The sequence below is a fragment of the Acinetobacter sp. LCT-H3 genome, from assembly GCF_001866125.1.
Classification (GTDB): Bacteria; Pseudomonadota; Gammaproteobacteria; order Pseudomonadales; family Moraxellaceae; genus Acinetobacter; species Acinetobacter schindleri.
This window is the reverse complement of sequence record NZ_MODX01000008.1, coordinates 57,672-115,342: the sequence shown is the minus strand read 5'-3', so window position 1 is coordinate 115,342 and position 57,671 is coordinate 57,672. Positions and strand designations below refer to the sequence as shown.

Here is a 57,671-nt window from a genome sequence, read left to right as displayed (position 1 = left end):
AAATGAGAAGTTAGGGCGAGTGCGTGGGAAGATTGATGTTGTTGATTATTTTAACAATAAGATGTTAGGAAAACATTTATGTAGTTATAGAGAGCATAGCTATGAAAACCCTTCAGCTTCACTTTTCCTTGCTGCTTATGAAATTATAGAACATTACTCATTTTGTCAGCATACGAGGAATATCTATAATACATTTCTTATTGCTAATAAAGGGATAAAAAGGACGAGACAGGAGATTTTGCGAACGCAATATTTCACAAATCCATTTTATAATGATTACAACGTTCTTATAGATTTATCTAAGAAAATCATAAGTCAAAAAAGTTCGGATTTTAGTTCAGATGAAGCATCGAGCTCATTTCTATTTGATGTATCTATGCTTTTTGAATATTTTATTCGTAAGTTAATAAAAAGAGCAGGAATAATTGTGCGTAGTAAATATGCGCAAATTCATAAAATATCAGCAGGTATCAATACTGGATATATGAGGAAATTAGAGCCAGATCTTGTTCTGGAAAGTGCTGAAGGTCTTTATATATTTGATGTTAAATATAAAACTTTCGACAGTAGATTTGGCGTAGGTCGAGAGGATCTATTTCAGCTCCATACTTACATAGGTCAATACGCTAATGAGGCGAAAATCAAAGGATGTGGCTTTATATATCCAATATCAGAGAAAAGATGGGCATCACTTCATTTAGACAGTACTAATGGAGTAATTTCTACTAATATAAAACAACATGGCGTGGATATTCCTTTTCATGTTGTATTCTTTAAAATTACTGAATGTGATTTAGAATTTAATCTGTCGATGAGGAATGAGTGTTTAGATTTTTGTACACGCTTAAAAGAAAAAATTATACAAATGGTTTAACTTACTTTCAGTAATAGGATCTAGATTCTTCAATAGACAAGACTTGAATATAGCGAGTTTAAATCTGCTACAATTGCGCCAATTTTGAATTCCCACTTTTCAGTTTTAGTACATATTTAGAAATGTGTACATAACTGTGTACATATTGTAGATTTTTCTCATGTTTAAAGATCAATTAGCGAGAGAGGTAAAGGCTCGTAGAACCTTTGCTATTATTTCCCACCCCGATGCCGGTAAAACGACCATGACAGAAAAACTGCTGTTATGGGGGCAGGCAATCCAGGTTGCCGGTATGGTAAAAAGCCGTAAGTCTGACCGTGCGGCGACTTCGGACTGGATGGAAATGGAAAAGGAACGTGGTATTTCGATCACGACCTCGGTCATGCAGTTCCCGTTTAAAGACAAGATGATCAACCTGCTCGATACCCCGGGGCATGAAGACTTCTCGGAAGATACCTACCGTACTCTGACTGCTGTGGACTCGGCGCTGATGGTGATTGATGGTGCAAAAGGTGTCGAGGACCGTACCATTAAATTGATGGAAGTGTGTCGTATGCGCGATACACCAATTATCTCTTTCGTCAACAAAATGGACCGTGAAATCCGTGAGCCGCTTGAGCTTCTAGACGAGATCGAAAACGTCCTGAAAATTAAATGTGTGCCAATCACCTGGCCGCTGGGTACTGGTCGTGACTTCGCTGGCGTATACAACCTGATTGAAGAAAAATTCTATGTCTATAAGGCGGGTTTCGGTTCAGTGATTACTGACATCGAAGTACGTGATGGTTATGACCATGCAGATCTGCGTGAAAAAGTAGGTGAGCTGGCATGGGCAGCATTTGAAGAATCTCTTGAACTGGTTCAAATGGCCAATGAGCCATTAGACCGTGAAGAATTCCTGGCAGGTCGCCAAACACCAGTGTTGTTCGGTACGGCATTGGGTAACTTTGGTGTAGACCATGTCCTGAATGCATTTAGTGAATATGCACCGGAGCCGAAAGCACATCCAACACAAAACCGTAAAGTTGAAGCAACTGAAGAAGGTTTTAGTGGTTTCGTCTTCAAGATCCAGGCTAATATGGATCCGAAGCACCGTGACCGTATTGCCTTCATGCGGATCTGTTCAGGTAAGTATGAAAAAGGCCTGAAAATGAAGCATGTGCGTCTGGGTAAAGATGTACGTATTAGTGATGCATTGACCTTCTTGGCGGGTGACCGTCAGCATCTGGAAGAAGCATGGCCAGGCGATATTATTGGCCTGCATAACCACGGTACTATTCAGATTGGTGATACTTTTACTTCAGGGGAAGATCTGCAGTTCACAGGTATTCCACACTTTGCGCCGGAAATGTTCCGTCGTGTACGTCTGAAAGATCCATTGAAATCTAAGCAGTTACAAAAAGGTCTGAAAGAGCTTTCTGAAGAAGGCGCAACCCAGGTCTTCATGCCGCAACATAATAATGACCTGATCGTTGGGGCAGTGGGTGTGCTACAGTTCGAAGTTGTCGCATATCGTCTGAAAGAAGAATACAAAGTAGACTGCGTGTACGAGCCAGTGAGTATTAATACTGTGCGTTGGGTTTCTTGTGATGATGAAAAGAAATTTAATGAATTCAAGAAAAAAGCCCATGACCAGTTGTCTGTTGATGGTGGCGGCCATCTGACTTATCTGGCACCAAGCCGTGTCAATCTGCAACTGATGCAGGAACGTTACCCTGACATCGTGTTCCGTAATACCCGTGAACACTAAGTAATAAAATGATTTAAAAATAAAACAGCTTCTCAGGAAGCTGTTTTATTTTGTGCTACATTCACTTATCTTTTCAAATTTGCTTGGGAATATGAAACTTAGCAATGCAGTCATGCTGAGTTCAGCAATCAGTTTAGGATTATTGCTGGGCGCCTGCGATCAAAAAAAATCAGAACCAGAAACAAAAACTCAGGATACGGTAGTCGAAATTAAGCAAGTAGAAAAGGCAGATGTATTGCCTTATCTGAATATTCAGGAACAGCCGGCCAAGATTGCACTCCCATTTTGTGAAACCAAAAACTGTATCGAACTGGATATTCAGACATTGGATACGGTAGATCCATGGCTGAACCAGTGGATGGAACGTAAACAGGCACTGGTGATTCAGGATCAGATTAGGGATAAAGATCAGCTGCAGGATATGAACTTACAACAGGCCGTCAATGCCTATGTAAAAAAGTCAGATGCCTGGCAGGAACAGATTAAAATCAATAAAGCCTATCAACTATCCATGTATACCCGCATCCCTTATCAGCATAATCAGTATGTGTTAATGCAGATTGGGGTGGATACAGAACAGGAAAATGTTACGGTGAAGGAACGCTATTATTTTTATGTGGCAGACCGCCGCAGTCAAAAAAATCTGACGGCCTTAGATATTATTGATCCACGAAGACGGGTCACGATGGACAAGATCGTGCAAGATGCTTATGCAAAATGGCTAAAAGAAAATAGTAAAGAAGTCCGACAAACTGCTCCGAAAAAACTGTATTGGGGGCAAGCTGACTGGTTCTTTGATCAGGAGGGGATTGGGCTGCATTATCGTGGTGGGGAAATTGTCAAGGATGCTAAACAACTTGATATTTATCTTAGTCAAGAACAAACACAACAGGTCTTGAAAGCTGAAGTGTATCAGCATATGTTTTAGGATTGATGCCCGAAAACGGGTAGAATGTGATGTAACACAAAAGGGTATTGAATGCCAAAATATAACAAGATATTCGGCCTGTCTGTACTGGCGACAGCGATTCTGTTGACTGCCTGTCAGCCTCGAGAAAAGGAAGCCAAAGAGGTTAATCCACCGGAAGTCACTCAGGCAGAGCCTGAAATCGTCCAGCTCAAGGGTGAAACCGAAAAGCTTAACCTGGATCTCCCGGAATGTGATGGTAAAAGCTGTCCTGAAATCACCATTGAACGTCTGAACAGTAATCAGCGTTTTATTGATGAATTTATTGATCAACAGATTTTAGCCCGACTAAAGGGTATGCTTGATATTGATGCGATTACGTCAGCGAAAGTACAAGCTGCCAGTGAGCCAACACCTGCTCAATTCGCAGCTTCAGAGGCAGCTGTAACTCAACCCCAGCTCAGTGCACGTCAGCAGCTGGAAAAGCAGACTATTCCTTATATGCAGACTTTCCTGAATCTGGACAAGGAGCTGAAAGCACTCAGTGCCAATCACAGTATTAGCCTGATGATCAAGCCGAAGATCCTGAATCCTGGAAATCCGCTGGCCACAGTAGTATTAAATAGCACACATTATCTGGGTGGGGCACATGGTTCTACTGCACAGAACTATTATAACTTTGACCTCGACAGTAAAAAGTTGGTCAAACTGGATGATATTGTCCTGCCAAAACAAAAGGCGCAGCTGGAAGCCAAAGCGCATGAAGCCTTTAAAACCTGGGTAATTGATTCAGAGCTGGCAACTGATGTTGCAGAATACGAGCAGGCCTGGAAATTCAAGTTAACGGATAATTTCTTCCTGACCAAACAAGGTCTGGCACTGCAATATGCAGAATATGAAATTGGACCTTATGTGGTCGGCTTGCCGCGTTTAAATATTCCTTATAGTGATTTACAGGGAATCTTAAAACCAGAGTATCTGCCAAAAACTGAACAGGCTGCTTCAGAAGCTCAAGTTGCAAAATGAGCCTAAAACTGTTTGATACGCATACCCACTTCGATGTTCCTGATTTTGAGCATGATCGGGAACAGTTAGCTTATGCCGCTAAAAAGGCAGGAGTGGAAGGGCTAATCCTGATCGGCTTTTTACAGCAGCGTTTTCAGGACCTGATTCAAACCCAGCATTTTTTAAATGATCTTGCCGATGCGCCAAGGAGCTATCTAGCCCCCGGCTTACATCCTTTTTATATCGAGCAACATCAGCAGGATCATTTGCAGGATTTAGAGCAGATCCTGCAAACTGAAGACTGTATCGCCATTGGTGAAATTGGTCTGGATACGTTTCTGAAACAGCATAAGCAAGCAGAAATTTTCCAGAAGCAGAAAGACTTTTTTGCTGCTCAGATTGAACTGGCACAGCAGTATGACAAACCGATTTTACTGCATATTCGTAAATCCCATGCGGAAGTACTCAAAATACTGAAAGAGCATCAATTTCAACAGGGCGGTATTGCGCATGCCTTTGGTGGTGGGATTGAAGAAGCCAAGGCTTTTGGCAAACTGGGTTTCAAGATTGGGGTGACAGGACAAATTACCAATTCCAATGCCCGAAAACTGCATCAGGTGGTACAGCAGATGGGCCCAGAACATCTGGTCCTTGAAACCGATTGTCCAGACATGACGCCCTTATGTTGTCAGCATTCTACTGAACAGCGTACCCGCAATACGCCTGCAAATCTGCCCTATGTGCTGCAAGGACTGGCTAAAAGTTTGCATATGGATCAAGAGGGACTGGCAGAACAGCTCTGGAAAAATACCCATCAGGCTTTGCATCTGGATATCTAATATAAAATCCTTGCATCAGTTGAAAACTGTATTTCAATGTATGATCCAATGAAAAAAGGCGCATTATGCAATTTCTAAAATGCTTTAGACTTGGCATCATGCATATAAATTATTTTGAGTGAGATTCACATGGCACAAGGACTATTGGCGGGTAAGCGCTTCCTGATCGCAGGTATTGCAAGTAAATTATCAATTGCTTTTGGTATTGCTCAGGCATTACACCGTGAAGGTGCAGAACTTGCTTTTACTTATCCAAATGAAAAGCTGAAAAAACGTGTAGATGATTTTGCTGCACAATTCGGTTCTGAATTGGTATTTCCTTGTGATGTGGCGGTAGATGCAGAAATTGACCATGCATTTGCAGAACTGGCAAAACACTGGGATGGTCTGGATGGAGTCGTGCATTCAATCGGTTTTGCACCTGCACATACCTTAGACGGTGACTTTACTGATGTGACGGATCGTGAAGGTTTCAAGATTGCACATGATATCAGTGCTTATAGCTTTATCGCGATGGCACGTGCTGCAAAGCCACTTTTAGCTGCACGCCAAGGTTGTCTACTCACTCTGACTTATCAAGGCTCTGAGCGCGTGATGCCGAACTACAACGTGATGGGTCTGGCGAAAGCATCTCTAGAAGCGGGTGTACGTTACCTGGCATCTAGCTTGGGCGCAGACGGTATCCGTGTGAATGCCATCTCAGCTGGTCCAATCCGTACCCTTGCAGCGTCTGGTATTAAATCTTTCCGTAAAATGCTGGATCTGAATGAAAAAGTGGCTCCGCTTAAACGTAATGTCACCATTGAAGATGTTGGTAATGCTGCATTATTCCTGTGCTCACCATGGGCGAATGGCATTACTGGCGAAATCATGTATGTTGATGCCGGTTATAATACGGTTGGCATGAGCGCAGAGCTGATGCTGGATGCAGAATAAGATTTTTAATACTTATTTCAAGCAAAGAAAACCCCTCAATTGAGGGGTTTTTATTTTTTATACTAATAGACAATGATGTAAATCTGATGACATCAAGTCTAAAAAATAGGATGAAGATAATTTATCTTTTAATACTTTGCCATTAAGATGCTTAAAAACAAAAAAATCAGGAAAATAACCATGTTTAAATCACTGTGGATTAGCATCATTTTCGTTATAGGCTTAGGTCTGGGAACTTCGGCTATGGCAGTAGAAGAGCACCAGCATTACAGCATGCATGACTTGGATAAAAATTTGAAAAAATTTAAAGCTGCAGAGGATTCTAAAGAGGCACAAGCAGCATTACAGATCATGCAGCAAACTGTAGAAAGCTACCAGAAACATTTACCATCCAAGCTGCAAAAACTGAAAGCCGAAGATGCACATGTAGTGGCCTATCAGGGATTGCTAAAGGATTTACTAATAGAGATTAAAAAGGCAGAACAGCTGCTTGCTGCTAACCAATTACAGGAAGCCCAAAATTTGTCCGTGAAAATGGATGAGATTAAAAAGCAGGGGCATCAAGCCTTTAAATAACTTATAAACAGACCATAAAAAAGACCGCAATTGCGGTCTTTTTGATTCAGGATCAAACGATTAAGCTTGACCTTCAACAGCAGTAGCTTGCGCACGTTGCATGTTGGCTTCGAATTCAGCATCAAAGTTGATTGGTGTAAGCAGTAGCTGTGGGAAGCTACCTTTAGTGACCAGATCATTCACTGCTTCACGAAGGAATGGGAACAGGATGTTCGGACAGTACGCACCAAGAATGTAAGGCAGACGCTCTTCTTCAACGCTATCAATCAGGAAGATACCTGCTTGAGTGACATCAACGATAAATGCTGTATCACCTTCGTTGTTTGCCTGTACTACCACTTTTAAAGCGACTTCAAAATGAGTTGGATCAATCTTTTCTGCAGAAGAAGACAGGTTGATGTTCAGCTCAGGTTGCCATTGCTTGGTAAAAACTTGTGCCCCAGGTACTTCAAAAGAAATGTCTTTGGTATAAATACGCTCTAATGCCAATTGTGGTTGAGCTTGTTGTTCTTCACTCATTCTTTAATCCTTAATATGAGGTGATAATTAAAGGGCAATTAAGCCAGTAATTCGTCGAGTTTGCCTTCACGCTCTAAAGCATAAAGCTGGTCAAAACCGCCGATGAATTGTTCATTAATAAAAATCTGTGGCACGGTACGGTGATTGGTGCGTTGCATCAAATCAAGACGAACCTGCGGATCTTCTTTAGACAGATTGATTTCTTTATATTCTACGCCCTTACGCTCAAGGAGCTGTTTTGCACGGACACAGTATGGACACACAGTCGTTGAATAGATAATGACTTCAGCCATGAATGAATCTCCTGATCGTAAATTATTTACTTTTCACCAGAGGTAAGCCTTGGGCTTTCCAGTTGCTGATGCCGCCATCAAGACGGTAAGCATCTGCATGACCGACCTGTTGTAGCGCAGTACCTGCAACTTGCCCAAGATTACAAATGAACACCAATGGGCGATCTGCTGTTTTTAACTCTTCGACATGTTTGGTAATTTGGCTGTATGGAATATTACGGCTACCGCTGATATGACCTTCACGGAAATCTTTGGCATCACGCAGGTCAATCAGCATGGCATTTTTTGCCTTAACCAAAATTCCCAGCGATTGCGGAGAAATTTTACGACCGTTACGTTGACCTTCGATAATGAAGAACAAAACCACCAATGCTGCAAGTGCACCAAACAAGAAGGGGTGATTCCCCATAAACTCGAACCAACGTTCCACAATTCACCTAATTACAATTTCAAAATTGCCAAGAGTATAGCTCATAAATATGGTGATCAAAATCACCGCTTCAAGGGCTAAAGCTTAAGAATATCAATTTTTTTGTTGAGCTTCCGTGATTTCATCAATTAATCGCAGATAGCTGTCCAAACGACGTGGCAAAATTTCACCTGAATCTGCTGCCTGACGTAAAGCACATTGCTTTTCATGTTTATGCGTGCAGTTACGGAACTGACAGTGCCCTAGCAGATTTTCAATCTCTGGAAAACCGGTTTGTACCTTGTCTAAAGTCAAATGCCACAGGCCAAATTCACGAATCCCCGGAGAGTCAATCAGCGCTGCGCCATCACCAAAGGAAATCAGGCGTGTTGAAGTCGTTGTATGCTGACCCAATGCCGAGTTTTCAGAAATAACATTCGTTTTTTGAGCTGCATCCGGCACGATGGCATTGATCAGGGTGCTTTTGCCTACACCTGATTGCCCCACAAATGCGACTGTTTCATCATTGAGACGCGCAGAAAGTTCAGTCAGATCTCCATCAGACTGGGTCTGCATGACTTCATAGCCCAGATTTTTATATTCTTTGAGCAGGTCCAGAATTGGATCATTTTCCTTGAGCAAGTCTGATTTATTCAGGACTAGTAGTGCGGGAATCTCTGCATCGGCACAAGCCACCAGATAGCGGTCGATCAGGCCTGGTGCTGGCTCAGGCAATGGTGCAAATACAATCACGATCAGGGAAATATTGGCTGCGACCGGTTTAACCTTGTGATAACGGTCAGGTCGGGTCAGCAGCGATTTACGCGGATGAATCGCAGTGATAATTCCCAAGCCAGTATTTGGATCAGCCTGCCATTTGACCCGGTCACCTGTGACCAGTAATTCAAGGTTGGTACGGGTATGACAGCGCCACACACTGCCCATTTCAATTTCTTTCCAGAAGGGTTCAGGTTCACCTTCAGCCACCACCGGTTTTTCAGGATGCAGTTCAGGAACCGAAAGTGCCTGGACTTCTAGCTGTCGACCATAATGCTGCACGACCAGTCCTTCCAGGTCTTGAGAGGTATCTGCCTCTTCCTGACGCGTTTTGTGCTGTTTTTGAATACGACGTTGTTGTTGTTCAGTTAAACGACGTTTACGTATTAAAGCCATTCAAATCCTAAAAAACCATGGGAGCGAGATGGCAAAAATAGCATGAAGCAGGGTGTCAGTTACAGCATCGACGTAATAAATTTGCTACTATAAATGTTTTATAGCCTAATAAGATTGCACATTTATGAGCAGCACCCCGGATAGCCGCCTGATTTGGATCGACCTGGAAATGACAGGTCTGGATACAGACAATGACCAGATTATTGAAGTTGCAACGATTGTAACCGATGACAATTTAAATATTCTTGCCGAAGGTCCTGTCCTTGCAGTTCATCAGTCGGATCGTGTGCTCAATGCCATGGATGAATGGAATACCCGTCAACATGGACAATCGGGTCTGGTGGAGCGTGTGCGTCGCAGCAAACTTACTGCACAAGATGCTGAACAACAAACCATTGAATTCCTGAAAAAATGGGTCAATCCAAAAGTATCACCCATGTGTGGTAATTCGATCTGTCAGGATCGTCGCTTCCTACACCGTCTGATGCCAGAACTGGAGCAATATTTCCATTACCGTAACCTGGATGTGTCTTCAGTGAAAGAGTTGGCAAAACGCTGGCGTCCGGAAATCATGAGTGGCCTCAAGAAAAATGCTTCCCATCTGGCGATGGATGACATTCGTGATTCAATTGCTGAACTGAAATACTATCGTGAATATTTCTTCATTATGAACAAATAATCCGGACATTGAAAAAGAGGCGTAAAGCCTCTTTTTTATTTACTTGAAGAGAGGCTTTTATTATAAAAATTATCGCTGCTTTCAAACAGTACCCAGGTGAGCAGGACCAAAGCAAGATGGATCTGGGTTTCATGTTGATCAAAGACAATTAAAGCAAATAATCCCAAAGTCAGTAAGCGAATCATGACACTGAAATAATAATTTTTCCGCTTTTTAAAAACTAAGCCATAAAGATAAAGCAGGAACAGAACAACCATGAGTGCATAAAGGGCGTTAAATAGCATACTGACCTGACTCCCTATAAGCTGAGAAGGATTAAAATATTCTGGTTATTAGGGTTCTTTCATAAATCATTTTTTAATCATTAAAATGAAATTCTGCTCTCTTTGTAGGAGATGAGTAGTACTGCTGCGCAAGGAAAAGGTTATATCTAAGAAATCTCCCTCCTCTTGCGAAGTAATACTTCTCATTCAAGAGGGAGAAGGAGCTTTCAATATCCATTTAAATATGAATATAACGATCATGTTTTGATTTATGAAAAAGATCTATTGTGATGATTTTACTGGTGAATAGAATTTGATCGATTTTAAGCTTTTTATGGATGGTTAAAGAATAGTTTTTTGACTGAATTTGTGTCTGAATTTTAGTGGCAGTCAACTGGCTGCGAATTTGCTAAAATGCCCCGATGTTTTTCTTGCTATTGATGACCTATGACTGATCTGCTTCAAGATGATGAATATGACCGCCGCTTTGCCGGTGTAGCCAAAATTTATGGCGATGACAGCTTTCATCATTATGAAAACAGTCATGTGATGGTGATTGGAATTGGCGGTGTCGGTTCATGGGCAGTCGAAGCACTGGCACGTACCGGAATCGGTGAACTGACTATTGTTGATATGGATGTAGTGGCGGCATCGAATATCAATCGCCAGTTACCCGCGATGACGACCACCTTAGGCCGTGAAAAGATTGAAATCATGGCTGAACGCTGCCGTGCGATTAACCCACGTATTAAAGTAAACTTGATTGATGACTATCTCACGCCTGAAAATGTCAAAGAAATCCTGGCAGGTAATCCTGACATTATTCTGGACTGTATCGATGACGTCAAAGCAAAGTTTGCCCTGATGTTACATTGCCGTTTTAACAAAATTCCATTGATTGTATCCGGTGGAGCAGGCGGTAAACTGGATCCTTTAAAAATCCGGGTAGCCGATTTATCCAGAACCGAACAGGATCCAATGCTGGCAAAATTACGTGCGCAATTACGTGCTAAAGGCATCTGTAAAAAACCGAAAGAAAAATTTGGCATCACCTGTGTTTATTCAATCGACAATCCCTTCTCCAGTGCCGATGTCTGTCCAAGCGCGGGCTTACGTTGTGGTGGCTATGGTTCAGCGGTAGTGGTGACTTCCAGTTTTGCCATGGTTGCAGTATCAGAAGTGTTGAAAAAGTTGGATATGAAGCGAGCAAAAGTCTGATATACAAAATAAAAAAGCACAGTTACTGTGCTTTTTTTGTGCCTGCGTTTAGAATGAAGACTAGATTTATATAACAAAAAACAATATCAGGGAGCAGCTATGTGGTTCTTACTGGTGCTGATTTTGGGAATCGTGGCGTTGGGGATCTGGATGTGGAAGCGTCCTGACCCGGTAACACGAGATCAAGCCAGGGCAGTGCAACATGACCTATGGATTGAACAGATTGAGGCCCAGCTCAAGCACGCGGCTCGTCTCAGTACTGAAGGGCAGCAGTCGAGTTATGCGCGTGCCTATCAGATCTATCAGGATCTGGCTCAACAGCAGGAAATCCCTCAGGCCTATGTCGGTATGGGGCTGATGCAACTCAAAGGTTTGGGGCGTCCGCAAAGTACCGAAAATGCGATTAATCTGTTTGAAAATGCATTCCGTCTTGGCAGTGATGAAGCTGCTTACCATCTGGGACAGGTCTTTGAGGATGATCACTATCAGCATCGAGATTGCGAAAAAGCACTGTATTGGTATCGTCATGCCGTGGCACGCGGTAATCTGGAAGCCCAGTATCGAATCACCGAATTGTCCGAACCCACTCAGGATGCGGCAGAGCAGCATCGTCTACAACTGTTGATTCAGAATGCAGATCAGGGACACTCTGGTTCACAGTACCAGTTGGCACAACACTATTTGGCAGAGGGTACCACCCAAGATTTAAGCTTGGGAATCCATTATCTGTTTCTGGCCGCGCAGCAAGATCATCTCGAAGCAACCCAACAGATTGCACAACTGTATGCAAGCGGTGAGCTATTACCACAGGATCAGTCAAAAGCCTTACGCTTCATTAAACAAAGCGTTAATTTGGGCGATCAGAATGGTTTGTATGATTATTATGCTGGTGTATTGCTAGGTATGATTGATGTTGATCAGCGGCAGCGGATCTTGCAGCATTTGCAACAGCTGTCTTATGAGCATAAAGATGCTCAAGCCAAAACTTTACTTGGTTTAGCCTATTTTCATGGCTGGTTTGTCGATAAGAATGAAACTATGGCCTTTCGCTATTGGAGTGAAGCGGCGAATACTCAGTTTCCTCAAGCTTTGTGCATGATTGCAGCATTATATTATGAGTCTTATCTGGTCGCAAATGAGCCTGAAAAAGCGTTTAACCTGTATCAGGCTGCTGCCGGAATTGATCCAGCTTATTTCTATAGCCAGATGGGTCTCGCACTGTGCTATCTGCATGGTATTGGTACAGTTAAAGATACCGCTAAAGCCACGCAAATTATTCAGCAGATCGCGCAGCAGCACTGGAATATTAATACACAATCTGAAGCGGATCTAATTTATATCGTTGGACGCTTCTATAGCCTGCCTGAGTATCCATTGCCCAACCGTGATAAGGCCATTCAATATCTGAATCAGGCCGTATGCAAAGGTTCGGCTGATGCCGCCTGGTATCTCTATCAGGTACTGTCAGGTCAATATCCAGTATTTACTATTGACGAAGATCAGGCCAAACGCTATTTGCATCAAGCGGCTCAGTTCGGTCATGCACAGGCACAAGCACAGCTTGGGGTGATGTATCTTAAAGCTGAAGGCGTAGAGCAGGAGACTGCTTTAGGTCTGAATTATTTAAAGCAGGCTGCTGCCCAGCAAAATGCCATGGCCTTGAATGCGCTTGGGGAAGCGATGGAACACGGTATTGGCGTTGAAGCTAATATGGATCAAGCGATCCAGTTCTATCATAAAGCTGCTGCACAGGTAAATGCTGACGCTTATGGTCATCTGGGACGTGTATACACTAAGGGCATTGGCGTAGATCGTGAGGTAACGCTTGCCCGAGCATGGCTAGAGAAAGGAAGCTTGTTAGGACATGCGGCTTCACAGGAGCAGCTCAACAATTTAAATGCCTATCTGCAAATGAAAAACAGACTGGCATAAAAAACCGCTGCCTCGGCAGCGGTTTTTTATTTGAAGATATTATGGTAATTGCTTGATTGGACTACCACCGAGCGCCTGCAGCAAAGTGACATAAGCGTTGTATTGATTTTGACGCGTTTGTACCAGACTGAGGCGCGCATTACGTGTGGTTTCCTGCGCATCAAGTAAGTTCTTCAAGGCAACTGCACCATTACGATAACGCACTTCAGTCAAACGTTCTGTTTTCTCTGCCAGCTCGACATTGCGACGCTGTAGCTCGACCTGTTTCGTCAGCTCAGTACGATTTGACAGGGCATTTTCTACATCGGCAAAAGCTTCATAAATGGTTTGGCGATATTGCAGAATTGCTTTTTCATATTCCAGCTCATTCACTTGTAGATCACGCTTCATGTCATTCCATTGCAGGAAGGGCAAGGTGAGACCTGCGCCCAATGTTGCAACCGGATTTTTTAGCGCATCTGACAAAGACGTGCTGGTACCAATACCCGTACTTAAGCTACCGGTCAGACTAATTGATGGATAATAGCTGGCCTTGTTAGCATCTTTATTGGCGAGCGCTTTACGTAAACGTAATTCAGCAGCATTTAAGTCTGGGCGACGTGACAGCAGACTTGCAGGCAAGCCCGCTGCAATCGCAGGCAAGGCAATATTCGGCAAACGTTGTGGTTCCTGAATAGAAAGCTGCTGCACCGGTATATTCATAAGGACTGCAAGTGCGGTACGTGTTTCAACGCGTTGTTGCTCGATCTGACTTAAAGTAGCTTGCTGGCTCTGGATTGCCTGTTCGGCCTGGGTCAGGTCTAGGCCAGAAACGGCACCAGCACGATACTGTACCCGTACCAGGTCATAAGTCTTCTGCGCCGTTGTCAGGTTCTGCTGTACGACACTATAGCGCTCATTTAAATAAGCCAATTGCCAGTAAAGCTGTGCAGTCGTTCCAATCAGGCTTTGCGCCGTTGCCTGCAAGTCTTGTTCAGTAGCACGAGCTTCCCAGCGGGATGCTTCAGTCTGATTGGCGAGCTTGCCAAATAGATCCAGCTCATAACTAAGACCAGGATAACCTAGTGAAATCCCAGTAGAACGGTCCCCGTCACCATCCAGACTAAACTGACGACCAGTAGAAACACGTGCATCACCGATGCGTACACCTTGCTGGCTTTGTGTTTGTCTGGCCTGAATACGTGCCTGTTGCAGATTAATCCCGGCTACTGCAAGGTTGCTATTGCGTGATAATACATCCTCGACAAGCGTATTCAGTTGAGGATCTTTAAATAAGGTCCACCACTGATTAGCCAGGACATCATCATAAATCTGCTTACTTAGCGCAGTATTATTCTGAAAACTGCCAGGCACAGCTATACTTGGCTGCTCATAGGGTGTTTTTACCACAGCCGCGCACCCCACCAGTGAACTCCCGAGGAGCAGGGCACTGGCAAGTTTGGTTAAATTCATTTGCATATCAGATTCCTTATTCTCGAGAGAGGGCATCGACAGGATTCAGTCGTGCTGCATTACGCGCCGGGATAAAGCCGAACACAATACCGATCAGGCTGGAGCAGACAAAGGCTGCTACAATTGAAGTGGTCGAATATGCCATCTGGAAAGTACCTCCAGCAAAATGGGTAATGAGTTGACCAATCCCGAGGGATAGCAGCACACCCAAAATGCCGCCCAGAATACACACCAGTACCGCTTCAATCAGGAACTGTTGCAGGATGTCACTTTGACGGGCACCGACTGCCATACGTACCCCAATTTCCTGGGTACGTTCTGTTACCGACACCAGCATGATGTTCATCACGCCAATACCACCGACGACCAGAGAAATGACTGCAATTGCAGAAATCAGCAAGGTCATGGTCTGGGTTGTCTGCTGAATGGTTTCACGAATACTGTCCGCATTCTGGGTGAATACATCCTGCGCACCGTGGCGCTGTACCAGTAAGTTCAGGATCGCATTTTCAGCCGCGGCACTTGGGTACTCATCTTTAATACGTACAATGATCTGACGCACATTGGACTGCCCCAGCATACGGCTCATAACAGTTGAATAAGGCAGGTATACATTCAGCGTATCATTGTTGCCCATCATGCCTTTTTGCGCATCAATGACCCCAATTACTCGGGTTGGTACACTACCCAGCAGAATCACTTGTCCAACCGGATTGGTGCCATCTTTGAAGAAAGTGTTTTGGGTATTGGTATCGATGACCACATCTTGGGCCTGTTCCGTAACACTTTCCTTATCAAAAGGCTGACCGGACTTAAAAGTCATACCTCTGACATAGAAGAAGTCTTCACTGACGCCGTTGACGGTGGTTGAAGCTTCAATTTCTTTATACCGTCCAGTGACACTGCTGTTGACCGATGGACTGACACCATCAACATAGGGCTGTTCTGCCAGAGCATCCGCATCGGCAGGAATTAGGGTTTTGGCTTGGGAGGACCGTGAATTATCCCCGAAGCCACGGCCCTGGAATACAGTAATAGTATTGGTCCCGAGACTGCTAATATTTTCCAGAATCTGCTTTTGCGAGCCGTTACCCAGCGCAACCACGGAAACCACGGAGGCAATCCCGATAATAATCCCAAGCATGGTCAGAAAGGTTCGCATGCGGTGGGCATTCATGGCCAGTAGCGCCATACGGAATGCTTCACCGAGACGATCTACTGCTGAACGCCAGCTGGAGATTTTCTTCTGTTCACTGCGTTCTAGTGTTTGCTTTGTAAAACCATCATCGACTTCAGGTACATTCTGCTGGTCAGAAATAATATTACCGTCTGAAATCTCAATAATACGGGTCGCATTCTTGGCCACATTATGATCATGTGTGACCAGAATAATGGTATGACCTTTGGCATTCAGCTCGCGCAGAATGCGCATTACTTCAATACCGCTATTCTTATCCAATGCCCCTGTTGGTTCATCGGCAAGAATAACGTCACCACCATTCATTAAGGCCCGAGCAATTGAAACACGCTGCTGCTGACCACCAGACAACTGACTTGGACGGTTTTCGGTTTTTTCACCTAGCCCCAAATCAGTCAGCAATTTGACAGCACGCTCATGACGTTCAGTTGAGTCCGCACCCGCGTAAATGGCAGGCACTTCAACGTTGCCTGCAGCATTCAAGTCACCAAGAAGATGATAGCGCTGGAAAATAAAGCCGAAGTATTCACGGCGTAACTGGGCCAACTCGTCCGCTTCCAGCTCACGGGTTTCACGCCCTTTGACTTTATAGCTGCCAGCAGTGGGCTTATCCAGACAACCCAAAATGTTCATTAAGGTTGATTTACCTGAACCGGACTGACCAACAATGGCAACCAGCTCGCCGGGATAGATTTCGAGGTTAACACCCTTGAGAATTTGAACCGTACTTTCACCCGCAGGGAATTCACGAATCAGATTCTTGACCTCTAACAGAGGCTGTTGTTGTTGATTCATGCTTACATTCTCATTGGGCCGGCGCCACTACGACCACCACCACTTCGTTTAGCACTGTCATTTGAAGTGTCTGAACCATCGGCAATAACCACTTGATCACCACGTTTCAAGCCTTTAATCACTTGCGCTGTCACACGGTTATTCAGACCAATCAGCACTGGGGTCGGTTTTGCAGTACCGTCCGCTTGTAATACACGAACCATGGCACGTTGAGCTTTCCCTTGTTCAATCAAAGCACGTTCTGCATCAGAAAGTTCCAGACGGGCAGGGCGCTCACCTTTTGCATTGTCAGCACGGCTTTCATCACGAGCAGCAGACTCTTCGCTGCGTGAACGACCCTCGCCACGTGTTTCTTGAGTACCTTCACCACGATTTGGACGTTGTGGACGGTTAGAGGTTTGAATCGCAGCGGCTGGAATGGTCAATACATTTCGTGCTTCATCCAGCACAATATAGACTTGCGCCGTCATATCAATACGAAGTTTGCCATCTTCATTCGGTACATCGAACAAGGCGTTGTAATACACTGCAGAACTAGAAGATGAACTTGAAGTATTGGTATCGGTATTAATTGAATTCGGTGCTGGTTCTACCTGACGTAGTTTCGCGTAGATTTTCTTTTCACTGTTGCCTAGGGTAGTGAAATAAACCGTTTGGCCTTCTTCAACTTTCATGACATCTGCTTCAGAAATCTCGGCTTTGATGGTCATGGTGTCAAGTTTTGCCAGCTTCACAATGGTCGGTGCACTCTGGTTCGCGTTTACGGTCTGGCCTTCTTCAGTCACAATTGCCACAATGGTGCCATCCATCGGTGCCACGATTTGGGTATAGCCCAGATCTTCTTTTGCAGTGGCTAAAGTTAAACGTGACTGTTCAATCTGAGCATTAATTGCAGTAATCTCCGCTTGTGCTGTCTTATAATTTGCCAAGGCTGATTCCAGCTCTGAACGGGAAGTCGCATCCTGTGCATACATGGCTTTCTGACGGTTATATTCCGCTTCAACTTTGGCCAGATTTGCTTGTCGCACAGCAAGTTGTGCCATCTGGTTTTTAATACTGGCTTCAGCAGTTTTTAAATCATTTTCCTGACGTACAGAATCAATTTGAGCAATTAACTGACCCTGTTTAACCTGATCGCCCAGTTGCACATACATTCTTTTCACCTGACCAGAAACCTGCGCACCGACGCTGACCATTTTGGTGGCTTCCAGTACACCTGTTGCCAGTACCGAGTTTTCAATATCTCCCTGAGTCACCTCAGCAGTAATGTATTGTGTTGGCTGTTCTTCAGGTTTGAGGAAATACCACCCGGTGGCTATAAGTGCAATGGCAATGACTACTGCCATGATCAGTTTGGACGGTTTTATTTTTGGCATAGTGAACAGATTTAAGTCAGAGATATGTGAATGATTATAAAAGCGAATTAAGGATAAATCGTGAATTTTTTAACAAATAAGAATGATTATTATTTTATTTATCTGATGATTAAGCTATTAATGAAATAAAGTTTTGCCACACATGCTGGCAATGGCTTGCTGCACCAAATGTTCAGGGTTTTCATGCCCCAACCCTTTGATAGAAGCATCAACTCTTAATAACAGGGCCGGCCAAGCTAAAAAGGTTTGTGGGCTAAGTCGACGTAAAGCCTGTTGATATAGGCTAACTTTGGTTTTCCAGATACCGATCTGTAGCGCATTTTGTGGCTGTTCAAACAGTTGCATTAACAAACGCATTTCCTTGCTGATACTCCACAGAATTAAGCTCAATGGCTCACCAGAAGCAATCAGATACTGAAAAATTTTAATCGATTGTGCCAGATTGCCATTTAGCAAGGCATCACTCAGGTCATAGGTACTATAACGTGATTGATCTTGCAGGCAGGCATACAGATGATCCACCTGGATTACATCGATCTCAGCAAAGGTATCACTAACACGCATCAGACTATTTTTGGCTGCCAGCAGGTTATGCTCATGGTGTTGTTCCAGCCATACCCAGGCATCATTGGCAAGTTTAATGCCGAGCTTTTCTGCCTCAACTGACAAAATTTGCTGACGGTCGCGCGGATAATTGGCTGTCAGAGAGACATTGACGCCATTGGCATCCATGACCTGGAAAAAGCTGGATTTCAGGCTGCTACTATCCTGTTTAGGCATGATGATCAGCAATAAATTGTCACTGTCCTGCTGCAAATAGCTTTTTAATAGCTTGATGCCACTAGCGTCCGGCTTGATGTTGCCATGTACTTCAACCGCTAATTGAGTCGAAAACAGAGACAAACTATTTAATGCATTAAAGACATTTTTCCAGTCACTGACCGAACTGACATCATAGCGCTGACGTTCAACTTCCCGCTGTTGCCAGCTGGTACGAAAAGCATCCATCAAGTTCTGCTCAAGCAGAGGTTCCTGACCATGTAACACCCAGGCACCGCGAGCATCGGAGACACGTTTTAATGCCTGAAGGTAATCAAGTTTCATGGTTCAGTCTTATTGTGCCGGTTGAGTAGGAGTTTCAGGATTTGCCAATGGTAGGCGATTTGATGATATCTGACGCGCAATCTGTTGTGCTACATCATCAATGAGAACCTGTTTCAGGAAAACCTGTTCCTGGTCATCAGTATTTACTGTCTCGATATCATATTGATAAGTACGGGTCGCGACGATCGTACGCGGTTCAGTCACAGGATTACCTCGTGCATCTTCAATACGGAAGGTCACATTGAGACGTAATAATGTTTCTACCAGTTTACCGTTCAGTTCTAGACGGCGAGGGGTATAATCCAAGACACGTAACACATAAGCATTGGGTGCATTACTTAGCTGTACGCCTGCAGCACCGAGGTAAACTGCCAGCTTCTCTTGCAGTTCTTCAGTATTGGGCGGTAAAGACAGGCTCATGACAGAGTAAGTAACAGGTGCGGAGCTCGGATTATTACCTTTAAGATGGAAGCCACAGCCGACTAAGCCTGCACTCAGACCACAAGTTAAAACAATTACTGCTAAACGTTTGCCCAAATGCATGCGCTGTCCTCTGTTTTTCCAAAATGGGAAAATATTGAAATTCTGTAGGGGATTGTAAAGTCAAAGCCCGTTGACTGGCAACGGGCTTTGTTTGGGAATTGTGAAATCCTTTATAAAGTTCCTTCTCCCTCTGGGATGAGGAATATATTCCGCAAGAGGATGAGGTGATTTTTTCAAATTACCTCTCCCTAACCCTCTCCTAATAGGAGAGGGAACTTGAGGATATTAAACCACCAAATTCACTAACTTATTCGGCACCACAATTTCTTTCTTAGTTGGACCCGTCAAGAATTGTTGCACTTCAGGTAATGCTTTTGCTTGCGCCAAGATGTCATCTTTAGAAGCGTCTACCGATACTTCTAATTTGCCACGAAGCTTACCGTTCACTTGAACCACAATCGTTTGCGTATTACGGGTTAATGCAGATTCATCAACGCTTGGGAATTGAGCAGAAGTTAATTCAATACCAAACTGTGCCAATAACGTTTGGCTTAAGTGTGGTGCAAATGGCGCAAGTAAAGTCAGAAGTGTGGTGATGGATTCACGTGCAACAGCCACATCATTGTCATCTTTCGCTTCAAACTTATTGTTTGCGTTCAGAAGTTCCATCATCGCTGCAATGGCAGTGTTAAAGGCATGACGACGTTCGATGTCATCACCCACTTTTTGGATGGTTTCATGGGTCTTGCGACGTAAATCTTGCGCAGCAGTTGAAAGTGCCGCTTTGTCGATGGTTGCGGCAGCATTGCCTTGTTCAAGGAAGCCCGTTGCCAGACGCCATACACGTTTCAAAAAGCGGTTTGCACCTTCCACACCTGCATCTGACCATTCAAGAGATTGATCTGGTGGAGCAGCAAACATCATGAATACACGTGCAGTATCTGCACCGTATTGGTCAATAATCGCTTGAGGGTCGATACCGTTGTTTTTCGACTTCGACATCTTCTCTTGACCGCCAACGATAACGTCTTGACCATCTTCTTTGTATTTCGCAGAAGTGATACGACCTTTTTCGTCTTTTTCAAGCTCGATGTCCGCAGGGTTAAACCATGTTTTCTTACCTGATTCCGCTTCGCGGTAATAGGTATCAGCAAGCACCATACCTTGTGTTAAAAGGTTAGTGAATGGTTCGTTACCTTGTACCACGCCTTCATCACGCATCAATTTGTGGAAGAAACGTGCATAAAGCAAATGCAGAATCGCGTGTTCAACACCACCGATGTATTGGTTGACAGGAAGCCAGGTTTGACCCGCTTCAGGTTTCACCATGCCATCTGTAAAGTCTGGAGATGCATAACGTGCATAGTACCAAGATGATTCTACGAATGTGTCTAGCGTATCGGTTTCACGACGTGCATCGCCACCACAACAAGGACATTTAGTTTCGTAGAACTCAGGCATTTTGTTCAATGGGTTGCCTGAACCGTCTGGCACCACATCAGTTGGAAGTACAACAGGAAGTTGATCTTCAGGCACTGGCACTTGACCACACGTTGGGCAGTTGATCATTGGAATTGGACAACCCCAATAACGCTGACGAGAGACACCCCAGTCACGTAAACGGAATTGAACTTTTACATTCGCAAGACCTTGTGGCTCAAGTTTCGCTAAGAATGCATCAAATGCGCCTTGGAAATCGAAACCGTCAAATTCGCCTGAATTGACCAATTTGCCTTCTTTCGAACCGTACCATTCTTGCCATTGTGTTGCATCAAAGTCCGCATCATCTGCGCCTTTGGCATCAATCACTTGCTTGATGGTTAAGCCATATTTGTTGGCAAATTCGAAGTCACGTTCATCGTGTGAAGGTACTGCCATCACCGCACCTGAACCGTATGACATCAACACATAGTTTGCGATCCAAACTGGAACTTGTTCACCTGTTACAGGGTGCTTAACTGACAAACCTGTTGCCATGCCTTTCTTCTCGGCAGTCGCTAGATCCGCTTCTGCCACAGAACCCATACGGCATTCTTCAATAAATGCTTTTAATTCAGGATTCGTTTCAGCCGCTTTTAGCGCCATTGGGTGTTCTGCTGCAACAGCAACATAAGTCACACCCATCAAGGTGTCGGCACGTGTGGTAAATACAGTTAGACCATCTGAGTAAACTTCAGGATTTGCTGAAGGGAAGGTAATTTCCATACCTTGCGAGCGACCAATCCAGTTACGTTGCATGGTCAAGACTTGTTGTGGCCAACCGTCTTTGAGTGTGTCTAGGTCATCCAATAATTCTTGCGCATAGTCTGTGATGCGGAAGTAGTACATTGGAATATCACGTTTTTCTACCAATGCACCTGAACGCCAGCCGCGACCATTTTCAACTTGTTCGTTGGCAAGAACAGTTTGATCGACTGGATCCCAGTTCACAGTAGATAGCTTACGGTAGATCAGGCCTTTTTTATAAAGCTGAACGAATAACCATTGTTCCCAGCGGTAGTATTCTGGTGTGCAGGTTGCGAATTCGCGATCCCAGTCTACTGCAAGACCTAACTTTTTCAACTGATTACGCATGTAATCAATGTTTTCAAACGTCCATTTTGCAGGGGCAACCTGATGTGCAATTGCTGCGTTTTCAGCAGGAAGACCAAAAGCATCCCAACCCATTGGCTGAAGTACAGTTTCACCTTTTAAACGGTGGAAACGGCTGATCACGTCACCAATCGTATAGTTACGCACATGACCCATATGCAGTTTGCCACTAGGGTAAGGGAACATCGAGAGGATATAACGACGTGGACCTTCTACAGTGTCGGCAACTTTAAAGGCTTTCTGCGATTCCCAGTCCTGTTGGACTTGAGGCTCAATCGCACTGGCTTGGTATTCTGAGTCAATGTGAGTAGTCATATACGTAATACAAGAGAACGGTTAAAAAATTATGAGGCACAGCATAGCGCAAAATGCACTTATAGTGAATTTTGCACTCACATTTCCCGAAGAAAAAACGACTGTCCTATTAGAGGGATGCCTTATAAAGCGACTGCACGCTTTTTAGATTGTTGCAAGGCTTCGTTCGCTTCGCGTTGCTGCTGGTCTTGATCCGCTGGAGCTTGAGGCAATTGTTGCAGCTGTTCTTGAGATGCGCGCTCAGTTTGTTCAGCAGGTTCAGTATTTCTAGGAGGGGTTGGGGCTGAATTTTTCCAGCCATAAGTTTCCACTTTACCTGCTTTTTTTGCATTTTTTGGCGGTGGTGTTTTGGTGTAATGCGTTACTCCCTTGGCATCGACCCATTTATAGTATTGATTTGCCATGGTGTTTCCACTCATAAAACAGAGTAGAAGGGTGTTTGTTAACATGGCAAACAGTGAACGTGTCATGGTTATCGATCCTTTGCAGTCTCAGCATTCAGGTTGTGCATATTGTAGTCAGTTTAAATAATTAGAGGAGTAATTTTATCGACTTTTCGTAATAAATGTAGAAAAAGCTAATTGAAGAAAATATAAACAGACCAATAAGTAAATTTATTTATAAACATTAAAATCAAAAAATAGAAAAATTCATTCATTTTTTTTATATAAGGCATACTAAAATTTTATAGAAATAAATATTTATAATAATGATTTTATTAAATATTTTTGCTAAATAAAGAAGGTCTGTAATGCTATATCTTGAATAAAAGTTTAGAAAAACAGCAAAAACCCTATAAGCTAGATGAAACAGAGTGTTTTTTGAACTTGACTTTAGAGACTGAAAACACAAGAATGCTGCAATAGTTTTATATGCCTTAGATCGATCACCCTTCGAATAAGTGTCATTTCATGCAGTGGGCGATTTCTCTAGCCGAGAAATTGAACAAAGCTAAGCAAAATATGTTTATCCCAACATGTTTTAGGTCTTGTATTGCTCGAACAGTAAAGAGACCAGATTTTTTTCCTATTGCTATGAAAACTATGAAATTTATGTGCTATAACAGTGCAGACAGTTAATGAATGAACACTGCAAATGCCTCCCATTTGTGCAGTGAATAATATTAGGGTGAATCACGTTGGAACTTTTATCTGGTGGTGAAATGCTCGTTCGCGCATTAGCGGATGAAGGCGTTGAACATGTTTTTGGATATCCAGGCGGCGCAGTTCTACATATCTACGACGCGCTATTTCAACAAGACAAAATTAATCATTACCTCGTACGTCACGAACAAGCTGCCGGCCATATGGCAGATGCATACTCGCGCGTAACAGGTAAAACTGGTGTCGTGCTTGTGACATCAGGTCCGGGCGCAACCAATACCGTAACTCCAATTGCAACAGCTTATATGGATTCCATTCCAATGGTGATCCTGTCTGGTCAGGTTGCAAGTCACTTAATTGGTGAGGATGCGTTCCAGGAAACGGACATGGTTGGTATTTCCCGTCCGATTGTAAAGCACAGCTTCCAGGTTCGTCATGCCAGCGAAATTCCGGCAATTATCAAAAAAGCATTCTATATCGCTGCTTCTGGTCGTCCAGGTCCAGTCGTTGTTGATATTCCGAAAGATGCGACCAATCCAGCAGAGAAATTTGCTTACGAATATCCTGAAAAAGTGAAGATGCGTTCGTATCAGCCACCATACCGTGGTCATTCAGGTCAAATCCGTAAAGCGATTGACGAACTGATTCATGCTAAACGCCCGGTGATTTATTCTGGCGGTGGTGTGGTTCAAGGCAATGCTTCAGCACAATTGACTGAACTTGCACATCTGTTGGGCTTCCCAGTAACCAATACCTTGATGGGTCTTGGTGCATTCCCGGGTGATGATCCACAGTTCCTGGGCATGCTCGGTATGCACGGTACTTACGAAGCCAACATGAGCATGCACAATGCAGACGTGATTCTGTGTATTGGTGCGCGTTTCGATGACCGTGTAACCAATAATCCTGCGAAATTCTGTCCAAATGCCAAGGTCATTCACATTGATATTGACCCAGCGACGATTTCTAAAACCATCATGGCGCACATTCCAATCGTGGGTGCAGTAGAGCCTGTACTAAACGAAATGCTGAACCAGCTGAAACAGATGAATGTGTCCAAGCCAAATCCTGAAGCGATTGCGGCATGGTGGAAGCAAATTGATGAATGGCGTCAAGTGAACTGCTTGAAGTTTGATCTACCGACTGATGGTTCGATGAAGCCTCAACAAGTAGTTCGTGCGCTCGACAAAGTGACCAATGGCGAAGCGATCATCACCTCTGACGTGGGCCAGCACCAGATGTTCGGCGCATTGCACTATCGCTACAAGCGTCCACGTCAATGGATCAACTCAGGTGGTTTAGGAACGATGGGCGTAGGTCTGCCATATGCAATGGCGGCTAAGCTTGCATTTCCGGATCAGCAAGTGGTGTGTATCACTGGTGAAGCATCGATCCAGATGTGTATCCAGGAGCTTTCAACCTGTAAGCAATACGGCTTGAACGTGAAAATTCTGTGCCTGAACAACCGTGCATTGGGTATGGTAAAACAGTGGCAGGATATGAACTATGAAGGTCGTCACTCTAGCTCTTATGTAGAGTCATTGCCGGACTTTGCAAAATTGATGGAAGCTTATGGTCATGTTGGTATTCAGATTGATCATGCAGATGAGCTTGAGTCTAAGCTTGAAGAGGCGATGGCAATCAATGATAAGTGCGTATTTATTAACGTAATGGTTGATCGCTCTGAGCACGTTTATCCGATGCTTATTGCAGGTCAGTCAATGCAGGATATGTGGTTGGCAAAAGGGGAGCGCACAGCATGAGACATATCATCTCTGTACTTGTTGAAAATGAAGCAGGCGCGCTTTCCCGTTTAGTGGGTTTATTCTCACAACGTGGCTACAACATCGAAACATTAAACGTTGCGCCAACTGAAGATCCAACACTTTCTCGTTTGACATTGACCACTTATGGCGATGATCACAAGATCGAACAAATTACTAAACAGCTGAATAAATTAGTTGAAGTGGTAAAAGTAGTGGATCTGTCAGAAGGTGCGCATATTGAACGTGAACTGATGCTCATTAAAGTCAAAGCACTCGGTTCATCGCGTGATGAAATCAAACGTACTGCCGATATTTTCCGTGGTCAGATTGTTGATGTAACACCAACGACTTATACCATTCAAATTGCAGGTACAACTGAAAAGGTGGATGCGTTTATTGACGCACTTGCAGAACATACCATTTTAGAAGTGGTTCGTTCAGGTGTTTCGGGTATCGCACGCGGCGAAAAAGTACTGACAATCTAATTTTAAAGTATTTCCTCATCCTAAAAAGAAGGGGGTATCAGGCAGTGTAAATACAAGATTCACTGCCTGGTTAAACAGACAAACAAGCATTAAGCGGAGACAGCAATGCAAATTTTTTACGATAAAGACTGCGACTTATCTATCATCCAATCTAAGAAAGTAGCGATCATTGGTTATGGTTCACAAGGTCACGCGCACGCGCTTAACCTTAAAGATTCTGGTGTAGACGTAACTGTAGGTCTTCGCGCTGGTTCTACTTCTTGGAAAAAAGCTGAAAACGCTGGTCTTAAAGTTGCTGAAGTTCCTGCTGCTGTTGCTCAAGCTGACGTAGTGATGATCTTGACTCCAGACGAGTTCCAAGCACAACTTTATCGTGATGTAATCGAGCCAAACATCAAAGAAGGCGCGACTCTTGCATTTGCTCACGGTTTCTCTGTTCTTTATAACCAAGTGGTTCCACGTAAAGACCTAGACGTAATCATGGTTGCGCCTAAAGCTCCTGGTCACACTGTACGTTCTGAATACCAACGTGGTTCAGGTGTTCCTGACCTAATCGCTATTCATCAAGATGCTTCTGGTAACGCTCGTAACGTTGCGCTTTCTTATGCATCAGGTGTTGGTGGCGGCCGTACAGGTATCATCGAAACTTCTTTCCGTGAAGAAACTGAAACTGACTTATTTGGTGAGCAAGCAGTTCTTTGTGGTGGTGCTGTTGAATTGGTTAAAATGGGCTTCGAAACTTTGGTTGAAGCGGGTTATGCACCTGAAATGGCTTACTTCGAATGTTTACACGAACTTAAATTGATCGTTGACTTGATGTTCGAAGGCGGTATCGCGGACATGAACTACTCAGTATCTAACAACGCTGAATACGGCGAATATGTAACTGGTACTGAAGTTATTAACGAACAGTCTCGTGAAGCAATGCGCAATGCACTTAAACGTATTCAATCAGGTGAATATGCGAAGATGTTTATCCAAGAAGGTGCGTTGAACTACCCATCTATGACTGCACGTCGTCGTCAAAATGCTGCTCACGGTATCGAAGTAACGGGTAACAAACTTCGTGCGATGATGCCTTGGATTCAAGCAAACAAAATCGTAGACAAAGAAAAGAACTAAGTTCTAATTTCTAAGTCTAAAAGCCCTTGTTTTTAACAGGGGCTTTTTTATGTCTCGTAAAAAACAAAACTGATTTATTTGAGTTGAACTTCATGCCTCAAATAGATGAAAGCAGTGCTTTCACTTCTTGCGCTTCATTTAAATCAGTGCTTTGCCTCCTTGCACTTCGTACAAAACAGTGTTTTTTACTCGTTCATACCTTGGATTCAAGCAAACAAGATCGTTATAAAGAGTAAAACTAATTTCTCGGATCATTTGATTTAAAGGAAAAAACCACTCAAATTGAATGGTGTTTTTATATTTTTATTTTTAGAAATGTAAATTATTGGGTTTAAAAATAATTAATTATTTATTGATTATTAATTTTCTTTGATAAGTTGGAAATGTGGATAATTAGATCTAAGGGTGGATTATACTAAGTTGATAAATAAAATTAAAATAAAATAAGCTATAGGAAGATAATGGTTTATATGATTAATTGAAAATTATTCTTAAGTATTAACAGGTCTTAAAAATTAGAAGTAATTAAATTTTTTATATTTAAAATGAAAAATAATTTAATTATTTTAATATAAAGTTAATTGAATTATTATTTGAACTGAATTTATATCCAGTAAAATTATCGTAAAATTTAAGGTTGAATGAATTTGTATAGAAAAAGAAATAAAAGTCATTAATTGTGATACAAGTATTAAAATAGTGAAAAATAATTTATTAAGTTATTGATTGTAGAGGTTTAATTATTTATATTGAATGGTTTTTTGATGAGAAGGATAATGTAAATATATGAATAATCAAAAAAAATAAAAGTAGTAATTTTTTTATTTTAAAATATTGGATTGTAAATTGTAAGGTTTTGTAAGGTTTTAATATTTAATGAAACTATTTTTTATTTAATATAAATAAAATAAAAACAATAACTTATGTTTAATTGATTTTTTAGATTGAAAATATTGATAGAAAATTAGTTTTTATAAATTTCTCTTTAATTCGCCTTAATTGCAAAATTCGAAAAAAATAATTCTTTAGAATATAGTGATCTAAGACAAAAGTGTGTCTTTATTAAAGAATAATAAAACATATTGTGAAAGTTATCACATTTGTATGTTTTGGAACTAATAATAATAAGATAAGCCTACGGTTAGGTAGCTACACTCATAACAATAAGAGTTTTGCATTAACCGTTCTTCGAAATAAATATTTATATTCTTTTAAAAGAATGGAGAAAAAAATGAATAAAATAGTTCTAACAGCATTAGCATCAGTTGTACTTGGCTTAGGATCAGCAAGTGTATATGCAGGTGGCCCAGATCGTGGCCCAGGTCCATCTAAACCGACTAAACCACATAAACCAGGCAAGCATGCTTGTGCTGATAAGTGTGATGGAAAAATTGATGTAGTTCTAGATGTCGCTCGACATTGCGACCTAGATGTCGTAGATGAAACCTTAACGCTGGCTCAAGCACAAAATGGTACTTGGACAGATACAGGAACATTTAATGTACGTACAAATGCACCATACAGACTGCAAATCTCAGCACCAAATACCTTAACTGGAGCGGGTGGCGCAGTACCGGTACAAGTGAGCACACGTCAAAATGGCGCTGCTGATGTGTACAATGGTGGTACTTTAGCTAGTACAGGCAATGCAGATCAGGCATTTAATGTAACTGCAACAGTTGCACAAAATGATTATAACAACGCTGATGCTGGTACTTACCGTGGTACTTATACAGTAGCGGTTCGATTCTAAAAATAAGAAAATCATTCTTATAAAATAGTTACACCGTTAGGAGATGTTTTAAACATCTCCTACTTTAATATAAAAAATTAATAATAATTATATTTAAATATTTGGAGTCAAAGGTGAATATAAAATTAATAGGGTTGCTAATTGTGCTTCTCTACAGTGCTTCTTTGTCTGCAGGAATTAAATTTAATCCGATACAATTAAATATCCAAGATTTTAAAAGACAGAAAAGTACTACGGTTAATATCGAAAGTACTGGTCTATCTAAATCTAAAATATATGAAGTTAATGCATATAAATGGCAGCAGGATGAAAAAGGAGAAGATGTTCTTGTAGAAGATAGAACTTTATTATTTAATCCAAAAACTTTTGAACTTAAACCAGAAAGTAAGCAGATTGTGCGTATTGGCTTTAGTCAGCCGCCGGAAAACCTGGAAAAACAACAGTCTTGGAGAGTAGTTTTTAAGGAAGTAACACCAGTTGCAGAGGAGTCTGCGATTAACTTTTTATTTAATTTTTCTTTACCACTTTTTGCTGGAAAGGTAGTTCCTCCAAAGCTCAGTGTGGATCTACACAAAATTAATAATATAGCCTATCTCAATATTATTAATTCAGAAAATTCTTTTGCGAAAATTACTGAAGTTGTTGTACTCGATAATAAAAATAATGAATTACTTCGACAAGATTTAGCTTTGTATGTGTTAAGCGGTAATAAAATTAAATTTGAATTAGGTGAAATTAAAACTGGGAACATAGCCAAATTAAAAATTAAATTAGATGAGCAGGCAGGGTATTTAGAGTTTCCAGTAAAAGGGTGATAGTTCTATCTCAGAAAAATAAGAAATAGTAAAAGGATCATGCTATGAAAGCCACAAAACTTTTCCTAATGATTGCATGTGGTATGGGAGTGATAAATGCAAATGCAGAACTTAGTCAAGAATCAAATCAACTAAAAAGTCCAGAAGTACTTATCGTTAATATATGGATCAATGGTGTGGATTATCACACTGAAACTGTAACATTTTCTGAGAATGGGAAAAGATTTGTTGAATGTGAAGCTTTATCTGATATTGGAATACGGGTAGAAAAAATTTCACGACACCTGGCTAAGAAAGATTTTTGTTCATTAACACAGCCAGGAATTACAGTCGAGGATGATTATAGTCTTCAGGCGATTAAAATCTTCTTTCCTGCAGATTTTTTCGTAGGAACCGATTATGAGCTGGAAATAGAAGTTCCGGAAAAAGCAAACTTTGGTGGCTTTGTGAACTATAGTCTGTTTTATGGTAAGGATGAAGAAGATCAAGAGTTTAATACGTTCTCAGAGTTTGGAATCTTTAAAGATTATTGGTTGTTTAAAAATGCGTTTCTCTATCGGAATGAACCTGAGGAAACAGAACAAACGTTTTTGCGCGTAAACAGTACCTTAGATATCGATTTTCCGACAAAATTTTTGAAGCTGACTTTCGGTGATACGACCAGTCCTTATAACTTGCTAAATAATTCTTTTCGTTTTGGCGGTTTAAGCTTTGGAACCAATTATATTGATCGTCCTGATTTTGTGTATTGGAATATCCCGGCCTTAAATGGTAGCGCCAGCTTACCCTCTACGGTAGATCTTTTTATTAATGGTGTAAGACTTTACCGGGATTCAATCACCCCAGGTAATTACAATTTACCAGCTGGAGGAGTCGTCAATCAGGCAGGTGATGCTCAAATTGTGGTGGAAGATATACTTGGAAATCGTACTGTTCGGAGTTTTCCTGTTTATATTAATAGCCGGTTATTGAAGCCAAAACTAAATGAATACAATATTTCGTTAGGAAAGCTGCGTTATAACTATGATCTTGTGGATGATGATTATCGTGATTTTTTTAGCAAACTCTATTTTCGCCGAGGGATCACCTCTTCTACAACATTGGGCCTAGATTTACTTTATAGTGAAGATGTTAGCAATGTAGATGTGTTGTGGACCCAAGGTATCAGTAAGTATTTTCTTTTAGATACCGCCGTATCAGCAAGCAAGGCAGATCGTATAGATGAGCAAGGTTATGCTGCTGCAGTTGGCTTGAGTCGAAGTTCCCAATACTGGTCAGTTGGCTTAAATAGTCGATATTTTACGCAAGAGTATCAATATTTGAATACTGATTTATATGATTCCGAAATTGAGACTTCAAGTATTTTATATTTTAACTTTTCTAATCTTAAAATTATTGATGGTCTAAATTTTAATTTTATTTATCAATCTTATCATAATGAATTTGATGATTCACCTAGAGAAGACCGTAAGTTTTTTGATATTAGAGCGACAAAAGGTCTAACGAGAAACTTATATACGGATTTTGGCTATTATAAAGATTTTAGTGAGGACGGAGATCAGGGATTTCGTATCGCCTTTTATTATAACTGGGGCGAACGAGGGCGGATTTCTCTGGATCATGATACCGCAGACAATGAAACAAGTTTAAGTTATGCCCATCGAACCATGACCCAGAATGGCTTTGATTATGTCGTGGGTGTAAACCGAAGTGATGAAGAAATTAACTACAATGCTTATGGTTTATGGAAAACCAGCGTAGGTAACTTGCAATTATCTCATGATGAATATGAGGATCGCCGTAATTCACAAGTTACATTTGATGGCGCATTAGTTTGGATGGGGAATAAAGTTGCATTGACCAAATATGCCGATAACGCTTTTGCCTTGGTTAATGTGGACCAACATTCAGATATTGATATTTATCGCTCGGCAACACGTGTAGGAAGTACCAATAAACAAGGGTATATGTTTGTTCATAATCTTATTCCTTATATTCATTATGACATTTCTTTTGATCATAACCAGCTGGCAATGGATGAAACTTTTGAACACTCTTCTAAGAAACTGGTGGGCTTAGATCAACGCGGATATCGTCTGGATTTTCCGATTTATAAAACAAAACGGGTTGCTGTCAAACTTAAGGATGCACAGCAAAATTCGCTGGTTGCAGGGTCTGAAGTTCTTGTAGACGGACTCAGTCAGGAAGCTTCTTTTGTTGATAGCCAGGGTATGGTCTATCTTTATTTATTTAAGGCAGGTGCATATAACCTGAAAATTAAAACTCAAGGCGGAAAGCAATGCCAGGCACAATTTAATCTAAATGAAATACAATTCCAGAATGCGGACAAACATGTTTTTGAAACGGTTTGCAAGTAGGAGAAAACTATAATGAAACAACTCTTGTTATTAATAGCAGTATCCGCGATGAGCACCATGGCATCTGCTCAATATTGTTCAATTGATGGCTTTGCTAATGATGAGCTTCGTTTGCAAAGCTACCAGCGTAGCCAGGCAGCCACGTCTTTTAATATCAGTTGTGATACTGGTTATTCAATTTTATTTAATAGCCAAAATCTGGTTAGTACTGATGGTATGAGTTATGTATCTAATGGCGCCTATAAACTCCGCACTAAGTTAAATTTAAGAGGAGCAAGCGGTAATGCGTGGGGAGTACCACTCCAACAGAGCGCAGCCCAGCGACAGAAATTTATCGTATCTGTTCAACTGGTAGATAATCCTTTTAATGGTGTTCCAGCAGGTACTTATCGTGATCGGATTTCAGTCGATATTAATTTCTAAATTTGATTTAAATAATTCGGTAGCTAAGAATCGATAAAATGAACTGAAAATATTACAGGAAGCCAAACGGTGAAATTCCATCATGCAAAACAAAAATTAATGGAGATGGATTTAAAAGGTTGCGTAGTATTAAATCATCTTTCGCATTCTGGACGTGTGGCTGTTTTTTTCAAAATTATCAGCCGGCTTGGCAATGGCGTATTCTGGTACGTGATGATCATCGCTACCTGGGCGCTACAAGGTTTATTATACAGCCTACAAATGCTGTATTTAATTTTGGGAAGTACTGTTGGTACGGCAATCTACAAAGTACTAAAAACTAAAACTGTACGCCCCCGACCTTATCAGGTGCATCAGCTTATTCGTCTCGGTGACCATCCTCTAGACTATTACAGTTTTCCCTCAGGACATACCTTGCATGCCGTCATGGCAACGACGATGCTGGGTTATGCAGTTCCAGTTCTACTGATTTTAATGCTGCCTTTTACTGTGTTGGTCGCAGCCTCACGAATGATACTCGGTCTGCATTATCCGAGTGATGTAGCAATGGGGGCTGTCATCGGTATAACTGTGGCGGTAAGTTTTATATCTCTGGCACCGCTCTTGAACATTGTGTTATAAAAATATAGCTCTGGAACCGTTAAACACTCGCAGATTCTGCCAGATTTGCTAAAGTACCACATCGAAGCAAATGGCTATTAGGAATAGATATGGGTTTACGTTGGACTGATACTCTTGATATCGCAATTGAACTGTATGAAGCACACCCGGACGTGGATCCGCAATGGATTCGTTTTACTGATTTGCATGCATGGGTTTGTGCACTTCCAGACTTTGAAGATAATCCTGAAAAATCAACTGAAGGCCTGCTTGAAGCCATTCAAATGGCATGGATTGACGAGGCGCGCTAAGACCTCATCTAAAAAAGCGATTTTTTTACAGAGTAAAAGCAGAAAATTGCGGATTATCTCGGTATAATGCGCCAAATTTTCATGTCAACCATTGACTAAAGGAGCCAATCATGGCTATTGAACGTACATTATCTATCGTTAAACCAGATGCAGTTGCTAAAAACGTAATCGGTGAAATCTTTGCTCGTTTCGAAAAAGCGGGTCTTAAAATTGTTGCTACTAAAATGAAGCACCTGACTCAAGCTGAAGCTGAAGGCTTCTACGCTGAGCACAAAGAACGTGGTTTCTTTGGTGACCTAGTTGCATTCATGACTTCTGGTCCAGTTGTTGTTTCAGTTCTTGAAGGTGAAAACGCAGTTCTTGCTCACCGTGAAATCCTTGGCGCAACTAACCCTAAAGAAGCTGCTCCTGGTACTATCCGTGCAGATTTCGCTGTAAGCATCGACGAAAATGCTGCTCACGGTTCTGACTCTGTAGCATCTGCTGACCGTGAAGTTAACTACTTCTTCGCTCAAACTGAGATTGCTCCACGTACTCGTTAATTCGCAGTATTCAAGCCAGATAAGTGTTATTATACTTATCTGGTTTTTTTATTCCCTGAATAATTCTTTGCTCAGATATTGAGCTTCTCCTTTCATCTTTAGACATGGTTTAGGTAATACACATGAGTACTGAAGCAGTCGCTGTATCAGCAGTTTCTGAGGCACAGCAACACACTCCATCCGCTCCAGCACAGCAAAAGGCTGTCGAGAAAGTGAACTTACTTGGCATGTCACGTCCGCAAATGGAAAAATTCTTCGAAGATATGGGTGAGAAGAAGTTTCGTGCCGGGCAGGTGATGAAGTGGATTCACCAATTTTTTGTGACTGATTTTACTGAGATGACCAATATCTCAGGCAAGTTGCGTGAAAAGCTGGAAAAGATTTGTGAAATTAAAGCGCCCGAAGTGGTGCATAAAAATTATTCTAAAGACGGTACGCGTAAATGGGTGTTCCGTGTCGGTGATGGTGAAGGTTCACTGGTTGAAACTGTCCTCATTCCAGCAGAAGATAAAACTGGCTCACGTAAGACCTTATGTATTTCTTCACAGGTGGGCTGTGCACTGGACTGTTCATTTTGTTCAACGGGTAAACAGGGTTTCCAGCGTGATCTAAGCCAGGCTGAAATTATCGGCCAGTTATGGATGGCAAACTATTCCTATATGGAAGATGTGCCTGTGGCGGAGCGTGAGCGTTCAGTGACGAATGTCGTCATGATGGGGATGGGCGAACCACTATTGAATTACGATGCTGTACTCAGTTCAATGCGTATCATGCTGGATGACTTTGCCTACGGTATGTCAAAACGCCGTGTGACACTGTCAACATCAGGTGTGGTGCCTAAAATTGATCAACTTGCACAAGACATTGATGTGGCATTGGCGATATCATTGCATGCACCTAATGATGAACTACGTAATGAACTCGTGCCAATCAATAAAAAATATCCGCTTGAGCAACTTATTGCAGCATGTCAGCGCTATATCACTAAAGATGGCAATGAGAGCGCACGTAAACATGTGACCATTGAATATGTCATGCTGGACGGCGTGAATGACAAACCGGAACATGCCCAGCAGATGATTAAATTATTGAAGAATTTGCCAAGTAAAATTAACCTGATTCCATTTAATCCGTTTCCGCATGCACCATATGGCCGTTCAAGCCGTAACCGTATTATTTCTTTCCAAAAAACTTTGTCTGATGCAGGTTTTGTGTGTACGATTCGTCAGACACGTGGTGATGATATTGATGCAGCATGTGGTCAATTAGTGGGACAAGTTGCTGACCGTACCCGTCGTGCGGAACAGTGGAAGAAGAAAATCGCGCAGTCCAATGAGATCATGCGCTCACAAGGATAACAAGAGGTCATCAATTGAGAAATCTGACATCTAAAATTGCTTTTATTTCAACAATATGTGTTTCTATTGCTCTATCTGGCTGTCAAACGGCAGAAGTAGGTAAAAAGGATCCTAAAAAAGCGACCCAGGTGCGTACTCAATTGGCGGTTGAATATCTGAAGACTGGTGATCTGGATTCAGCGAAAAGAGCGCTAGATGAGGCGCTTAAAATTAATTCACGTGATGCTCAAGCCAATATGATGATGGGTGTTTTGTTACAGCAGGAAGGTAGTAGGCTGAACTTGGATCGTGCCGAAACTTATTTTAAGCGCGCGATTTCAGCCGAACCTAAAAATGCACAGGCACGTAACAATTATGGCACCTATTTGTATCAGCTTGAACGTTATAATGATGCAATTGAACAGTTTGCAATTGCAGGCGCGACACTAGGCTATGACCAGCGTTATCTTGCGCTTGAAAATATGGGGCGGATCTACCTGAAGCAGGGCGATCTGGTGAATGCTGAAAAATCATTCAAACAGGCCCTGCAAGCCAATCGCGATTCTTACATTTCAATGTTAGAGTTGGCAGAGATTTTTTATCTGAATCAGCAGTTCCCGGCGGCGTCGAATATGTATCAACAATTTGTACGTTCAGTGGGACAGAAAAACCAGGGTGCTCGTGCGCTCTGGATCGGCATTCGTACTGCGCGTGCCGAGGGTGATCAAATGGGCATGCAAGTATTAGTCAATCAATTGCGCGCATTATTCCCTGAAAGCCCGGAATACCAACGTTATTTGCAATTACAGTACACTACTGAGGCCGTATGGAAGTAAATCCTAATTCACCATCGAATAATTCGAGCGTAGCGCCAAACGCGTTAGGAAATGTTCAACGTCCAGGTGAGTACTTGCGCCAGATTCGTATCAACCAGAAACTTGAGCTGGAAGATGTTGAAAGTGAACTGAATATTCCAGTCAAAACTTTGACTGCTCTGGAACAAGATGATTATAAAGCTTTACCGGAAGCGACCTTTATCAAGGGTTATTATCGTACTTATGCGAAGTTCCTGGGCGTCGACGCATCGAATATCATTCAGCGTTTTGATGAGATTTATGCCAATGATACTGGTCTGTTGCCGAATCATGCCTTGAATAATTCCCCAATCAAGATTATGGGTAAATTACCGGGCTCTAATCGTGACCGTAACCGTAAATGGTTGAAACGCGGTTTAATCGCATTAGTGGCGTTAGCAGTTTTAGGTGTATTGGTAACGATAATCCAAAACTGGTCAGGCAATAGTAGCGCTGAAGTAGAACCGGAAGTAATGACTCAGGCATCAGACGTTGAAATCATTAATATGGATTCCAATGCAGCAGTATCTGGTGATCAGCTAAAACTTGAATTTAGCCGTCCTACTTCAGTCCATATTGTTGACTCAACTGGTAAAGTGCTTGCTACTGGTCGTCAATCATCAACATTGGATTTAAATGGTGAAACTCCATTTCAGATCCGTCTTGATGATGCAACCGCTGTGGCCATGACCCTGAATAACGAAAATATTTCATTGTCACCATATACTGTAAACGGAAAAGCAGAATTCCGTTTATCACGTTAATGGCAAGAGAGTAGAAACAAATCATGATTGTGAATCCGATTCAACGCCGTCCAACCCGCAAGATTCGTGTTGGTTCTGTTTATGTCGGTGGTGATGCGCCTATCAGCATCCAGAGTATGACCAATACCGAAACCTGTGATGTAGCCGCAACGGTCGCACAGATCCAGCGCTGCGTCGATGCGGGTGCTGATATCATGCGTGTTTCTGTACCAAGTATGGAAGCAGCGGCAGCGTTTGGGGAAATCCGTAAACAGGTGAGTGTGCCATTGGTTGCAGACATTCACTTCGACTACAAAATTGCCCTGGCAGTAGCTGACTTGGGCGCAGACTGTCTGCGTATTAACCCAGGTAACATCGGTTCAGAAGCCAAGATTCGTGAAGTCGTGGCAGCTGCGCGTCATAACGATATCTCGATGCGTATTGGTGTCAATGCTGGTTCATTAGAAAAAGACATCCAGAAAAAATATGGCGAGCCGACAGGCGAAGCACTGCTTGAATCGGCGATGCGTCATATCGATATTTTAGACCGTTTAGATTTCCATGAATTTAAAATATCGGTAAAAGCATCCAATGTGTTCCTGACCATGGATGCTTATCGCCTGCTGTCTAAACAGATTGATAATCCGCTGCATTTGGGTGTGACTGAGGCGGGCATTTACCGTACAGGTTCGGTGAAGTCTGCAATCGCTCTTGGTGGTCTGTTGATGGAAGGCATTGGTGACACTATGCGTATTTCATTGGCAGCAGAACCTGAAGAGGAAGTGAAGATCGGTTTCGATATTTTAAAATCGCTGGGTTTACGTTCTAACGGGATTAACTTCATTGCCTGCCCAAGCTGCTCACGTCAGGAATTTAACGTAATTAAAGTGATGCAATCGCTTGAAGAACGTTTGGAAGATATTCGTACACCAATGGATGTCTCGGTGATTGGCTGTAAAGTAAATGGTCCAGGTGAAGCTAAGGAAGCCGACATTGGTGTAGTAGGTGCAAGTCCGCGTTCACTGGTGTATCGTAATGGCGAAAAGAGCCATTTAATCGATACCAATCAACTGGTTGATGAAATCGAAGCTATGGTTCGTCAACGTGTTTCCGAGCTTGAAGAAGCTAAATCTAAAGAAATTATTCGTACAAGTTTTCCTGAGTAGATCATGAGTTCAATCGTCGCAATCAAAGGTTTTAATGACATTCTCCCAACGCAAACCCCAGCTTGGAGACGTCTTGAACAGCATTTATCGGGCCTAATGGATGCCTATGGCTATCAACAAATTCGTTTGCCAATCGTTGAACAGACCAATCTGTTCAAACGTTCAATCGGTGATGCAACGGATATCGTTGAAAAAGAAATGTACACTTTTCTGGACAAAGGCAATCCACCGGAGTCTTTGACGCTGCGTCCTGAGGGTACAGCAGGTTGCGTACGTGCCATGCTTGAGCATAACCTGCTGCGTGGTGCGACCCCGAAAGTATGGTATGTCGGACCTATGTTCCGTTATGAAAAACCACAAAAAGGTCGTTACCGTCAGTTCCACCAGTTTGGTGTAGAAACTTTTGGTGTAGCAACGCCAGATCAAGATGCTGAATTGATTTTAATGACAGCGCGTTTATGGAAACGTATGGGTGTTTCGGACAAAGTTCAGCTTGAACTCAACACTTTGGGTGAGTCGGATGAACGTGCAGCATACCGCGCGGCATTGGTTGAATTCTTGGAAGCGCATAAAACCGATCTGGATGAAGATTCTCAGCGTCGTTTGACCACGAATCCATTACGTATCCTGGATTCTAAAGATGCCAAAACTCAGTCTATTTTAGAAAATGCACCTAAACTGCATGACTTTATGGGTGAAGAAACACTGGCGCACTTTAACCAGTTACAGCAATACTTGACTGATGCAGGCGTCAGCTTTGTCATCAACCAGAAACTGGTACGTGGTCTGGATTACTACAACAAAACCGTATTTGAATGGACCACAACGCATTTAGGTTCACAAGGTACAGTCTGTGCCGGCGGTCGTTATGATGGTCTGGTGGGTCAGTTAAAAGGTAAGGCAGACCAGTCTGTACCTGCGGTTGGTTTTGCGATGGGGATGGAGCGCTTACTGCTTTTACTGGAGCAAGTTGAAGACAACACACCTGTACGTGATTGTGAAGTATTTCTGGTGGCAGACCCTGCTTCTCAAGGTCAGGCACTGGTCTTGGCTGAACAGATCCGTGACCAGTTAGAAGCTGCCGGGAGTAGCATTCGCCTGAAAGTTGGCTCACACGGTTCAATGAAATCGCAAATGAAAAAGGCAGACCAGTCTGGGGCGATCTATGCTGCGATTATTGGTGAACGTGAACTTGAAGCACAGACCTTTACCGTAAAAGAGCTGGCAACAGCAGAGCAATCAGATGTGCCATTTACTGATTTTGTGGCATTCTTCACAACTAAAATTTCTTCAAAATAATCGATAAGACATTAGGAAAGGGGTAATCACATGAGCGCAATTGGTGGTGATGAACAACTTGAAAGTTTGAAATCCTTCACAAAGAAGTATGGCTCTTCAATCATTACCGGGATTCTGGTTGCGCTGATTGCCTTTTTTGGATGGGAATATTGGCAGAAGAAGAACCTGGCGGAGTCGCAGAAGCAAACGGCCAAGGTACAGCAGTTAATGGATGATGCACGTTCTACTCAGGGCGATGCGTTTGCTAAACTGTCTGATACTGCGGACAAGATTGTCAAGGAAGCACCTGACTCAGCGCAGGCGATTCAGACTCAGCTAGTAATGGCAAAACTGGCTTATGACAAAGAAGACTATGCAGCAGCTGAACGTGCACTGAAGAAAGTTGAAAACTCCAAGGTGGATGATGCAGGTCTGGTGCAAGTAGTTAAACTTCGTCTGGCATATGCCCAGCTGGCACAGAAAAAATATGATGCAGCATTGAAAACTTTAGAAGCGGTGAATGAGCCTGCTTTTAAAGCAACTGCGGATGAAGCACGTGGAGATATCTATGTTGCCAAAAATGATATTGAAAATGCCAAGAAAGTGTATCAAAGTGCATGGGATGCTTTGGTAGAACGCAAAGAAGAACGTCAGATTTTACAAATTAAACTAGAAAGTGTTGGCGTATTGGTCGATGATCCTGAAATTGAACGCCCGATTATAGATACACAAGTGGAAGAAACTGAATGAATAGAAAATACAAACTCACCTGTGCCTTAACCGTTTTAACCCTTGCTTTGGCAGGTTGTGCGGGGAAAACCATTAAAGTGGAAGAAGCCAAGCCAAATCCACTTCCTAAACTTGCACAGGCAAAATCACTAGTTCCTGTATTTTCTAGCAGTGTTTCTTCTACGGATGAAGCAGATCCATTACGTTTACGCCTCGATGCAGACAACGGTGTGATTTTTGCCATTAATCCAAATGGGGAAATTTCTGCTTATCAGGGCAAGCAACGTCTTTGGCAGAAAAAAGTGTCTAAAGCGGGCTTAAGCGCGGGTGTGGAGGCGGCTTCTGGTGTGGTGATTGCAGGCAATACCAAAGGTCAGCTGTTTGCTTTAGATCAGCAGACGGGTGAACAGCGTTGGGCTGCTCAATTGTCGGGTGCCATTATTGCGCCCTCTTTAGTGCATGCAGACCGTGTGATTACCGTAGCGAATGACGGTATGGTCTTCGCTCATGAAGTCAGTACTGGTAAACAGGTGTGGACTTATAAGCTACCTAATGTACAATTCAGCCTGCGTGGTATGGCGGCACCAGTCGCACTTGACCCACGTCATGTACTGATTGCTTCAGCAAACGGCTATATTTATGCTCTTGATGCAGTTACCGGTGTGCCAAAAATGCAGCGCCGTGTAGCGGTATCTGATGGTCGCTCCGATATTCAACGTCTGAATGATATTGATGGTGAGCCGGTCGTTGCTGGTCAGTTTGTAGTAACAACCAGCTATCAAGGTCAGGTGACTGTGCTTGATCTGGCTTCACAACAGGTGATCTGGAGTGAAGATGCCAGCAGTATCCAGCGTCCAGAAGTTGTAGGTAACGGTGTCTTTGTTGCCCAGACTGATGGTAAAATCACCGCCTATGAAATTACGTCTGGCCAGAAACTCTGGGAAAATGACCAGTTGTTAAACCGTCAGCTGAGCAACCCGGTCATGCTGGGTACAGACCTTGTAGTCGGTGACCTGGACGGTGTATTACACCTGATTGATCCGTCTACTGGACAGATTGTTGGTCGTTCCAAGACTTCTGGTGAAGTTCGCACACTGCGTGTGATCGACAACCAGCTCTATGTGTCGACACGTAAGGGTGCTTACAGTATCTGGCAGAATCGTTAATTTTTCTGTGGCTTATGCTAAAATAAGCCAACCGTATTTTTTACGCGGGGTGATTGAATGTTCAATGCCCCGTGTTTTTATTTATTTTAGGCTTTAATCCTATTCCCATTTTCTTCCAGAACTTTCTGATGTTCAGGCCATTTTTAGACAGCCTGATATTGAATAAAGGTTAATCTATGAAACCCGTAATTGCGCTCATTGGTCGTCCGAACGTCGGAAAATCAACTCTGTTCAACCAGATAACCAAGAGCCGCGACGCATTGGTGGCAGACTTTGCAGGTCTGACACGCGACCGTAAATATGGCGATGCTGTCTATCAAAATAAATCCTTCATTGTCGTTGATACTGGCGGTATCGGTGAGAACGAAGGTGGGATCGACTCTTACATGGCAGAGCAGTCTAAAACTGCAATCCATGAAGCAGATATGATTATCTTTGTGGTCGATGCACGTGCCGGATTGTTGGCATCTGATGAACAGATTGCCCGTGAGCTGCGTACTTTGGGTAAAAAAGTCTTCCTCGTTGCGAACAAGGTGGATGGAGTACATGCAGAAGCTGCTTTAGTTGAGTTCTATAAACTTGGCATGGGCGAGCCGATGCAAGTGGCGGCGAGTCATGGTCGTGGTGTACAGCAGATGCTTGAAGAAGTACTTGCAGATGTGCCCGAAGATGAGTCTGAAGCTGAACACGATAAAAATACCGGTTTGCGTCTCGCGATTATTGGTCGTCCGAACGTTGGTAAATCCACCTTGGTCAACCGTTTACTGGGTGAAGAGCGTGTGGTTGCATTTGATCAGCCAGGTACAACCCGCGACTCGATTTACATTCCATTTGAACGTGATGGCCGTAAATACACTTTGATCGATACCGCAGGTGTACGTCGTAAAGGTAAAGTCGATGAGATGATTGAGAAATTCTCAATCGTGAAAACTTTGCAGGCGATGAAAGATGCGCATGTGGTTGTCGTAGTTGTTGATGCACGTGAAGGGATTGTAGAGCAGGACTTGCACTTGATCGGTTATGCGATTGAAGCAGGCCGTGCCATGGTGATTGCGATCAATAAATGGGACAACATGTCTGAATATGATCGTAAGCAGTGCAAGTTGGATGTGGAACGTCGTTTTGACTTCATTCCATGGGCGAAGATTCACTTGATCTCTGCATTACATGGTACCGGTGTCGGTGAGCTTTATCCTTCGATCCACCGTGCCTATGATTCTTCACACCTGAAAGTCTCTCCTGCAAAAATCACCCAGATTCTGCAAGATGCGACTGAAGCTCACCAGCCGCCAACTGTTCAAGGCCGTCGTATCAAAATGCGTTATGCGCATATTGGCGGTCAGAATCCACCGACCATTGTCATTCATGGTAACAAGGTCGATAAAACTCCTGCGGATTACCGTCGTTACCTGGAAAATGTATTCCGTAAAGTTTACAAACTTGAAGGTACACCAGTAAGAATTGAATTCAAGACGTCTGAAAACCCGTTCGAAGGTCGTAAGTCACAAATTGATGAACGTACTGCAGCACGTAAGCGTCGTTATGTTCAGAAATTCAAGAAAGCTGAGAAGAAATTCAAACGCGGTTAATCTGTATTTGAATAAAGTAAAAAGCCTGCAATAGCAGGCTTTTTTGTGCTTTCACCATGGAGGTCTGAACTGTTCTATAATTCACTTGAGCAATAAAGGACCATGTAATGCGTCGGATTCGAATTGATTTACACAAACTGCCAGTTCAAGCCATATCTGGCGGACTAACGCGTCAAGCGTATCTCCAGCAACGTAAACAACACATCGTTCAATTGCGAAATCAGTATTTATCCAGTGCTTTGAATTGCTCGATTAGTGATCATGATCTTGCACGTGCAGAGCATGGCAAACCCTATCTCAAAGACCACTCACATGTTGCCTTTAACCATAGCCATAGCCAGAATTTTTATGCACTTGCCCTGAGCCAAACAGTCAAAGAAATTGGGGTGGATGTTGAAGAATTAAGCCGTAAAGTTCGTTTTGATGCATTGGCACAGCATGCCTTTCACCCTGAAGAATACGCGAGCTGGCAACAGTTAGACTGTGATCCTGAATACTGGTTTAAGGTCTGGACCACCAAAGAAGCAATATTAAAAGCACATGGTATGGGTATTCGTATGAATCTGAGTGAGCTCAATACTAAAGTACATCCACAGCAGCAAGGTGGCCTGTGTCAGCATGCGCAGCTTGGTGTCTTTGCATTTCATAACTATGTACTTGGTGATTGTGTGCTCAGCGTGGCATGGCAGGCTGAGCAGTCATGCCGTGGCTTCAGTTTTCCACAGATTCAGATTTACCAGCATCCGATAGCATAAACAGGGGGATATAAGAATCAGGGTTTTCGGGCAATTAGCAGATTACTCATGCGGTTCACAAACTGTGGACTGAAACGTGACAGATGGTATAAGAACTGGCTTTTAAAGCCGACTGGCTGATGGGTAGCAACCAGTAAATTGTCCTTGCGCTGTACCAGTTTTAAAATATCCTGAGCGACATCTTCTGCACTCAAATGCACGCCCATTTTCTTGATGCTTTCTGCCTGCATATCCTGAACCATTGCAGTGCGCACAAAAAGTGGCATTACATCCATGACCCGAATGCCATGCTTGTGCCATTCAATATCCAGGCTTTCTGTCAGTCCTCGTACGGCAAATTTACTGGTCGCATAGGAAGCAAGATCAGCCTGACCATAGATCGCGGAAGCAGAGGAAAGATTAATGACCCGGGCAAAAGCAGCACGCTCCAGAAAGGGAAAAGCTGCATGACAGCCATTGATCACACCCTTGATATTAATATCGACCGTACGGTGGTGTGCTTCAATGGGGGACTTTTCAAAATTTCCTGAATAGAGAATGCCGGCATTATTCACCAGAATATTGATCTTGCCTGCCCAGGCTTCAAAATCCTGTAAGGCGGTTTGCCAGGATGCATAACTGGCAACATCCAGATAACCTGCGTGCGCATTCGGGCCTAGCTGCTTAGCCAGTTGTTCGGCAAGGCTAATATTCAGATCGTAAATACCGACCTTGTAATCCTCGCGGCAAAATAGGCTGGCAACAGCAGCACCGATTCCTTGTGCTGCCCCGCTAATAAAGATACTGTGCATTGAGCTCACCTCCATGTTGACTGTTTTTAGAGCATAGCAAACATTGAGCAAAAGATATTTTCTTGTCCGATAAAATAAAGAGGTTTTAAGGTGGAACAATTACTGAGCATCATGCGAGAACTACGTGAAAAATGTCCGTGGGATCAACAGCAGACGCCTGAATCATTAACGCGTTATGCGATTGAAGAGGCGTATGAAGTTGAAGCGGCTGTTCGTTCCGGTAAGACTGAAGATGTACGTGATGAGCTTGGTGACCTGTTATTACAAGTGGTTTTTCAGTCGCAGATGTACAGTGAGCAAGGTGCTTTTAATTTTCAGGATGTAGTGCAGGCGATTAGCGATAAATTAATCCGCCGTCATCCACATGTATTTCAGGCTGAACAGTTTTCTAAACTCAGCCCTGAAGATGTGGCTGTATTGTGGAAAAAGATTAAGGCACAAGAAAAACAGGGTAAGCCCCGTTTCCGTCTGGATGATGTGAAACATGCACCGGCACTCGTACAGGCAGACGAAATCCAGAAAAATGTGGCAAAAATTGGTTTTGATTTTCCTGATGTGGATGGTGCATTCGGTAAGCTTGAAGAAGAGTTAGGTGAATTTAAAGAGGCAATGGTAGGACAGAAATCCGACGAAATTCTGGAAGAATTTGGTGATTGCTTATTCTCTCTGGTCAATGTTGGTCGTAAACTTGGAATTTCGAGTGAGATGGCACTATTAGGTACTATCCATAAATTCCGTACGCGATTTGCCTTGATGGAACATCAGGCAGTACAACAGAATCTGAATATAGAAGACCTGTCACTGACTGAACTGGATCAGTTGTGGGAACAGGCGAAACAAGAATTAAAACAACGGGTCACGCATGAAAATCATAAAAATTCGGTCAATCAGCAGAGAACTGATTAGTATTATCCTCACAATTTTATCTGTACTGTGCAGTTCGTTTGCAGCTGCTGCTCAAAATGAAAGTTACGCCGACTGGAAGGCTAAACAGCAACAATATGATGCACGGCTGAAACAACAGCAGAATCGGCCATCCCAAAATCATAGCAATCACTATCTGGCGAAGCCGGAGCTTGCAGCTGTTTCCAGTGCAGACAGGATCCGGCTGAACTCCGCTACGGTCGAGCAGTTGCAGCAGCTGCATGGCATTGGTCAGAAGAAAGCAGAAGCAATTATTGAATATCGCAACACGCATGGCAAGTTTAAACGTGTTGAAGATATTCAGCTAGTCAAGGGGATTGGTCCTGCACTATTTGCTAAAAATCAGGCTCGACTGGCGCTGTAAATCATCTAAATTTAAAGTGAATCCTCTATCATTGCTGGATACAGGATTGACATAATCAAATTGCCCTTTAGCCGTGTAAGCGATATGATTAGCGTCATCTTAGAATTTTACGTTCAGACGTAGGAGACAGCGTCTTTTGCAAACTTTGCGCGCGTCAAAATGTGGTTTATCAACCGCTCAATTACCTTCTTATATCCTCGATGTGATTGATGCCTTAAATAAGGCCGGTTATGAAGCTTATATTGTTGGTGGTGGTGTACGAGATCTGATGCTGGGCTTGAATCCCAAGGATTTCGATGCTGTCACTAACGCAACTCCCGCTCAGGTCAAAGAAGTATTCGGGCGACGTTGTCGTATTATCGGGCGTCGTTTTGAGCTGGCTCATGTCTATTCTGGTCGCGAACTGGTAGAAGTCGCGACTTTCCGGGCACCGCCGAAAAAGGCTGTCACTTCGGCGCAGGGCATGATTCTGCGTGACAATAACTGGGGAACTATCGAGCAGGACTTTGCTCGCCGTGATTTCTCGATTAATGCAATGTATTACCAGCCACGTAAAGGTATTGTGCTGGATTTCTGCAATGCAGTAGATGATATTAAACATAAAACACTGCGCCTGCTGGGTGATCCAACACTCCGCTTCGAAGAAGATCCAGTCCGTATGCTGCGTACGTTGCGTTTTGCGGCAAAATTAAATTTCAATATTGATGAAGCGATTCTGGATATCTTTACGCCAGAAATGACCCAGCTGCTTCGTGATGTATCTCCGCATCGTCTTTATGATGAGTCACAGAAGCTGTTCACCATGGGGCATCTCAACCGCGTCTTGCCAATGCTGATTGATTTCGGGATCTGGCGTCAGCTGTTTGCAGAGATCAAACCTGAAATCACGCCGTTTATTGAACGTGCTGCGACCAATACCGATCAGCGTATTTTGATTGGCAAGACGATTAATCCTGCATTCTTCTATGCTGTATTGTTATGGAAGCCATTCCTGGAGCGTTGTGATTTCTACTTGAGTAAAGGCATTATCCCAGCTGAAGCACGTGCTCAAGCAGGCCTGGATGTTTTGAAGCGTCAGGCAACCCGTACCATCATTCCACGTTTTGCGGAAACTTTTATCCGTGAAGTCTGGGAAATGCAGACCCGCCTGTTGAATCCAAAACCGCAGCAGATTGAAGCGCTGTCTGGTCATGCGCGTTTTCGTGCCGGCTTTGACTTCCTGTTACTCCGCGAAAAATCAGGTGATGAGACTGCACAGGGCATGGGGAGCTGGTGGGATGCTTATCAGCAAATGGGCGGTGATGAAAAAGAACGTGCCATTGCACAGTATAACCGTCAGCGTGCCAAGAGCCGTCGTAAAGCGACTCAGGAAGAGCATCTGGAACAGCGTCTTGCTGTTCAGGAAACCACTGAGATTGAGCCATTAGTCAATGAGCCGGAACCACGTAACCGTCGTACCCGCAAACCTAAGCCAGCAGCAGAGAAACCAGTTTCTCATGCAGCAGCGAGTGCAAGCGGTGAGATTGGTCCGGATCATCCAATTATGAAACGTAAGCGTGTACAGCGTGATTTAAGCCAGGTTGTTTTTGGACCGACACAATGACCATTACTTATATTGGCTTAGGCAGTAATCTTGGTGATTCGCGCCAGATTATGGCTGAGGCGGTACAGAAACTGGCAAGCTTGGGAACAGTGAAAATATCCCATTTGTATCAAAGTCCACCGATGGGTCCACAGGATCAGCCAAATTATCATAATGCTGTGGTGCAGTTGATTACCGATCTGGCACCACTCGATTTACTGGATCGTCTACAGGCATTGGAACAGGAAACGGGTCGGGTACGTTTACGCCACTGGGGTGAACGTACGCTGGATCTGGACCTGCTTATTTACGGTGATGAACGTATTCAGAATGAGCGTTTGACTGTGCCGCATGTCGGTGTAATGGAACGTGATTTTGTATTATTGCCGTTGTTGGATCTTGATACTGAATTACAGCTGAATGGACAATCATTAAAAGACCTGGACATCGTAAAACAATCGACCTTGATGGTCCTTGATCGCACGAATTGGGCAAATATTTAATTTTTATTTATTGGTATGTTCGCGAGAACTTCAATAAGAGAGGAACACCTTCATGATCAGTCTGAGCGACTTAAGACGATTTAAGGCGGACGGCCGTAAATTCTCCTGCCTGACCTGCTACGATGCCAGCATGGCCAAAGCCATGGAAATTGCCGAAGTAGATACGATTCTGATCGGGGATTCCCTGGGTATGACCATTCAGGGGCATGATTCTACTTTGCCAGTGACTGTAGCCGATATGGCATATCACACCGCTGCAGTGCGCCGTGCAAATCAGCATGCCTTTATCCTGACTGATCTGCCATTTATGAGTTATGCAACATTGAATGATGCCTTGCAAAGTGCCCGTACCGTGATGCAGGCGGGTGCTCAGATGGTCAAGCTGGAAGGTGGAGCATGGCTGGCTGAAACCATACAGGTCATGACGCGTAACGGTATTCCAGTTTGTGTACACCTAGGTTTGACACCACAATCAGTGAATGTATTTGGTGGTTATAAATTACAGGCACGTAACCGCGCAGCGGCAGATCAGCTGCTTGCTGACTGTAAGGCTGTGGTTGAAGCCGGTGCTGCCTTGTTATTGCTTGAATGTGTGCCTGCACAACTTGGCAAAGAAGTGGCTGAGTTATTCTCGGAGATTCCAGTGATTGGTATTGGTGCGGGTGTAGATACGGATGGCCAGGTGCTTGTAGTGCAAGACATGCTGGGCCTGAACTTTGGTCATACGGCTAAATTTGTACGTAACTTTATGAAAGAACAATCAGGTGCCAATGCAATCTTGGATGCATTCAAGGCCTATCATGCTGCTGTACTAGACAGCTCATTCCCTGCACCTGAACATACATTCCAGGTTGAGTTATAAGATGAAAACAGAAACTACAATCCAGGGTTTGGCGGCCTCATTAAATCCGGCTCGTTCAGCACGTAAAATTATTGGCTTCGTACCCACCATGGGGAATCTGCATCAAGGTCACTTAAATCTGGTACGTGAAGCCCGCAAGTTATGTGATGTAGTCGTGGTCAGCATCTTCGTGAATCCGATTCAGTTTGGGCCAAACGAAGATTTCGATAACTATCCACGTACCTTGGAGCAGGATCAGCAGTTATTGGCTGAAGTAGGCTGTGACATCGTCTTTGCTCCAAGTGTGGAACAGATGTATGGTAACAAGCCGCGTCTGACCAATATTAGTGTTTCGGATATCACGAATGACCTGTGTGGTTTACAGCGTCCGGGGCATTTCGATGGCGTAGCAGTTGTCGTGACAAAATTGTTTAACATGGTTCAGCCAAATTATGCTTTCTTTGGTGAAAAAGATTATCAGCAGCTGGCAGTGATTCGCCAGTTTGTGCAAGACCTGAATATTCCACTGGAAGTGATTGGGGTTCCGATAGCGCGCGCTGAAGATGGTTTGGCACTGAGTTCACGGAACGGTTATCTGACCGAGCAGGAACGCCAGACTGCACCAGTGATCTACCGCAGCTTAAAAGCAGCGGAACAGCAGCTGCATGAAGGTATAGTGTTAGATACTGTGTTGACTGGTATTCGCCAGACCCTCACAGAGGCTGGTTTTGTGGTAGATTATATTGAGGCACGTACGCCAGAATTGCAAAAGATTGATGAATTTAATCAGGATCTTGTGTTATTCATTGCGGCGAAATTAGGTAAAACACGTTTGATCGACAATCTGCAGGTAAAATATTCTGCACGTCATTAATAGGGTAGCAGTGCATGAAGCGCATCTTAATTGTGACAGGTCAATCTGGTTCAGGTAAGTCATCTGCCTTGCAGGTACTGGAAGACCTGGGTTATTACTGTATCGATAACCTGCCGCTGGCACTGCTTCCTGAAATTGTCGCGAAACTGGATCAGGAAAATAACCTGGAACAGTTAGCATTAGGAGTGGATGTTCGTAGCACCCGGGCGGATCTGCAAGAATTTGATCATGTGTTTGAACAGCTGCAACAGCATGGCACAGTCGATGTTATTTATCTGACTACGCAGGATCAGGAGCTGATTGCACGTTTTAGTGCTTCACGCCGTCCGCATCCGCTGGCTGCACGTTTTAAAAGTCTGAATGAATGCATTCAGGAAGAAAAATTACTTTTGCTTCCGATCCAGTTGCGCTCGACGGTACATATCGATACTTCTGACAAAAGTGTGCATGACCTGAAGCATACCTTACTGCATAAGCTCGGTCAGACCGATAACCTGATTCTGATTTTACAGTCCTTTGGTTATAAGCATGGTATTCCATTGGATGCCGATTATGTCTTTGATGTACGTCATCTGCCTAACCCGCACTGGGATCTGGAACTACGTAAATTTTCCGGACTGGATCAGCCTGTACAGACTTTCCTGGAAAAGAGTGAGCAGGTAGAAGACATGTTCCAGGACATTTACAGCTTTTTGGAAAAATGGCTACCGGCTTTTGCTGAAGGGCACCGTCACTACATCACAGTTTCTGTGGGTTGTACCGGTGGTCAGCATCGTTCTGTTTATATTGTGGATAGACTAAAAAAAGCGCTTGAGGCAAAATGGTCTGTTCAAGTCCTCCACCGAGAAATGAAGCACTGGTCATGATTGATACGACGGTTGACGTAATTAACAAATTGGGTTTACATGCGCGGGCATCGGGTAAGCTCATTGAAGTCACCACCAAATTTCGTTCCAATATTCAGATTGGAAAGGGTGACAAGCTCGTCGATGCAAAAAATATCATGTCCTTGCTCATGCTAGGAGCGGGCAAAGGCACAACATTACGCTTGGTACTTGAAGGAGCAGATGAAGAAAAAGCTTTATCTGAAATTCAGGCACTGTTTGCGGCAAAATTTTATGAGGCAGATTAATCGTGGCACGTCGACCGAGCAGTTTAACTGAAGAAGATTTCGAATCTTTAGAGGGACGCGCAAGTAAAACCGAACAGAAAAAAGCAGTCCAGCGTATGGCTGCTTTAGGCGCACAGTTGGCAGAACTGAGTGCGAAACAAATCAAGAACCTTCCTGTTGAAGAGCGTTTGATTGAAGCTTTGCTGGATGTTCAGCAAATTAGTTCACATGAAGCACGTCGTCGCCAATTCTCCCGTATTGGCAAATTACTACGTAACGAAAATGAAACCGTGATTCTGTCCTACCTGACCCCTAAACAGGGTTTGAAAAAGACAGCACAATTACAGCGTTGGGTTGACCGTATTGTCAAAGATGGTGATCCGGCGATTAACGAATTTACCAAAACCTATAATGCAACAGAACGTCATACCTTACGTCAGCATTATTTGCGTGTACATCGTGATCTAAAAAATCAGGCACCTGAAGAAGAGGTTGCAGCATCAAAGCTGAAACTGTTCAACTATGTACAGCAAGTAGCATTGATTTCAGATAATTGATTTCGTGTCGATAGAGAAGGCGATCCTAAAAGGTCGCTTTTTTTATATCCGTATTTTACCAGACGGAAAATTATATAAGATTCATGATCTGGAATTATGAGCTTAAACATAACTTTTAAAGAAACAATTTATAAGAATTGTAGTGGCTGCTTACAATTAACAGTAAGGAAATCTCAGTCATTAACAAAAAGATTGGTACTTTATGCCAGTTTTATTGTGCGTGATTAACAAAAATTAGACATATCAAAGAATTAACTAAATTACATAGTTATTTAGAAGATTAATCATTTGAGCATTATGAAGCAAAAAAATAGGATATTTACTCGTAACGATTGGTTGGTGAAGAAATTCTTAACAATATTAATCTAAAGAATTTATTTTAGTGCTATTATTTTAAATTAAATTAATTATTTATAGGCTTGGCACTAGTATTTAGTTTAGGTGCATGTTACAAGTGGTGGTGAAAAAATAGACATTTCAGTGACATTATCAGGTTTGTTTATAGGTTTACAAATAACGGTTAATGTCAAATTTGTTTTACATTTTTTAAAGAAAAAATGAACGTATACGTAGTTAAATGTAATGAAATCAATTAATCTAGATATTAGGAAATGTTGTTGAGACTGTTTAGATTCTTTGTTATTGATTGTATAAAATTGGTTGAATAAATAAACATAACTATGAGAGGCAGAGATGAAGCTTAACCTTCTGGAGATAGGTCAAAATACTGAACAGCTAAGCTCATGCCGCCTGTCTCTTATTTTGGGCGTAAATACTTCCAATAACCTAATTAATACATTTGCTCGAGTCGCACGTCGGCTACTCAAGACTGAAAAATGTTTACTGGGTTTTCATAAAGAACCTTATATCTGGTATTCCACTGCTTCAGAATTTTGGGGGTTTGAAACGCCGCCCGAATTAAATCTGCTCAATTATCTTAAAAATGATGACTGTCTGGATCGTACGCATCCTGCCTATACAGAAATGTCAGAATATATTCGTAGTCTTGGTGTAGAGCATAAGCGCCTGATCTCCTTTAATCTGAAAGCCAGTGATACCCATTCAATTGGTCATGTGGTATTTTTTGATCAGAAAGAAGATGGCTTTGATCAGGAAGATATTCGTCTGGTGCAGGAGTTTGCCGATGGGCTGGTCGGACTGATTCGCTTGCATGAAGACTATAATGAACTGAAGGAAATGTACGAGCAGCAATGCGCCATGAACTTCAGTAAGACGAAATTCTTCCAGATCATTGCCCATGACCTGCGTGCACCCTTTCATGGCTTACTTGGATTCTCGGAAGTATTGGCTGAAGAACGTCATACACTGGATGATTCAAGTGTTCAGAATATTGCCGATTATCTCTGTGAAAATGCCAAGTCAACCTATAACTTGCTGGAAAGCCTGCTGACTTGGGCAATGGCTGAGGGTGGACGTTTCGTTTACCATCCGATCAATTTTGAGCTAAAACAGTCCAGCAAAATTGTTTGCGATGTACTCAAAAGCTTAGCATTGAATAAAAAAATCGACCTGATTGACCGCATTCCTGAAGGAGTGAAAGTCAATGCCGATATCAACATGATTACTTCAGTGCTGCAAAATCTGGTCTCCAATGCATTGAAATTTATCCCAATCGATCAGCAAGGTCAGGTCATTTTGACTGCTGAAGCTGAAGACGAGCTGGTCAGAATCAGCGTTCAGGATACCGGTCTGGGCATGACTGAAGAGCAGATGCAAAATCTGTTTAAGCCAAATCTGACAGTAAGTGTGAAAGGCACAGATAATGAAAAAGGCGCGGGTCTTGGTCTGGTACTGTGTAAGCGATTTGTCGATCTGAATCATGGTCAAATTTATGTGGACTCTAAAGAAGGTCAGGGTACGACCTTTAGTGTATTGTTGCCAAAAGCCACCAATGAACATCAGGCACTGGCACTTGCTGAACCGGCAGGTGCATTAAAAGAAAAAAATTAATTTCCGTCCAAGGCATTCACAGCGCTGCCAGTCACCTGTTATAACTAGAAAAAATCTTGCAGGTGACAAGGACTGGAAATGAACGACGTACAATTGCAGAAAACTTTAAGGGCAAGCCAATATGCCGAGCAGGTATTGTCCAGACACGCTGCCTTGCTGCAGCAGGACTATGCAGTTGACCATTTTCAGCATGCTTTAAGTACTGAACAAATCAAACAATCTGTCACAGATACTCTTACCAATATTAGTGATGAAGAGCAATGGATGAGTACGTTACGTACTCTGCGTGCTCGCCTGATGTTTCGCTGGATCTGGCAGGATGCCAATCAACTTACGAATGTCATTACTCTCACTCGTGAACTTTCTGATTTTGCCGATGCCGCCATTTGTGCCGCCAAAGATTTTGCCCGTATTCCCTTGGTTGCAAAGTATGGCCAGCCGATTGGCTACAATGGAAAGGTGCAAGACTTAATTGTAATTGCTATGGGGAAACTGGGTGCTCAGGAACTCAATCTTTCTAGTGATATTGATCTGATTTTTGCTTTTGATGAGCAAGGGGAAACCGATGGGCGAAAATGTATTGATGTGCAGCAGTTTTGCATTCTATGGGGACAAAAGCTGATCTACCTGTTAGATCATATTACCTCAGATGGTTTTGTCTTCCGTGTCGATATGCGCCTGCGTCCTTGGGGAGATGGTTCACCATTAGCAATTAGCCATATCGCGCTGGAAAAATATCTCAGCCAGCATGGTCGTGAATGGGAACGTTATGCCTGGATCAAGGCGCGGATTGTCAATCCAACGCCTGAGGGCGATGAGTTACTGGAGATGACACGTCCATTCGTGTTCCGTCGCTATGTGGACTACAGTGCTTTCGCAGCTATGCGTGAAATGAAAGCGATGATCCAGCGTGAAGTGCAGCGCCGCAATATTGAAGATGATATCAAGCTTGGTGCTGGCGGGATTCGTGAAGTTGAATTCATTGTTCAGGTGTATCAGCTGATTTATGGTGGTGCCAAGCTGGAATTGCAGGATCGCCAATGTCTGGTCAGTCTCAAGCACTTGGTTACCGCTGAATTGCTGGATGAACAAGCAGTAGAAGATCTTGAGGATGCTTATTTATTCCTGCGCCGGGTTGAACATGCGATTCAGGCGCTGAATGACCAGCAAACTCAGTCATTACCAACCGATGATGACCTTCGCGAGCGCATTGCTGATACTTTGGGCTTTGCTGACTGGACAGCATTTATGGATGTATTGGATCAGAAGCGCGCCAAAGTGATTTACCAGTTTGAACATCTGATTAAAGAGAATGGTCCAGAAACTCAACTCTCAAGTTTTACCCAACTGGAACAGCAGTTAAATGCAGTATTAGATGTAAATGCCCGAAATCTGGTGCATGAGTTCTGGAACAGTAATACCTTAAAAAAATTGCCGGCCAAAGCCTTACAGCGTTTAAAAACGTTTTGGCCTTATCTGATTGAAGCAATTTTGCAATCAGATCAGCCGCAGACGGCTTTAGTACGTCTGATGCCATTGGTTGAATCAGTCATGCGCCGCACTGTGTACTTGGTCATGCTGATTGAAAGCAAAGGTGCACTTCAACGTCTGGTCAAGATGGCAACTGTCAGCCCATGGATTTGTGAGGAATTAACCCATTATCCAGTGTTACTGGATGAATTCCTGTCTATGGATTTTGAACTGCCGAAACGTCAAGATCTTGAAGATTCTCTACGTCAGCAGTTGCTGCGTATTGAACTTGATCAGGTGGAAGACCAGATGCGGGTATTGCGTCTGTTTAAAAAATCCAATGTGCTGGCTGTTGCTGCCAGTGATGTGTTGGCAGAAAGTCCTTTAATGAAAGTATCAGATGCTTTGACTGATATTGCTGAGGTGTCTGTAAATGCTGCCTTGCATTTGGCTTATCAAATTGTGGCCAAAAAGCATGGTTTCCCACTCGATGCCGAAGGGCAACGTTGTTCAGTCGATCATACTGCTTTTGCTGTGATTGGCTATGGCAAAGTGGGCGGGATTGAACTCGGTTATGGTTCGGACCTGGATTTGGTATTTATTCATTTTATGAATGAGCAGGCAGATACTGACGGACTGAAACCAATTAGTGGCTTCGAATTTGCCATGCGTGTGGCGCAAAAGCTGATGTCGCTGATGACTACACAAACCTTGGATGGGCGGGTTTATGAAGTTGATACCCGCTTACGTCCTTCAGGGGAAGCAGGTTTATTGGTTACCAGTCTGAAAGCTTTTGAACAGTATCAGTTTAAGAGCGCCTGGCTCTGGGAACATCAAGCCTTGGTACGTGCCCGTCCAATCGCAGGGGAAATGAGTTTACGTAAAAAATTCGAGATATTGCGCTGTGATATCTTGACCCAAAAACGAGATATCGTTCATGTGCGTGAAGAAGTATTAAAAATGCGTCAGAAAATGAAAGATCATCTGGGTTCTTCAAAAGAGCAAAAAAAAGATGGGATTTTTCATTTAAAACAAGATGCAGGTGGTATCGTTGATATCGAATTTATGGCACAGTATGCGGTGTTAGCTTGGAGTGGGACGAATAAAGATCTCGCCCATTACTCCGACAATGTACGAATCCTTGAGGATGCCGCAAAATCAGGTTGCTTATCCAGCGACGATGCGACTGCTCTGATTCAAGCTTATCTCCGTGAACGCGCCGAGAGCCACCGCTTAGCCCTTGCAAATCAATCCATGCAAGTGTCTGCAAGCGACTGGCACGATACCCGAAAGACCGTTTGCAAGTTATGGCAAAGACTGATTGATCCAAGTGCAGTATTTGCACTGGATAGTGAATAATTGTGAAAAATTGGAGTTTGTGGCATGAATTTGGCTGATCGTGATGGTTTCATTTGGCAAGATGGACAACTGGTAGATTGGCGTGAGGCAAAAACTCACGTATTAACACATACCTTGCACTACAGCATGGGGGTGTTTGAAGGTGTCCGTGCTTATGAAACCCCGAATGGAACGGCTATTTTCCGTCTGAAAGAACACACCAAACGTTTACTTAATTCTGCAAAAATTTATCAAATGAAAGTTCCATTTGATCAGGCAGCGTTAGAACAAGCTCAAATTGATGTCGTTCGTGAAAATAAATTAGTGTCTTGCTATTTACGTCCAATTATCTTTATTGGTTCTGAAAAACTAGGTATTGCCGCAACTGACAATACCATTCATGCAGTGGTTGCTGCGTGGAGTTGGGGTGCTTACCTGGGTGATGAAGCAATGGCGAAGGGTATTCGCGTAAAAACTTCTTCATTTACGCACCATCATCCTAACGTGACCATGTGTAAAGCCAAAGCATCAGGTAACTACACATTGTCGATTCTTGCTCACCAAGAAGTAGCACATTCTGGTTATGACGAAGCAATGCTTCTAGATCCACAAGGTTATGTGTGTCAAGGTTCAGGCGAAAACGTATTCCTGGTACGTGATGGCGTGATTCATACACCGGATATCGCAGGTGGCGCGCTTGATGGTATTACCCGTCAAACCATTATTACCATTGCCAAAGATCTTGGCTATGACGTGGTTGAACGCCGTATTACCCGTGACGAATTCTATATCGCTGATGAAGCATTCTTCACCGGTACTGCTGCTGAAGTAACGCCTATCCGTGAGTATGATGACCGTCAAATCGGTGAAGGCAAACGTGGTCCAATCACTGAGCAAATTCAAACTGCATTCTTTAATGCGGTTCAAGGTAAAGATCCTAAATATGCTCACTGGTTAACTTACGTAAAATAAGTTGATTTATAAAGAAAAAGGACTCATTTGAGTCCTTTTTATTTGTTATAATTCTCATAATAATGAGGGTTATATGATTTATTCTAATGTTAAATACGTTAATTTATAAGGCAAAAATTGTTAGAAGTTTATTTGTATCAGATAAACAATATTTAAAGAAAAGATTCATTAAAAAATTAGGGTATGTCCCTGATTTTAACGAGCCTAAAACGTTTAATGAAAAAGTGACTGCTCGGATGATTTATGATCGCTGTCCTTTCTATACGGTTTTGGCAGATAAGCATGCAGTGCGTGATTTGGTTGCGAATCGTATAGGTACACAATACCTAGTTCCACTTCTAGGTGTTCATCATTATTTTGAAGACATTAAATTTGATCTTTTACCACAGCAATTTGTTCTGAAATGTACACATGATAGTGGTAGTGCTGTCATATGCAAAAAAAAAGATACTTTAGACATGCCTCATGTGAAAAAGAAGATGAATCGTAGTCTAAGTATGAACATGTATTACAGAAAAAGAGAGTGGCATTATAAGAATATCACTCCCAAAATTATGATTGAAAAATACGTTGAATTATATGTAGATCAAATTACACAATCGACGATTACAACATGTCGAGTGCATTGTTTTCAGGGGAAACCTAAGTTTATAGAAGTGGATATCACAGGTGCAGATGGTATTGAGTACTCCAATATTTATAATACATTGTGGGAGCTTCAGTCTTTTACTGTAGATGGTAAGAAAAACACACCTCTGGATGTGAAAGAG

55 protein-coding genes (2 of these 55 cut by a window edge) are annotated in these 57,671 nt (G+C 42.9%); 42 read left to right on the top strand and 13 right to left on the bottom strand.

The features are described from left to right. The 7 genes from BK820_RS06505 to BK820_RS06475 form a co-directional block, all read left to right on the top strand. A protein-coding gene (locus tag BK820_RS06505; protein WP_004890055.1) for a 5-methylcytosine restriction system specificity protein McrC crosses the window boundary here: on the top strand, window positions 1–874 show its 3' portion. 554 nt of this gene lie to the left of the window's left edge; only the last 874 of its 1,428 coding nucleotides appear in the window; its start codon lies beyond the left edge, outside the window; its stop codon occupies window positions 872–874. A gap of 160 nt (window positions 875–1,034) precedes the next feature. Next, window positions 1,035–2,624, top strand: a complete 1,590-nt coding sequence (locus tag BK820_RS06500; RefSeq protein WP_071320467.1) for a peptide chain release factor 3 — start codon at window positions 1,035–1,037, stop codon at window positions 2,622–2,624. Between the two features lie 91 nt (window positions 2,625–2,715). Further along, window positions 2,716–3,552 (top strand): hypothetical protein, encoded by an 837-nt coding sequence (locus BK820_RS06495; protein WP_071320466.1) that lies wholly within the window; start codon window positions 2,716–2,718, stop codon window positions 3,550–3,552. Between the two features lie 51 nt (window positions 3,553–3,603). Beyond that, window positions 3,604–4,557, top strand: coding sequence for an RsiV family protein (locus BK820_RS06490; protein WP_071320465.1), 954 nt, complete (start codon window positions 3,604–3,606; stop codon window positions 4,555–4,557). Then, the gene (locus tag BK820_RS06485; protein ID WP_071320464.1) at window positions 4,554–5,375 is read left to right on the top strand and encodes a TatD family hydrolase; all 822 of its coding nucleotides are present in this window, start codon (window positions 4,554–4,556) and stop codon (window positions 5,373–5,375) included. The genes BK820_RS06490 and BK820_RS06485 overlap by 4 nt, the downstream gene beginning before the upstream one ends. Before the next feature lie 129 nt (window positions 5,376–5,504). After that, on the top strand, window positions 5,505–6,311 hold the full coding sequence (locus tag BK820_RS06480; RefSeq protein WP_004890043.1) for an enoyl-ACP reductase FabI: 807 nt from the start codon (window positions 5,505–5,507) through the stop codon (window positions 6,309–6,311). Between the two features lie 180 nt (window positions 6,312–6,491). Beyond that, a complete protein-coding gene (locus BK820_RS06475) occupies window positions 6,492–6,887 on the top strand; it encodes a cytochrome b562 (protein ID WP_071320463.1) in 396 nt (131 codons plus the stop codon). Window positions 6,888–6,947: 60 nt separating this feature from the next. On the opposite strand, the gene secB is transcribed toward BK820_RS06475, so the two are convergent. The 4 genes from secB to rsgA all read right to left on the bottom strand — a co-directional run bounded on the left by secB (window position 6,948) and on the right by rsgA (window position 9,281). Continuing rightward, window positions 6,948–7,406 carry a protein-export chaperone SecB gene (secB, locus tag BK820_RS06470; RefSeq protein WP_004813149.1) on the bottom strand — a complete coding sequence of 153 codons (459 nt, stop codon included), beginning with the start codon at window positions 7,404–7,406 and terminating at the stop codon, window positions 6,948–6,950. Window positions 7,407–7,444: 38 nt separating this feature from the next. After that, window positions 7,445–7,699 carry a glutaredoxin 3 gene (grxC, locus tag BK820_RS06465; protein WP_004813145.1) on the bottom strand — a complete coding sequence of 85 codons (255 nt, stop codon included), beginning with the start codon at window positions 7,697–7,699 and terminating at the stop codon, window positions 7,445–7,447. Between the two features lie 22 nt (window positions 7,700–7,721). Continuing rightward, window positions 7,722–8,129 carry a rhodanese-like domain-containing protein gene (locus tag BK820_RS06460; protein ID WP_004813143.1) on the bottom strand — a complete coding sequence of 136 codons (408 nt, stop codon included), beginning with the start codon at window positions 8,127–8,129 and terminating at the stop codon, window positions 7,722–7,724. A gap of 93 nt (window positions 8,130–8,222) precedes the next feature. Beyond that, window positions 8,223–9,281 (bottom strand): small ribosomal subunit biogenesis GTPase RsgA, encoded by a 1,059-nt coding sequence (gene rsgA / locus BK820_RS06455; protein WP_071320462.1) that lies wholly within the window; start codon window positions 9,279–9,281, stop codon window positions 8,223–8,225. Window positions 9,282–9,405: 124 nt separating this feature from the next. On the opposite strand from rsgA, the gene orn reads away from it, so the two are divergent. Continuing rightward, complete coding sequence (gene orn, locus BK820_RS06450) at window positions 9,406–9,960, top strand: oligoribonuclease (protein ID WP_004813140.1); 555 nt, start codon at window positions 9,406–9,408, stop codon at window positions 9,958–9,960. Between the two features lie 35 nt (window positions 9,961–9,995). Here orn and BK820_RS06445 read toward each other — a convergent pair whose 3' ends face one another. Beyond that, window positions 9,996–10,244 (bottom strand): hypothetical protein, encoded by a 249-nt coding sequence (locus BK820_RS06445; protein WP_071320461.1) that lies wholly within the window; start codon window positions 10,242–10,244, stop codon window positions 9,996–9,998. 426 nt (window positions 10,245–10,670) lie between these two features. Here BK820_RS06445 and BK820_RS06440 point away from each other — a divergent pair, with 426 nt between their 5' ends. Continuing rightward, window positions 10,671–11,441, top strand: a complete 771-nt coding sequence (locus tag BK820_RS06440; protein ID WP_071320460.1) for a tRNA threonylcarbamoyladenosine dehydratase — start codon at window positions 10,671–10,673, stop codon at window positions 11,439–11,441. 99 nt (window positions 11,442–11,540) lie between these two features. Next, the gene (locus tag BK820_RS06435) at window positions 11,541–13,373 is read left to right on the top strand and encodes a tetratricopeptide repeat protein (RefSeq protein ID WP_071320459.1); all 1,833 of its coding nucleotides are present in this window, start codon (window positions 11,541–11,543) and stop codon (window positions 13,371–13,373) included. Between the two features lie 39 nt (window positions 13,374–13,412). On the opposite strand, the gene BK820_RS06430 is transcribed toward BK820_RS06435, so the two are convergent. The 7 genes from BK820_RS06430 to BK820_RS06400 all read right to left on the bottom strand — a co-directional run bounded on the left by BK820_RS06430 (window position 13,413) and on the right by BK820_RS06400 (window position 23,137). Next, window positions 13,413–14,831 carry an efflux transporter outer membrane subunit gene (locus tag BK820_RS06430; RefSeq protein WP_071320458.1) on the bottom strand — a complete coding sequence of 473 codons (1,419 nt, stop codon included), beginning with the start codon at window positions 14,829–14,831 and terminating at the stop codon, window positions 13,413–13,415. A 10-nt stretch (window positions 14,832–14,841) separates the two neighbouring features. Then, complete coding sequence (locus BK820_RS06425) at window positions 14,842–16,818, bottom strand: MacB family efflux pump subunit (protein ID WP_004813135.1); 1,977 nt, start codon at window positions 16,816–16,818, stop codon at window positions 14,842–14,844. A 2-nt stretch (window positions 16,819–16,820) separates the two neighbouring features. Further along, entirely contained in the window at window positions 16,821–18,194 is a 1,374-nt protein-coding gene (locus BK820_RS06420; RefSeq protein WP_071320457.1) for a MacA family efflux pump subunit, read from the bottom strand. Window positions 18,195–18,311: 117 nt separating this feature from the next. Next, on the bottom strand, window positions 18,312–19,298 hold the full coding sequence (gene holA / locus BK820_RS06415) for a DNA polymerase III subunit delta (protein WP_071320456.1): 987 nt from the start codon (window positions 19,296–19,298) through the stop codon (window positions 18,312–18,314). 9 nt (window positions 19,299–19,307) lie between these two features. Then, window positions 19,308–19,841, bottom strand: a complete 534-nt coding sequence (locus BK820_RS06410) for an LPS-assembly lipoprotein LptE (RefSeq protein WP_071320455.1) — start codon at window positions 19,839–19,841, stop codon at window positions 19,308–19,310. A gap of 225 nt (window positions 19,842–20,066) precedes the next feature. Continuing rightward, on the bottom strand, window positions 20,067–22,688 hold the full coding sequence (leuS, locus tag BK820_RS06405) for a leucine--tRNA ligase (RefSeq protein WP_071320454.1): 2,622 nt from the start codon (window positions 22,686–22,688) through the stop codon (window positions 20,067–20,069). A gap of 122 nt (window positions 22,689–22,810) precedes the next feature. Continuing rightward, on the bottom strand, window positions 22,811–23,137 hold the full coding sequence (locus tag BK820_RS06400; RefSeq protein ID WP_228715876.1) for a DUF4124 domain-containing protein: 327 nt from the start codon (window positions 23,135–23,137) through the stop codon (window positions 22,811–22,813). A 689-nt stretch (window positions 23,138–23,826) separates the two neighbouring features. On the opposite strand from BK820_RS06400, the gene BK820_RS06395 reads away from it, so the two are divergent. The 19 genes from BK820_RS06395 (at window position 23,827) to BK820_RS06305 (ending at window position 43,603) form a co-directional block, all read left to right on the top strand. After that, a complete protein-coding gene (locus BK820_RS06395) occupies window positions 23,827–25,554 on the top strand; it encodes an acetolactate synthase 3 large subunit (RefSeq protein WP_004813127.1) in 1,728 nt (575 codons plus the stop codon). Further along, the gene (gene ilvN, locus BK820_RS06390) at window positions 25,551–26,042 is read left to right on the top strand and encodes an acetolactate synthase small subunit (RefSeq protein WP_004813125.1); all 492 of its coding nucleotides are present in this window, start codon (window positions 25,551–25,553) and stop codon (window positions 26,040–26,042) included. The genes BK820_RS06395 and ilvN overlap by 4 nt, the downstream gene beginning before the upstream one ends. Window positions 26,043–26,147: 105 nt before the next feature. Continuing rightward, window positions 26,148–27,164: a ketol-acid reductoisomerase gene (gene ilvC, locus BK820_RS06385; protein ID WP_071320452.1), complete on the top strand. Its 1,017-nt coding sequence runs from the start codon at window positions 26,148–26,150 to the stop codon at window positions 27,162–27,164. A 1,231-nt stretch (window positions 27,165–28,395) separates the two neighbouring features. Then, window positions 28,396–28,917: a hypothetical protein gene (locus BK820_RS06380; protein ID WP_071320451.1), complete on the top strand. Its 522-nt coding sequence runs from the start codon at window positions 28,396–28,398 to the stop codon at window positions 28,915–28,917. Between the two features lie 113 nt (window positions 28,918–29,030). After that, window positions 29,031–29,732: a fimbrial biogenesis chaperone gene (locus tag BK820_RS06375; protein WP_071320450.1), complete on the top strand. Its 702-nt coding sequence runs from the start codon at window positions 29,031–29,033 to the stop codon at window positions 29,730–29,732. A gap of 44 nt (window positions 29,733–29,776) precedes the next feature. Further along, window positions 29,777–32,110 carry a fimbria/pilus outer membrane usher protein gene (locus BK820_RS06370; protein ID WP_005220945.1) on the top strand — a complete coding sequence of 778 codons (2,334 nt, stop codon included), beginning with the start codon at window positions 29,777–29,779 and terminating at the stop codon, window positions 32,108–32,110. A 12-nt stretch (window positions 32,111–32,122) separates the two neighbouring features. Beyond that, window positions 32,123–32,533, top strand: coding sequence for a hypothetical protein (locus BK820_RS06365; RefSeq protein WP_004890015.1), 411 nt, complete (start codon window positions 32,123–32,125; stop codon window positions 32,531–32,533). Window positions 32,534–32,602: 69 nt separating this feature from the next. Continuing rightward, window positions 32,603–33,154: a phosphatase PAP2 family protein gene (locus BK820_RS06360; protein ID WP_048881427.1), complete on the top strand. Its 552-nt coding sequence runs from the start codon at window positions 32,603–32,605 to the stop codon at window positions 33,152–33,154. An 89-nt stretch (window positions 33,155–33,243) separates the two neighbouring features. Then, window positions 33,244–33,444: a Fe-S cluster assembly protein IscX gene (gene iscX / locus BK820_RS06355; RefSeq protein ID WP_004813114.1), complete on the top strand. Its 201-nt coding sequence runs from the start codon at window positions 33,244–33,246 to the stop codon at window positions 33,442–33,444. A gap of 110 nt (window positions 33,445–33,554) precedes the next feature. Next, window positions 33,555–33,986 (top strand): nucleoside-diphosphate kinase, encoded by a 432-nt coding sequence (gene ndk, locus BK820_RS06350; protein WP_004813112.1) that lies wholly within the window; start codon window positions 33,555–33,557, stop codon window positions 33,984–33,986. Window positions 33,987–34,108: 122 nt separating this feature from the next. Next, complete coding sequence (rlmN, locus tag BK820_RS06345) at window positions 34,109–35,344, top strand: dual-specificity RNA methyltransferase RlmN (RefSeq protein ID WP_071320449.1); 1,236 nt, start codon at window positions 34,109–34,111, stop codon at window positions 35,342–35,344. Window positions 35,345–35,358: 14 nt separating this feature from the next. Continuing rightward, window positions 35,359–36,159: a type IV pilus biogenesis/stability protein PilW gene (gene pilW, locus BK820_RS06340; RefSeq protein ID WP_071320448.1), complete on the top strand. Its 801-nt coding sequence runs from the start codon at window positions 35,359–35,361 to the stop codon at window positions 36,157–36,159. Beyond that, window positions 36,150–36,941: a helix-turn-helix domain-containing protein gene (locus tag BK820_RS06335; RefSeq protein WP_008303407.1), complete on the top strand. Its 792-nt coding sequence runs from the start codon at window positions 36,150–36,152 to the stop codon at window positions 36,939–36,941. Before pilW ends, BK820_RS06335 begins: the two co-directional genes overlap by 10 nt. Window positions 36,942–36,964: 23 nt before the next feature. Continuing rightward, window positions 36,965–38,086 (top strand): flavodoxin-dependent (E)-4-hydroxy-3-methylbut-2-enyl-diphosphate synthase, encoded by a 1,122-nt coding sequence (gene ispG, locus BK820_RS06330; RefSeq protein ID WP_008303409.1) that lies wholly within the window; start codon window positions 36,965–36,967, stop codon window positions 38,084–38,086. Between the two features lie 3 nt (window positions 38,087–38,089). Next, window positions 38,090–39,385, top strand: coding sequence for a histidine--tRNA ligase (gene hisS, locus BK820_RS06325; protein WP_071320447.1), 1,296 nt, complete (start codon window positions 38,090–38,092; stop codon window positions 39,383–39,385). A 30-nt stretch (window positions 39,386–39,415) separates the two neighbouring features. Continuing rightward, window positions 39,416–40,114, top strand: a complete 699-nt coding sequence (locus BK820_RS06320; RefSeq protein WP_004889998.1) for a YfgM family protein — start codon at window positions 39,416–39,418, stop codon at window positions 40,112–40,114. Then, a complete protein-coding gene (bamB, locus tag BK820_RS06315; RefSeq protein ID WP_071320446.1) occupies window positions 40,111–41,259 on the top strand; it encodes an outer membrane protein assembly factor BamB in 1,149 nt (382 codons plus the stop codon). Before BK820_RS06320 ends, bamB begins: the two co-directional genes overlap by 4 nt. 176 nt (window positions 41,260–41,435) lie before the next feature. Beyond that, a complete protein-coding gene (gene der, locus BK820_RS06310) occupies window positions 41,436–42,848 on the top strand; it encodes a ribosome biogenesis GTPase Der (RefSeq protein ID WP_004889995.1) in 1,413 nt (470 codons plus the stop codon). Window positions 42,849–42,955: 107 nt separating this feature from the next. After that, a complete protein-coding gene (locus BK820_RS06305) occupies window positions 42,956–43,603 on the top strand; it encodes a 4'-phosphopantetheinyl transferase family protein (protein WP_071320445.1) in 648 nt (215 codons plus the stop codon). 17 nt (window positions 43,604–43,620) lie between these two features. On the opposite strand, the gene BK820_RS06300 is transcribed toward BK820_RS06305, so the two are convergent. Then, window positions 43,621–44,394: an SDR family oxidoreductase gene (locus BK820_RS06300; protein WP_071320444.1), complete on the bottom strand. Its 774-nt coding sequence runs from the start codon at window positions 44,392–44,394 to the stop codon at window positions 43,621–43,623. Between the two features lie 90 nt (window positions 44,395–44,484). Between BK820_RS06300 and mazG the strand changes: the two genes are divergently transcribed. From mazG to BK820_RS06235, 13 genes are all read left to right on the top strand, one after another. Further along, window positions 44,485–45,300: a nucleoside triphosphate pyrophosphohydrolase gene (gene mazG / locus BK820_RS06295; RefSeq protein WP_071320443.1), complete on the top strand. Its 816-nt coding sequence runs from the start codon at window positions 44,485–44,487 to the stop codon at window positions 45,298–45,300. Next, on the top strand, window positions 45,257–45,682 hold the full coding sequence (locus tag BK820_RS06290) for a ComEA family DNA-binding protein (protein WP_071320442.1): 426 nt from the start codon (window positions 45,257–45,259) through the stop codon (window positions 45,680–45,682). The genes mazG and BK820_RS06290 overlap by 44 nt, the downstream gene beginning before the upstream one ends. 136 nt (window positions 45,683–45,818) lie before the next feature. Next, entirely contained in the window at window positions 45,819–47,285 is a 1,467-nt protein-coding gene (gene pcnB / locus BK820_RS06285) for a polynucleotide adenylyltransferase PcnB (protein ID WP_071320441.1), read from the top strand. Beyond that, entirely contained in the window at window positions 47,282–47,767 is a 486-nt protein-coding gene (gene folK, locus BK820_RS06280) for a 2-amino-4-hydroxy-6-hydroxymethyldihydropteridine diphosphokinase (RefSeq protein ID WP_071320440.1), read from the top strand. The genes pcnB and folK overlap by 4 nt, the downstream gene beginning before the upstream one ends. 52 nt (window positions 47,768–47,819) lie before the next feature. Beyond that, the gene (gene panB / locus BK820_RS06275) at window positions 47,820–48,629 is read left to right on the top strand and encodes a 3-methyl-2-oxobutanoate hydroxymethyltransferase (protein ID WP_071320439.1); all 810 of its coding nucleotides are present in this window, start codon (window positions 47,820–47,822) and stop codon (window positions 48,627–48,629) included. Between the two features lies 1 nt (window position 48,630). After that, entirely contained in the window at window positions 48,631–49,482 is an 852-nt protein-coding gene (gene panC / locus BK820_RS06270; protein WP_071320438.1) for a pantoate--beta-alanine ligase, read from the top strand. Between the two features lie 14 nt (window positions 49,483–49,496). Further along, entirely contained in the window at window positions 49,497–50,348 is an 852-nt protein-coding gene (gene rapZ / locus BK820_RS06265) for an RNase adapter RapZ (protein WP_071320437.1), read from the top strand. After that, the gene (locus BK820_RS06260) at window positions 50,345–50,614 is read left to right on the top strand and encodes an HPr family phosphocarrier protein (RefSeq protein WP_008303424.1); all 270 of its coding nucleotides are present in this window, start codon (window positions 50,345–50,347) and stop codon (window positions 50,612–50,614) included. The genes rapZ and BK820_RS06260 overlap by 4 nt, the downstream gene beginning before the upstream one ends. 2 nt (window positions 50,615–50,616) lie before the next feature. After that, window positions 50,617–51,150, top strand: a complete 534-nt coding sequence (gene yjgA, locus BK820_RS06255) for a ribosome biogenesis factor YjgA (RefSeq protein WP_048881444.1) — start codon at window positions 50,617–50,619, stop codon at window positions 51,148–51,150. A gap of 693 nt (window positions 51,151–51,843) precedes the next feature. Then, on the top strand, window positions 51,844–53,121 hold the full coding sequence (locus tag BK820_RS06250; protein WP_071320436.1) for a sensor histidine kinase: 1,278 nt from the start codon (window positions 51,844–51,846) through the stop codon (window positions 53,119–53,121). Window positions 53,122–53,199: 78 nt separating this feature from the next. Next, window positions 53,200–55,950, top strand: a complete 2,751-nt coding sequence (gene glnE / locus BK820_RS06245; RefSeq protein WP_071320435.1) for a bifunctional [glutamate--ammonia ligase]-adenylyl-L-tyrosine phosphorylase/[glutamate--ammonia-ligase] adenylyltransferase — start codon at window positions 53,200–53,202, stop codon at window positions 55,948–55,950. Window positions 55,951–55,974: 24 nt separating this feature from the next. Next, window positions 55,975–56,901, top strand: a complete 927-nt coding sequence (locus BK820_RS06240) for a branched-chain amino acid transaminase (protein ID WP_071320434.1) — start codon at window positions 55,975–55,977, stop codon at window positions 56,899–56,901. An 86-nt stretch (window positions 56,902–56,987) separates the two neighbouring features. Beyond that, window positions 56,988–57,671, top strand: the 5' portion of a protein-coding gene (locus BK820_RS06235; protein WP_071320433.1) for an ATP-grasp fold amidoligase family protein. It continues 186 nt past the right edge of the window; only the first 684 of its 870 coding nucleotides appear in the window; its start codon is at window positions 56,988–56,990; its stop codon lies off the right edge, out of view.

What these genes read in the sequence shown, in the direction of transcription:
- BK820_RS06380 (WP_071320451.1), top strand. Translation starts at nt 28,396, where the DNA reads ATGAATAAAATAGTTCTAACAGCATTAGCATCAGTTGTACTTGGCTTA.
- rlmN (WP_071320449.1), top strand. Translation starts at nt 34,109, where the DNA reads ATGAGTACTGAAGCAGTCGCTGTATCAGCAGTTTCTGAGGCACAGCAA.
- BK820_RS06400 (WP_228715876.1), bottom strand. Translation starts at nt 23,137, where the DNA reads ATGTTAACAAACACCCTTCTACTCTGTTTTATGAGTGGAAACACCATG.
- BK820_RS06335 (WP_008303407.1), top strand. Translation starts at nt 36,150, where the DNA reads ATGGAAGTAAATCCTAATTCACCATCGAATAATTCGAGCGTAGCGCCA.
- panC (WP_071320438.1), top strand. Translation starts at nt 48,631, where the DNA reads ATGAAAACAGAAACTACAATCCAGGGTTTGGCGGCCTCATTAAATCCG.
- BK820_RS06500 (WP_071320467.1), top strand. Translation starts at nt 1,035, where the DNA reads ATGTTTAAAGATCAATTAGCGAGAGAGGTAAAGGCTCGTAGAACCTTT.
- BK820_RS06240 (WP_071320434.1), top strand. Translation starts at nt 55,975, where the DNA reads ATGAATTTGGCTGATCGTGATGGTTTCATTTGGCAAGATGGACAACTG.
- BK820_RS06445 (WP_071320461.1), bottom strand. Translation starts at nt 10,244, where the DNA reads ATGCTATTTAACGCCCTTTATGCACTCATGGTTGTTCTGTTCCTGCTT.
- hisS (WP_071320447.1), top strand. Translation starts at nt 38,090, where the DNA reads ATGAGTTCAATCGTCGCAATCAAAGGTTTTAATGACATTCTCCCAACG.
- BK820_RS06420 (WP_071320457.1), bottom strand. Translation starts at nt 18,194, where the DNA reads ATGCCAAAAATAAAACCGTCCAAACTGATCATGGCAGTAGTCATTGCC.
- ndk (WP_004813112.1), top strand. Translation starts at nt 33,555, where the DNA reads ATGGCTATTGAACGTACATTATCTATCGTTAAACCAGATGCAGTTGCT.
- BK820_RS06480 (WP_004890043.1), top strand. Translation starts at nt 5,505, where the DNA reads ATGGCACAAGGACTATTGGCGGGTAAGCGCTTCCTGATCGCAGGTATT.
- folK (WP_071320440.1), top strand. Translation starts at nt 47,282, where the DNA reads ATGACCATTACTTATATTGGCTTAGGCAGTAATCTTGGTGATTCGCGC.
- ispG (WP_008303409.1), top strand. Translation starts at nt 36,965, where the DNA reads ATGATTGTGAATCCGATTCAACGCCGTCCAACCCGCAAGATTCGTGTT.
- orn (WP_004813140.1), top strand. Translation starts at nt 9,406, where the DNA reads ATGAGCAGCACCCCGGATAGCCGCCTGATTTGGATCGACCTGGAAATG.
- BK820_RS06475 (WP_071320463.1), top strand. Translation starts at nt 6,492, where the DNA reads ATGTTTAAATCACTGTGGATTAGCATCATTTTCGTTATAGGCTTAGGT.
- BK820_RS06290 (WP_071320442.1), top strand. Translation starts at nt 45,257, where the DNA reads ATGAAAATCATAAAAATTCGGTCAATCAGCAGAGAACTGATTAGTATT.
- BK820_RS06305 (WP_071320445.1), top strand. Translation starts at nt 42,956, where the DNA reads ATGCGTCGGATTCGAATTGATTTACACAAACTGCCAGTTCAAGCCATA.
- panB (WP_071320439.1), top strand. Translation starts at nt 47,820, where the DNA reads ATGATCAGTCTGAGCGACTTAAGACGATTTAAGGCGGACGGCCGTAAA.
- BK820_RS06320 (WP_004889998.1), top strand. Translation starts at nt 39,416, where the DNA reads ATGAGCGCAATTGGTGGTGATGAACAACTTGAAAGTTTGAAATCCTTC.
- BK820_RS06365 (WP_004890015.1), top strand. Translation starts at nt 32,123, where the DNA reads ATGAAACAACTCTTGTTATTAATAGCAGTATCCGCGATGAGCACCATG.
- BK820_RS06430 (WP_071320458.1), bottom strand. Translation starts at nt 14,831, where the DNA reads ATGCAAATGAATTTAACCAAACTTGCCAGTGCCCTGCTCCTCGGGAGT.
- bamB (WP_071320446.1), top strand. Translation starts at nt 40,111, where the DNA reads ATGAATAGAAAATACAAACTCACCTGTGCCTTAACCGTTTTAACCCTT.
- secB (WP_004813149.1), bottom strand. Translation starts at nt 7,406, where the DNA reads ATGAGTGAAGAACAACAAGCTCAACCACAATTGGCATTAGAGCGTATT.
- BK820_RS06490 (WP_071320465.1), top strand. Translation starts at nt 3,604, where the DNA reads ATGCCAAAATATAACAAGATATTCGGCCTGTCTGTACTGGCGACAGCG.
- BK820_RS06425 (WP_004813135.1), bottom strand. Translation starts at nt 16,818, where the DNA reads ATGAATCAACAACAACAGCCTCTGTTAGAGGTCAAGAATCTGATTCGT.
- leuS (WP_071320454.1), bottom strand. Translation starts at nt 22,688, where the DNA reads ATGACTACTCACATTGACTCAGAATACCAAGCCAGTGCGATTGAGCCT.
- BK820_RS06370 (WP_005220945.1), top strand. Translation starts at nt 29,777, where the DNA reads ATGAAAGCCACAAAACTTTTCCTAATGATTGCATGTGGTATGGGAGTG.
- BK820_RS06435 (WP_071320459.1), top strand. Translation starts at nt 11,541, where the DNA reads ATGTGGTTCTTACTGGTGCTGATTTTGGGAATCGTGGCGTTGGGGATC.
- rapZ (WP_071320437.1), top strand. Translation starts at nt 49,497, where the DNA reads ATGAAGCGCATCTTAATTGTGACAGGTCAATCTGGTTCAGGTAAGTCA.
- BK820_RS06260 (WP_008303424.1), top strand. Translation starts at nt 50,345, where the DNA reads ATGATTGATACGACGGTTGACGTAATTAACAAATTGGGTTTACATGCG.
- BK820_RS06440 (WP_071320460.1), top strand. Translation starts at nt 10,671, where the DNA reads ATGACTGATCTGCTTCAAGATGATGAATATGACCGCCGCTTTGCCGGT.
- iscX (WP_004813114.1), top strand. Translation starts at nt 33,244, where the DNA reads ATGGGTTTACGTTGGACTGATACTCTTGATATCGCAATTGAACTGTAT.
- BK820_RS06485 (WP_071320464.1), top strand. Translation starts at nt 4,554, where the DNA reads ATGAGCCTAAAACTGTTTGATACGCATACCCACTTCGATGTTCCTGAT.
- BK820_RS06300 (WP_071320444.1), bottom strand. Translation starts at nt 44,394, where the DNA reads ATGCACAGTATCTTTATTAGCGGGGCAGCACAAGGAATCGGTGCTGCT.
- BK820_RS06250 (WP_071320436.1), top strand. Translation starts at nt 51,844, where the DNA reads ATGAAGCTTAACCTTCTGGAGATAGGTCAAAATACTGAACAGCTAAGC.
- ilvC (WP_071320452.1), top strand. Translation starts at nt 26,148, where the DNA reads ATGCAAATTTTTTACGATAAAGACTGCGACTTATCTATCATCCAATCT.
- BK820_RS06495 (WP_071320466.1), top strand. Translation starts at nt 2,716, where the DNA reads ATGAAACTTAGCAATGCAGTCATGCTGAGTTCAGCAATCAGTTTAGGA.
- holA (WP_071320456.1), bottom strand. Translation starts at nt 19,298, where the DNA reads ATGAAACTTGATTACCTTCAGGCATTAAAACGTGTCTCCGATGCTCGC.
- der (WP_004889995.1), top strand. Translation starts at nt 41,436, where the DNA reads ATGAAACCCGTAATTGCGCTCATTGGTCGTCCGAACGTCGGAAAATCA.
- glnE (WP_071320435.1), top strand. Translation starts at nt 53,200, where the DNA reads ATGAACGACGTACAATTGCAGAAAACTTTAAGGGCAAGCCAATATGCC.
- BK820_RS06410 (WP_071320455.1), bottom strand. Translation starts at nt 19,841, where the DNA reads ATGCATTTGGGCAAACGTTTAGCAGTAATTGTTTTAACTTGTGGTCTG.
- rsgA (WP_071320462.1), bottom strand. Translation starts at nt 9,281, where the DNA reads ATGGCTTTAATACGTAAACGTCGTTTAACTGAACAACAACAACGTCGT.
- ilvN (WP_004813125.1), top strand. Translation starts at nt 25,551, where the DNA reads ATGAGACATATCATCTCTGTACTTGTTGAAAATGAAGCAGGCGCGCTT.
- grxC (WP_004813145.1), bottom strand. Translation starts at nt 7,699, where the DNA reads ATGGCTGAAGTCATTATCTATTCAACGACTGTGTGTCCATACTGTGTC.